56 protein-coding genes (2 of these 56 running past the window's edge) are annotated in these 55807 nt (G+C 61.4%); 26 read left to right on the top strand and 30 right to left on the bottom strand.

The window, feature by feature from the left end; genetic code table 11:
* On the bottom strand, positions 1-1034 hold the 5' portion of the coding sequence (norR, locus tag PFZ56_RS30085) for a nitric oxide reductase transcriptional regulator NorR (RefSeq protein WP_110596362.1). 523 nt of this gene lie to the left of the window's left edge; only the first 1034 of its 1557 coding nucleotides appear in the window; it begins with the start codon at positions 1032-1034; the stop codon falls past the left edge of the window.
* Between the two features lie 156 nt (positions 1035-1190).
* On the opposite strand from norR, the gene hmpA reads away from it, so the two are divergent.
* The 9 genes from hmpA (at position 1191) to queC (ending at position 10327) form a co-directional block, all read left to right on the top strand.
* Complete coding sequence (gene hmpA / locus PFZ56_RS30080) at positions 1191-2372, top strand: NO-inducible flavohemoprotein (protein ID WP_110652250.1); 1182 nt, start codon at positions 1191-1193, stop codon at positions 2370-2372.
* 304 nt (positions 2373-2676) lie between these two features.
* Positions 2677-3186: a disulfide bond formation protein B gene (locus tag PFZ56_RS30075; protein ID WP_102880856.1), complete on the top strand. Its 510-nt coding sequence runs from the start codon at positions 2677-2679 to the stop codon at positions 3184-3186.
* 794 nt (positions 3187-3980) lie between these two features.
* On the top strand, positions 3981-4925 hold the full coding sequence (gene cyoA, locus PFZ56_RS30070) for a ubiquinol oxidase subunit II (RefSeq protein WP_102860343.1): 945 nt from the start codon (positions 3981-3983) through the stop codon (positions 4923-4925).
* A 3-nt stretch (positions 4926-4928) separates the two neighbouring features.
* A complete protein-coding gene (cyoB, locus tag PFZ56_RS30065) occupies positions 4929-6947 on the top strand; it encodes a cytochrome o ubiquinol oxidase subunit I (protein WP_102860344.1) in 2019 nt (672 codons plus the stop codon).
* A 3-nt stretch (positions 6948-6950) separates the two neighbouring features.
* Positions 6951-7577 (top strand): cytochrome o ubiquinol oxidase subunit III, encoded by a 627-nt coding sequence (locus PFZ56_RS30060; protein ID WP_011063285.1) that lies wholly within the window; start codon positions 6951-6953, stop codon positions 7575-7577.
* Positions 7578-7907: a cytochrome o ubiquinol oxidase subunit IV gene (gene cyoD, locus PFZ56_RS30055; protein ID WP_016964601.1), complete on the top strand. Its 330-nt coding sequence runs from the start codon at positions 7578-7580 to the stop codon at positions 7905-7907.
* A gap of 10 nt (positions 7908-7917) precedes the next feature.
* Positions 7918-8805, top strand: coding sequence for a heme o synthase (gene cyoE, locus PFZ56_RS30050; protein ID WP_170001482.1), 888 nt, complete (start codon positions 7918-7920; stop codon positions 8803-8805).
* 149 nt (positions 8806-8954) lie between these two features.
* Entirely contained in the window at positions 8955-9509 is a 555-nt protein-coding gene (locus PFZ56_RS30045) for a cytochrome b (RefSeq protein ID WP_110596365.1), read from the top strand.
* 119 nt (positions 9510-9628) lie between these two features.
* Entirely contained in the window at positions 9629-10327 is a 699-nt protein-coding gene (gene queC / locus PFZ56_RS30040; protein WP_170001534.1) for a 7-cyano-7-deazaguanine synthase QueC, read from the top strand.
* 93 nt (positions 10328-10420) lie between these two features.
* On the opposite strand, the gene PFZ56_RS30035 is transcribed toward queC, so the two are convergent.
* Positions 10421-11305, bottom strand: coding sequence for a queuosine precursor transporter (locus PFZ56_RS30035; RefSeq protein ID WP_170001481.1), 885 nt, complete (start codon positions 11303-11305; stop codon positions 10421-10423).
* Complete coding sequence (locus PFZ56_RS30030) at positions 11292-11894, bottom strand: helix-turn-helix transcriptional regulator (protein WP_110596366.1); 603 nt, start codon at positions 11892-11894, stop codon at positions 11292-11294. Before PFZ56_RS30030 ends, PFZ56_RS30035 begins: the two co-directional genes overlap by 14 nt.
* A gap of 532 nt (positions 11895-12426) precedes the next feature.
* On the opposite strand from PFZ56_RS30030, the gene glyA reads away from it, so the two are divergent.
* The gene (gene glyA / locus PFZ56_RS30025) at positions 12427-13782 is read left to right on the top strand and encodes a serine hydroxymethyltransferase (RefSeq protein WP_170001480.1); all 1356 of its coding nucleotides are present in this window, start codon (positions 12427-12429) and stop codon (positions 13780-13782) included.
* A 100-nt stretch (positions 13783-13882) separates the two neighbouring features.
* Here glyA and PFZ56_RS30020 read toward each other — a convergent pair whose 3' ends face one another.
* The 8 genes from PFZ56_RS30020 to PFZ56_RS29985 form a co-directional block, all read right to left on the bottom strand.
* Positions 13883-14584, bottom strand: coding sequence for a hypothetical protein (locus PFZ56_RS30020; protein WP_047305989.1), 702 nt, complete (start codon positions 14582-14584; stop codon positions 13883-13885).
* Between the two features lie 166 nt (positions 14585-14750).
* Positions 14751-15677, bottom strand: a complete 927-nt coding sequence (locus tag PFZ56_RS30015) for a GTP-binding protein (protein ID WP_110596369.1) — start codon at positions 15675-15677, stop codon at positions 14751-14753.
* Positions 15677-17422, bottom strand: a complete 1746-nt coding sequence (locus tag PFZ56_RS30010; protein ID WP_103740483.1) for an amidohydrolase — start codon at positions 17420-17422, stop codon at positions 15677-15679. The genes PFZ56_RS30015 and PFZ56_RS30010 overlap by 1 nt, the downstream gene beginning before the upstream one ends.
* A gap of 109 nt (positions 17423-17531) precedes the next feature.
* Positions 17532-18713, bottom strand: coding sequence for a pyridoxal phosphate-dependent aminotransferase (locus PFZ56_RS30005; RefSeq protein WP_110652255.1), 1182 nt, complete (start codon positions 18711-18713; stop codon positions 17532-17534).
* A 43-nt stretch (positions 18714-18756) separates the two neighbouring features.
* Complete coding sequence (locus tag PFZ56_RS30000; protein WP_102860356.1) at positions 18757-19461, bottom strand: ABC transporter permease; 705 nt, start codon at positions 19459-19461, stop codon at positions 18757-18759.
* A 9-nt stretch (positions 19462-19470) separates the two neighbouring features.
* A complete protein-coding gene (locus PFZ56_RS29995; protein ID WP_170001479.1) occupies positions 19471-20184 on the bottom strand; it encodes an ABC transporter permease in 714 nt (237 codons plus the stop codon).
* 51 nt (positions 20185-20235) lie between these two features.
* Positions 20236-21009, bottom strand: a complete 774-nt coding sequence (locus PFZ56_RS29990; protein WP_170001478.1) for a transporter substrate-binding domain-containing protein — start codon at positions 21007-21009, stop codon at positions 20236-20238.
* A 49-nt stretch (positions 21010-21058) separates the two neighbouring features.
* Positions 21059-21853, bottom strand: coding sequence for an ABC transporter ATP-binding protein (locus PFZ56_RS29985; RefSeq protein ID WP_102860358.1), 795 nt, complete (start codon positions 21851-21853; stop codon positions 21059-21061).
* Between the two features lie 225 nt (positions 21854-22078).
* On the opposite strand from PFZ56_RS29985, the gene PFZ56_RS29980 reads away from it, so the two are divergent.
* From PFZ56_RS29980 to PFZ56_RS29965, 4 genes are all read left to right on the top strand, one after another.
* Positions 22079-22999, top strand: a complete 921-nt coding sequence (locus PFZ56_RS29980; RefSeq protein WP_170001477.1) for a LysR substrate-binding domain-containing protein — start codon at positions 22079-22081, stop codon at positions 22997-22999.
* A 124-nt stretch (positions 23000-23123) separates the two neighbouring features.
* Complete coding sequence (locus PFZ56_RS29975) at positions 23124-24731, top strand: 5-guanidino-2-oxopentanoate decarboxylase (protein WP_170001476.1); 1608 nt, start codon at positions 23124-23126, stop codon at positions 24729-24731.
* 126 nt (positions 24732-24857) lie between these two features.
* A complete protein-coding gene (locus PFZ56_RS29970) occupies positions 24858-25334 on the top strand; it encodes an HIT family protein (RefSeq protein WP_110652257.1) in 477 nt (158 codons plus the stop codon).
* Between the two features lies 1 nt (position 25335).
* Positions 25336-26139 (top strand): GNAT family N-acetyltransferase, encoded by an 804-nt coding sequence (locus PFZ56_RS29965; protein ID WP_170001475.1) that lies wholly within the window; start codon positions 25336-25338, stop codon positions 26137-26139.
* On the opposite strand, the gene PFZ56_RS29960 is transcribed toward PFZ56_RS29965, so the two are convergent.
* On the bottom strand, positions 26136-26999 hold the full coding sequence (locus PFZ56_RS29960) for a DUF4087 domain-containing protein (protein WP_170001474.1): 864 nt from the start codon (positions 26997-26999) through the stop codon (positions 26136-26138). The genes PFZ56_RS29965 and PFZ56_RS29960 overlap by 4 nt on opposite strands.
* 89 nt (positions 27000-27088) lie before the next feature.
* Here PFZ56_RS29960 and PFZ56_RS29955 point away from each other — a divergent pair, with 89 nt between their 5' ends.
* Entirely contained in the window at positions 27089-27727 is a 639-nt protein-coding gene (locus PFZ56_RS29955; RefSeq protein WP_170001473.1) for a hypothetical protein, read from the top strand.
* Positions 27728-27734: 7 nt separating this feature from the next.
* Here the strand turns inward: PFZ56_RS29955 and PFZ56_RS29950 are convergent, their stop codons facing one another.
* Positions 27735-28361, bottom strand: coding sequence for an SMI1/KNR4 family protein (locus PFZ56_RS29950; protein WP_170001472.1), 627 nt, complete (start codon positions 28359-28361; stop codon positions 27735-27737).
* Positions 28362-28513: 152 nt separating this feature from the next.
* Between PFZ56_RS29950 and PFZ56_RS29945 the strand changes: the two genes are divergently transcribed.
* The 3 genes from PFZ56_RS29945 to PFZ56_RS29935 all read left to right on the top strand — a co-directional run bounded on the left by PFZ56_RS29945 (position 28514) and on the right by PFZ56_RS29935 (position 30497).
* Positions 28514-29344, top strand: coding sequence for an amidohydrolase family protein (locus tag PFZ56_RS29945; protein ID WP_047305980.1), 831 nt, complete (start codon positions 28514-28516; stop codon positions 29342-29344).
* Positions 29345-29467: 123 nt separating this feature from the next.
* Positions 29468-29908: a DUF3592 domain-containing protein gene (locus PFZ56_RS29940; RefSeq protein WP_170001471.1), complete on the top strand. Its 441-nt coding sequence runs from the start codon at positions 29468-29470 to the stop codon at positions 29906-29908.
* A 4-nt stretch (positions 29909-29912) separates the two neighbouring features.
* Entirely contained in the window at positions 29913-30497 is a 585-nt protein-coding gene (locus tag PFZ56_RS29935) for a hypothetical protein (RefSeq protein ID WP_102880841.1), read from the top strand.
* Between the two features lie 24 nt (positions 30498-30521).
* On the opposite strand, the gene PFZ56_RS29930 is transcribed toward PFZ56_RS29935, so the two are convergent.
* Both PFZ56_RS29930 and PFZ56_RS29925 read right to left on the bottom strand, forming a co-directional pair.
* A complete protein-coding gene (locus PFZ56_RS29930) occupies positions 30522-31769 on the bottom strand; it encodes an aspartate aminotransferase family protein (RefSeq protein WP_170001470.1) in 1248 nt (415 codons plus the stop codon).
* Positions 31770-32190: 421 nt separating this feature from the next.
* Positions 32191-32700, bottom strand: coding sequence for a DUF2938 domain-containing protein (locus tag PFZ56_RS29925; RefSeq protein ID WP_170001469.1), 510 nt, complete (start codon positions 32698-32700; stop codon positions 32191-32193).
* 109 nt (positions 32701-32809) lie between these two features.
* Between PFZ56_RS29925 and PFZ56_RS29920 the strand changes: the two genes are divergently transcribed.
* The 3 genes from PFZ56_RS29920 (at position 32810) to PFZ56_RS29910 (ending at position 36444) form a co-directional block, all read left to right on the top strand.
* Complete coding sequence (locus PFZ56_RS29920) at positions 32810-33475, top strand: metalloregulator ArsR/SmtB family transcription factor (RefSeq protein ID WP_102880838.1); 666 nt, start codon at positions 32810-32812, stop codon at positions 33473-33475.
* Positions 33476-33689: 214 nt separating this feature from the next.
* Positions 33690-35738 (top strand): c-type cytochrome, encoded by a 2049-nt coding sequence (locus PFZ56_RS29915; protein ID WP_110596396.1) that lies wholly within the window; start codon positions 33690-33692, stop codon positions 35736-35738.
* A gap of 136 nt (positions 35739-35874) precedes the next feature.
* On the top strand, positions 35875-36444 hold the full coding sequence (locus tag PFZ56_RS29910; protein ID WP_170001468.1) for a hypothetical protein: 570 nt from the start codon (positions 35875-35877) through the stop codon (positions 36442-36444).
* Positions 36445-36453: 9 nt separating this feature from the next.
* Here PFZ56_RS29910 and PFZ56_RS29905 read toward each other — a convergent pair whose 3' ends face one another.
* From PFZ56_RS29905 to gcvA, 4 genes are all read right to left on the bottom strand, one after another.
* Positions 36454-36882, bottom strand: a complete 429-nt coding sequence (locus tag PFZ56_RS29905; protein WP_394304567.1) for a hypothetical protein — start codon at positions 36880-36882, stop codon at positions 36454-36456.
* On the bottom strand, positions 36869-38797 hold the full coding sequence (locus tag PFZ56_RS29900) for an alkaline phosphatase D family protein (protein ID WP_170001466.1): 1929 nt from the start codon (positions 38795-38797) through the stop codon (positions 36869-36871). Before PFZ56_RS29900 ends, PFZ56_RS29905 begins: the two co-directional genes overlap by 14 nt.
* A gap of 103 nt (positions 38798-38900) precedes the next feature.
* On the bottom strand, positions 38901-39509 hold the full coding sequence (locus PFZ56_RS29895) for a LysE family translocator (RefSeq protein ID WP_110596399.1): 609 nt from the start codon (positions 39507-39509) through the stop codon (positions 38901-38903).
* 125 nt (positions 39510-39634) lie between these two features.
* On the bottom strand, positions 39635-40564 hold the full coding sequence (gene gcvA, locus PFZ56_RS29890) for a transcriptional regulator GcvA (protein WP_170001465.1): 930 nt from the start codon (positions 40562-40564) through the stop codon (positions 39635-39637).
* Positions 40565-40660: 96 nt separating this feature from the next.
* Here gcvA and PFZ56_RS29885 point away from each other — a divergent pair, with 96 nt between their 5' ends.
* On the top strand, positions 40661-40858 hold the full coding sequence (locus tag PFZ56_RS29885) for a DUF3077 domain-containing protein (RefSeq protein WP_170001464.1): 198 nt from the start codon (positions 40661-40663) through the stop codon (positions 40856-40858).
* A gap of 70 nt (positions 40859-40928) precedes the next feature.
* Here PFZ56_RS29885 and PFZ56_RS29880 read toward each other — a convergent pair whose 3' ends face one another.
* Positions 40929-41252, bottom strand: a complete 324-nt coding sequence (locus PFZ56_RS29880; RefSeq protein WP_016968355.1) for a hypothetical protein — start codon at positions 41250-41252, stop codon at positions 40929-40931.
* 167 nt (positions 41253-41419) lie between these two features.
* Here PFZ56_RS29880 and PFZ56_RS29875 point away from each other — a divergent pair, with 167 nt between their 5' ends.
* Positions 41420-42130, top strand: coding sequence for a response regulator (locus tag PFZ56_RS29875; RefSeq protein ID WP_047305971.1), 711 nt, complete (start codon positions 41420-41422; stop codon positions 42128-42130).
* Positions 42127-43467: an ATP-binding protein gene (locus PFZ56_RS29870; RefSeq protein WP_346010516.1), complete on the top strand. Its 1341-nt coding sequence runs from the start codon at positions 42127-42129 to the stop codon at positions 43465-43467. Before PFZ56_RS29875 ends, PFZ56_RS29870 begins: the two co-directional genes overlap by 4 nt.
* Before the next feature lie 100 nt (positions 43468-43567).
* On the opposite strand, the gene PFZ56_RS29865 is transcribed toward PFZ56_RS29870, so the two are convergent.
* Positions 43568-44305, bottom strand: a complete 738-nt coding sequence (locus PFZ56_RS29865; RefSeq protein WP_170001463.1) for a hypothetical protein — start codon at positions 44303-44305, stop codon at positions 43568-43570.
* 49 nt (positions 44306-44354) lie between these two features.
* The gene (locus PFZ56_RS29860) at positions 44355-45191 is read right to left on the bottom strand and encodes an AraC family transcriptional regulator (protein ID WP_170001462.1); all 837 of its coding nucleotides are present in this window, start codon (positions 45189-45191) and stop codon (positions 44355-44357) included.
* An 80-nt stretch (positions 45192-45271) separates the two neighbouring features.
* Between PFZ56_RS29860 and PFZ56_RS29855 the strand changes: the two genes are divergently transcribed.
* Together PFZ56_RS29855 and PFZ56_RS29850 are read left to right on the top strand one after the other, a co-directional pair.
* The gene (locus PFZ56_RS29855; protein ID WP_170001461.1) at positions 45272-45898 is read left to right on the top strand and encodes a glutathione S-transferase family protein; all 627 of its coding nucleotides are present in this window, start codon (positions 45272-45274) and stop codon (positions 45896-45898) included.
* A gap of 49 nt (positions 45899-45947) precedes the next feature.
* Entirely contained in the window at positions 45948-46847 is a 900-nt protein-coding gene (locus PFZ56_RS29850) for a DMT family transporter (protein ID WP_170001460.1), read from the top strand.
* 95 nt (positions 46848-46942) lie between these two features.
* Here the strand turns inward: PFZ56_RS29850 and ppk2 are convergent, their stop codons facing one another.
* The 8 genes from ppk2 to PFZ56_RS29810 form a co-directional block, all read right to left on the bottom strand.
* The gene (ppk2, locus tag PFZ56_RS29845; RefSeq protein WP_170001532.1) at positions 46943-47839 is read right to left on the bottom strand and encodes a polyphosphate kinase 2; all 897 of its coding nucleotides are present in this window, start codon (positions 47837-47839) and stop codon (positions 46943-46945) included.
* 438 nt (positions 47840-48277) lie between these two features.
* Positions 48278-50239, bottom strand: a complete 1962-nt coding sequence (locus tag PFZ56_RS29840) for an aconitase family protein (protein ID WP_346010517.1) — start codon at positions 50237-50239, stop codon at positions 48278-48280.
* 84 nt (positions 50240-50323) lie between these two features.
* Positions 50324-50749, bottom strand: a complete 426-nt coding sequence (locus PFZ56_RS29835; RefSeq protein ID WP_102860381.1) for a cupin domain-containing protein — start codon at positions 50747-50749, stop codon at positions 50324-50326.
* Positions 50750-50762: 13 nt separating this feature from the next.
* Positions 50763-51353 (bottom strand): cysteine hydrolase family protein, encoded by a 591-nt coding sequence (locus PFZ56_RS29830; RefSeq protein ID WP_162884085.1) that lies wholly within the window; start codon positions 51351-51353, stop codon positions 50763-50765.
* Between the two features lie 28 nt (positions 51354-51381).
* The gene (locus tag PFZ56_RS29825) at positions 51382-53286 is read right to left on the bottom strand and encodes an FAD/NAD(P)-binding protein (RefSeq protein WP_170001458.1); all 1905 of its coding nucleotides are present in this window, start codon (positions 53284-53286) and stop codon (positions 51382-51384) included.
* A gap of 46 nt (positions 53287-53332) precedes the next feature.
* Entirely contained in the window at positions 53333-54508 is a 1176-nt protein-coding gene (locus PFZ56_RS29820; RefSeq protein WP_102880825.1) for a pyridoxal phosphate-dependent aminotransferase, read from the bottom strand.
* Positions 54509-54563: 55 nt separating this feature from the next.
* Positions 54564-55565 (bottom strand): taurine catabolism dioxygenase TauD, encoded by a 1002-nt coding sequence (locus PFZ56_RS29815; protein ID WP_262379280.1) that lies wholly within the window; start codon positions 55563-55565, stop codon positions 54564-54566.
* Positions 55566-55705: 140 nt separating this feature from the next.
* On the bottom strand, positions 55706-55807 hold the final stretch of the coding sequence (locus PFZ56_RS29810; protein ID WP_102880824.1) for an MFS transporter. It continues 1143 nt past the right edge of the window; the window shows 102 of its 1245 coding nt (coding positions 1144-1245); the start codon falls outside the window, past its right edge; its stop codon occupies positions 55706-55708.

Below are 55807 nucleotides of genomic sequence, written 5' to 3'. Positions count from 1 at the left end.
CGACCGTTGCGCACCTCTTCTGCCAGATCGCGGTTGGTGGCGGCGATCAGGCGTACGTCCACCTGATGTTCCTTGTCCGAGCCCAGGCGTTGCAATTGGCCGCTTTGCAGCACCCGCAGCAGCTTGGCTTGTACCGTCAGCGACAGTTCACCGACTTCATCGAGAAACAGGGTGCCGCCATTGGCCAGCTCGAATTTCCCCCGGCGATCCTGGGTGGCCCCGGTAAAGGCGCCGCGCACATGGCCGAACAGCTCGCTCTCCACCAGGGTTTCGGGCAAGGCCGCGCAGTTGAGGCTGATGATCGGTTGCTCCGCCCGGGGCGAGGCCGCGTGAATGGCTTGGGCCACCAACTCCTTGCCAACGCCGGTTTCCCCGGTGATCAGCACGGTCAGGTCGCTGCCGCCAACCAGATTGATCTCTTCCAGCAAGCGTTTGTGGGCCTTGCTCTGGCCGATCATCTCGCGGTTCTGCCCGCTGGCCTGGCGGAAGACTTCGGCCCGTTGATGCTCGTTTTCGGCGCGCAGTGCCAGGCGCTCGATGCGCTCGGCAGCGCTGACCGTGGCGGCAGCCAGGCTGGCGAAGGCTTGCAGGGCGTCCAGCTCGATAGGCTCGAAGCGCTGCGGGTCGAGGGCGTCGAGGGTCAGCAGGCCCCAGGGGCGTTCATCGACGAACAGCGGACAGCCCATGCAGTCATGGACTTCCAGGTGGTCGTCGAGACCTTCCACCAGGCCGTCATAGGGATCGGGCAGTTCACTGTCGCTGGCAAAACGGGTCGGTCCCGGGCTGCTGAGCAGGGCGGCAAAGCGCGGGTGCTCGCTGACCTTGAAGCGCCGGCCCAGGGTATCGGTACTCAGGCCGTTGACCGCCAGCGGCACCAGCCATTCGCCATCCAGGCGCAGCAGCGCGGCGGCATCGCAGGGCAGCAGGGCTCGCAGGGCCTCCAGCAGGCGGCGATATCGTTCGCCCTCAGGCAGTTCCCGAGACAGGTCGGTCACCAGTGGCAGTAGGGTCGTGAGTAGGGATTTTGCAGTCATAAGGACTCCGCGTTGTCTTAATGACTATAAAGGTCGGCGTGTCTTTATGACTATTTATATTTTAAGTTATTGATTTATAAAGATTTAAATTCTGGCATGGAAACTGATTAGTTAAGGGCAACCTGCAAGCAGTCAAAAAGTCCAGGAGTTGTCCCTATGCTAAGCGTTCAAGATCGCGCCATCATCAAATCCACTGTGCCCCTGCTGGAAAGCGGTGGCGAAGCCCTGATTACCCATTTCTACCGGATGATGCTGTCCGAGTACCCCCAGGTGCGTCCGCTGTTCAACCAGGCCCACCAGGCCAGCGGTGATCAGCCCCGGGCCCTGGCCAATGGCGTACTGATGTATGCCCGGCATATCGACCAGTTGGACCAACTGGGGGACCTGGTGGCCAAGATCATCAACAAGCATGTGGCCCTGCAGATCCTGCCGGAGCATTACCCCATAGTTGGCGCCTGCCTGTTGCGGGCCATTTCCGAGGTGCTGGGCAGCGAGATCGCCACTCCCGAAGTGATCAATGCCTGGGGCGCGGCCTACAACCAGTTGGCGGATATCCTGATTGGCGCCGAGGCGGCCATCTACGACGAGAAGGCCCAGGCACCCGGCGGCTGGCGGGGCGCGCGGGAATTCACATTGGTGGATAAGGTCCAGGAGAGCGCGGAAATCACCTCCTTCTATTTCGAGCCATTGGACCGGGGGCCGATCCTCGCCGCCGAGCCTGGGCAGTACATTGGCTTGCAGCTCTTCATCGAGGGCGAGGAAGTACGGCGCAATTATTCCCTGTCGGCGCTTACCAGCCAGGGCCAGTACCGCATCAGCGTCAAGCGCGAGGCCGGAGGCGTGGCGTCCAACTACCTGCATGACCAGTGCCCAGTGGGCGCGCGCATCATGCTGTTTCCGCCGGCGGGTGAGTTCACCCTGGAGGCCAGCGACAAGCCCCTGGTGCTGATCAGTGGCGGGGTTGGTATCACCCCGACCCTGCCGATGCTGGAGGCCGCGTTGGCGACCGAGCGCCCGGTGCATTTCATCCACTGTGCACGCAATGGCCAGGTGCATGCGTTTCGCCACTGGGTCGACGAATTGGCGCAACGTTATCCACAGCTCAAGCGTTTCTACTGCTACGCCGAAGACGACGGCATCAGCCCAGCAGCAGACAAACTGGGGCTGCTGACCCGGGAGCAGTTGGCCGACTGGTTGCCGGAGCAGCGTGATCTGGATGCCTATTTCCTCGGGCCCAAGGGCTTCATGGCGGCCATCAAGCGCCATCTCAAGGCCCTGGGCATTCCCGAGCAACAAAGTCGCTACGAGTTCTTCGGCCCGGCGGCGGCCCTGGAATAACCCTCGCGACTCCTGCACAAGCCAGCCCTGCAATGGGGCTGGCTTGTTAATCCTTGCTTAACCTGCCTGTCGTTAATTCCCCACGATGCTGGGATGGCGCTGCCATGCCGGCCCTTTCATTGTGCGTCCCCCAGGCCCGTAAACCTTGGGTATTGCCTGCGATGCAATGCATTCAAAGGTCATGATCAGCGTGTAGACTTCCGGGCACCCGATGGCAATCAGATCAACTTCGCAATTCAACCGTGGGCTGCCGTGAGCAGCACAGGTGGCCCGGTTGGACAGACAACAGAAAAAAGGAAAAGGGATGAGTGACGACAGACTGCGTTTGGGACGTGAACGGCGCTTCCTGGTGCTGCTGGGGGTTATCTGCCTGGCGTTGATCGGCGGTGCCCTGTACATGCAGGTGGTATTGGGCGAGGCGCCTTGCCCTCTGTGCATCTTGCAGCGCTACGCCTTGCTGCTGATTGCACTGTTCGCCTTCATTGGCGCGGCCCTGAGTTCGCGGCGTGGCATCACCATCATGGAGACGCTGGTGGTGATCAGTGCCATCGCCGGCGCGGGAGTGGCCGGGCACCATGTGTACACCCAGTTCTATCCAGCAGTGAGCTGTGGCATTGACGTGCTGCAGCCGATTGTCGACAGCCTGCCCTTGGCGACGATCTTTCCCCTGGGCTTTCAGGTAGACGGCTTCTGCTCCACGCCGTATCCGCCGATCCTTGGGCTGTCCCTGGCCCAGTGGGCACTGTTGGCGTTCGTGCTGACGGTGATCCTGGTGCCCCTGGGCGTGGTGCGCAATCGCAAGAAAACCTACTGATTCACCCGGAAAGCCCCGGTCCCTCAACAGGGGCCGGGGCTTTTTCATGTCCTTCATCCAGCAGTTGAAAAGTCCGTGATTTGCGGCAAGTGAGGGTGCGGCAAAAGTGCGACATGTTGTCACACTGTCGCGGCCGCAGGCGGGCGGTCGGGGGCTGCCAACAGACTGCATTCCGGGCAACTGGTTCCATACAAGTCTGTCAGTTTATGTAAGCCGCGTTGTTGGGGAAAACCCATAGCCTGCTATCTATACAATTCTTCACAGACCCCGTTTTACAAGGGGTGAAGCCATATGAAAGGCGGCTTTCAGGGGTGGGTAGAGGTCCGGCGGCGGGGCTTTTTCAAGTCCTTTTTGGGGGTTTTTGTTGATAATGAAAATCGTTATGATTGCGATCCTTTGCAACAATCGTGAGCGATTGTTGCGCCCAGCGATAAAAATTATTTCGGGATAAGACATGGTTTATAAAACGCGACATATCTACAATCGCCCGCACTGAATTTCCGACGCTGCTCATCCCTGAGCACACGAGGACGGTCGAGGGGCGGATTGAGCGCTCCATGCGACTGCGGGTGTCGGCGCCTTCCAAACTTCCGCACCAAATGGAATTGGTCTGTAACAAGGCCTTTGACCACGAGATCGAATAAGAACCACTGCTAGCCCGGGATGTGTCGTTGAGCGTTTAACGCAACGGGCAGGCCCTTATTCCATTGAAGAAAAATGCCAACCCTTGGCAGGGTGAAGTGTTGGCGATCAAAACCCAACTGCATTGCGCAAGCTGCTTTAGAGGTCGTGAGATGAGTAAAAACAGGTACCCCAGATTACTAGGCTTATTGCCGCTGCTCGGCATGTTGATGCTGGGAGGCTGCAAATGGACCTTGCTCGATCCTAAGGGTCAGGTCGGTCTGGATGAACGAAACCTGATCATCACGGCAACCATCCTGATGCTGCTGGTGGTTGTGCCGGTCATCATCATGACCTTCGCCTTCGCCTGGAAATACCGCGCCTCGAACACGGACGCGACCTACGCGCCGAAGTGGTCCCACTCCACCAAGATCGAAATCGCCGTATGGCTGGTTCCGGTGCTGATCATCATTGCCCTGGGTTATGTCACCTACAAGTCGACCCACGCCCTGGACCCGTACCGTCCGCTGGAGTCCGACGTCAAGCCGGTGACCATCGAAGTGGTCGCCATGGACTGGAAGTGGCTGTTCATCTACCCCGAGCAAGGCATCGCCACCGTCAACAAGATCGTGTTCCCGGCCCATACCCCGGTGAACTTCCGCGTGACCTCCGACACCGTGATGAACTCGTTCTTCATCCCGGGCCTGGGCGGCCAGATCTACGCGATGGCGGGCATGACCACCAAGCTGCACCTGATTGCCAACCAGAACACCGAACTTGAAGGTATCTCCGCCAACTACAGCGGCGCGGGTTTTACCGGCATGAAATTCAAAGCGATCGCAACCAGTCAGGAAGATTTCGACGCCTGGGTAAACGAAGTCAAGAAGGCACCTAAACAGCTGGACACCGCTGAATACGAAGCCCTTTCCAAGGCGAGCCAGAACAATCCTGTAGAACTCTACTCCGCCTACGCGCCGAACCTGTTCCAGACCATCATCGACAAGTATGAAGGCATGAAACCGGGCCAGCCGCTCAAGCACGAGAAGAAAGAAAAGGAAGTGGCCGCAACCGAAGGGATGGACGTGAGTTCGCATTCAGCTGCCGGGGCAGAGGAGTAAACGATGTTTGGTAAATTAAGTCTGGAAGCGATTCCGTTCCACGAGCCGATTGTCATGGTGACCATTGCCATGATCGCGCTCGGCGGCGTGGCGCTGTTCGCGGCAATCACCTACTTCAAGAAGTGGACCTACCTGTGGACCGAGTGGCTGACGTCCGTCGACCACAAGAAAATCGGTGTGATGTACATCATCGTCGCCATGGTCATGCTGCTGCGTGGCTTCGCCGACGCCATCATGATGCGTACCCAGCTGGCCATGGCCACCGAGGGTTCGCCTGGCTACCTGCCACCTGAACACTATGACCAGATCTTCACCGCCCACGGTGTGATCATGATCATCTTCATGGCGATGCCTTTCTTCACCGGCCTGATGAACCTGGTCGTGCCGCTGCAGATCGGCGCGCGTGACGTGGCCTATCCGTTCCTCAACTCCCTGAGCTTCTGGCTGCTGGTATCGGGCGTGGTGCTGATCAACCTGTCCCTGGGCGTTGGCGAATTCGCCAAGACCGGCTGGGTTGCCTATCCACCACTGTCGGGCCTGCAATACAGTCCGGGCGTGGGTGTCGACTACTACATCTGGGCGCTACAGCTATCAGGGCTGGGGACAACGCTGACGGGGGTCAACTTCCTGGCCACCGTGCTGAAAATGCGTACCCCGGGCATGAAGATGATGGACATGCCGATCTTCACCTGGACCTGCACCTGGGCCAACGTGCTGATCGTGGCTTCGTTCCCGATCCTCACCGCTACCCTGGCACTGCTGACGCTTGACCGTTACATGGATTTCCACATTTTCACCAATGAACTTGGTGGCAATCCAATGATGTACGTGAACCTGTTCTGGGCCTGGGGTCACCCCGAGGTGTACATCCTGATCCTGCCAGCGTTCGGTATCTTCTCCGAAGTCATCTCGACCTTCTCGGGCAAGCGCCTGTTCGGCCACCACTCGATGATCTACGCCTCCGGCGCGATCTCGATCCTGGGCTTCATGGTCTGGCTGCACCACTTCTTCACCATGGGTTCGGGGGCCAGCGTCAACGCCTTCTTCGGCCTGGCAACCATGCTGATCTCGATCCCGACGGGGGTGAAGCTATTCAACTGGCTGTTCACCATCTACCACGGCCGTCTGCGCATCACCAGCCAGGTTCTGTGGACCCTGGGCTTCATGGTGACCTTCGCCATCGGCGGCATGACCGGCGTACTGCTGGCCATCCCGGGTGCGGACTTCGTCCTGCACAACAGCCTGTTCGTGATCGCTCACTTCCACAACGTGATCATCGGCGGCGCGGTATTCGGCTACATCGCCGGCTTCAGCTTCTACTTCCCGAAAGCCTTCGGCTTCAAGCTGCATGAAGGTTGGGGCAAGGCTGCCTTCTGGTTCTGGATCTCGGGCTTCTTCGTCGCATTCATGCCGCTCTATGCACTGGGCTTCATGGGCATGACCCGTCGTCTGAACGCCACCACCAACCCTGAGTGGGTGCCATACCTGTACGTGGCCATGGTGGGTGCACTGATGATCGCTGTGGGTATCGCCTGCCAGCTGATCCAGCTGTACGTCAGCGTGCGTGACCGCAAGCAGAACATGTGTGTGTCCGGCGACCCATGGAACGCCCACACCCTGGAATGGTCGACCTCGTCGCCACCGCCGTTCTACAACTTCGCGGTACTGCCCAAAGCCGACGGCATCGACCCGTTCACCGAAGCCAAGGAAGACGGTACCGCCTACGCGAAGCCAAGCCGCTACCAGCCGATCCACATGCCCAACAACACCGCTACCGGTGTGGTCATGGGGGCCCTGCTGACCGTGTTCGGTTTCGCCATGATCTGGCACATCTGGTGGCTGGCCATCGCAAGCCTGGCCGGCACCGTGATCTATTTCGCGATCCACGCTGCCCGTGATGATCAAGGCTACATGGTGCCGGTCGAGACGATCGAACGCATCGAAGCCGAGCAGCACAAGCGTCTGGTATCGGAGAACAAGATCCCGGCTACCCGTGTTGAAACCTCGTTGGAACAGGCTTAATCCATGTCGAACTTAGTGACCAATGCTGGACACGCCCATGTCGATGACCATGGGCACGATGACCATCACCACGACTCGGGCGAGATGACCGTATTCGGTTTCTGGCTCTACCTGATGACCGACTGCATTCTGTTTGCGTCGATCTTCGCGGTATACGCGGTACTGGTTAACAACGTAGCGGGTGGCCCGTCGGGCCACGACATCTTCGAACTGCCTTACGTACTGGGCGAAACCGCTCTGCTGCTGTTCAGTTCGATCACCTACGGCTTCGCCATGCTGGCGTTCTTCCGGGGCAACAAGAAGCAGGTACTGGGCTGGCTGGCCATGACCTTCCTGTTCGGCCTGGGCTTCATCGGCATGGAGATCAACGAGTTCCACCTGCTGATCTCCGAAGGCTACGGCCCTAGCCGTTCCGGCTTCCTGTCCGGGTTCTTCACCCTGGTCGGCACCCACGGTCTGCACGTGACCAGCGGTCTGATCTGGATGGCGATCATGATGTATCAGGTGCAGAAAAACGGCCTGACGGCGACCAACAAGACCCGTCTGAGCTGCCTGAGCCTGTTCTGGCACTTCCTGGACGTGGTGTGGATCTGCGTATTCACCGTTGTTTACCTGATGGGGACTATGTAAATGGCCAACACACACTCCCACGACGAAGCCGGTCACGGCAGCGTCAAGTCCTACGCCATCGGCTTCATCCTGTCGGTCATCCTGACACTGATCCCGTTCGGCCTGGTGATGTACCCGTCGCTGCCTAAAGACGTGACCCTGTGGATCGTCCTGGCGTTCGCGGTCATCCAGGTGATCGTTCACCTGGTGTACTTCCTCCATCTGGACCGTTCCGCGGCGCAGCGTAACAACGTCATCGCGTTTATCTTCGCGGCGCTGGTCATTGTTCTGCTGGTTGGTCTGTCGTTGTGGATCATGTTCAGCATCCACACCGTCATGATGGCCAAGTGAGGTAAACCCGATGTCGCTCAAGCACTTTATCCAAATCACCAAACCGGGGATCATTTTCGGTAACGTGCTTTCTGTGGCAGGCGGGTTTTTCCTGGCCTCGAAAGGGCATGTCGATCTGGCCATTTTCCTGGCCGCCATGATCGGCACCTCGCTGGTGGTAGCGTCCGGTTGCGTGTTCAACAACTGCATCGACCGTGACATCGACCTGAAGATGGAGCGCACCAAGAACCGGGTGCTGGTCCAGGGCCTGATTTCCCTGGAAGCGGCCTTGGTCTATGCCTCCCTCCTCGGGGTCGCTGGCGTCGCCCTGCTGTACTACGTGGCCAATCCGTTGGCCGCGTTGTTCGCGGTAATCGGCTTTGTCATCTACGTCGGTCTCTACAGCCTGTACCTCAAGCGCAAGTCGGTTCACGGCACGTTGGTGGGCAGTCTGTCCGGGGCCATGCCGCCGGTGATCGGTTATGTGGCCGTGAGCAACAGCTTCGACATGGCCGCGCTGACCCTGCTGGTGATGTTCAGCCTGTGGCAGATGCCGCATTCCTACGCTATCGCGATCTTCCGCTTCAACGATTACCTGGCCGCATCGATTCCGGTGCTGCCGGTAAAACGTGGGATTCGCGTGGCCAAGAAGCACATCCTGCTCTACATCCTGGCGTTCCTGATGGCGACCCTGATGCTGACCTTCAGCGGTTACGCCGGCATGAGCTACCTGGCGGTAGCGGCGGCGATGGGCATGTACTGGCTGTACATGGCCTGGACCGGCTACAAGGCGGTGGATGACACCGTGTGGGCGCGCAAGCTGTTCGTGTTCTCGATCTTCACCATCACCGCGCTGAGCGTGATGATGTCGGTGGATTTCAAGGCCCCGACCGAGCTGTTGCTGACCTACGCACACTAAGCTGTCCAGGCCACAGAAAAGCCCCGCCTTCGAGAGAAGCGCGGGGTTTTTTTTGGCCGCGTCGTTACATCATTTAAAGTTTTTCGGCCCAGTACGATCCCCGGGCTGGGTAAAATTGCCGGTTCGTTGATTAAGCCTGAGTGGATGTCATGCAAAGCCGTATTGAAATGAACGACTCCAAGGCGCGCTACGGCGCGGTCAGTCGTGGGTTGCACTGGGCCATGGCGCTGGCTTTTGCCTGGATCTATTGCTCGACCGCCGCCCATTACCTGCTGGAGGATTCGGCATTGGACAAGTTCCTCTGGCCGACCCACAAGCAAGTCGGGCTGCTATTGATGGGGCTGTTGCTGGTGCGGCTGCTCTGGAGCCTGCTGAACCGCCATCGTCGGCCGCCGAGCCTGAACCTGGCCGCGCGTCTGGGGCATGGGTTGCTGTATGCCGGCATGTTCGCCATCCCGTTTCTCGGCCTGCTGCGCCAGTATGGTTCCGGGCGAGCGTTTTCCGCCTTCGGGCTGCCGGTGATGAGCGGTTTCGAAGGGCCGAAAATCCAGTGGATGACCGACCTGGGCAACAGCTTCCACAGCCTGCTGGGCTGGACCTTGCTGGTACTGATCGTGGGCCATGTAGCGGCGGTGATCCTGCATTGTGTCAAAGGCCAGGGGCATGTCCTGCGGCGCATGGCGGGTAGCACGACCTCGGCTTGATTGATCGTCCGAGCAGAGAAAACCCCGCCTTCGAGAGACGGGCGGGGTTGTTTATCCAGAGCCCGCCATTGGGCTGTTCAAACCATATAAATGACTCAACCTTTGCAGGAAGCAGAATGATGAAAAAAATAGCCGTTGTCGTTTTTAGTGGCGGGCAGGACTCAACAACCTGTTTGATCCATGCACTGCCGGCTTATGACGAAGTGCACTGTATTACGTTTGACTATGGTCAGCGTCATCACGCGGAAATCGAAACGGCACAGAGACTGTCCAAACAATTAGGAGCGACAGTCCACAAGGTACTGGACGCTTCGTTGTTGAATGAGCTGGCGATCAGTAGCCTCACTCGGGACAATATTCCCGTTCCGACGGTAAACAGTTCCGGTGAAAGCTTGCCGAGCACTTTTGTGCCAGGAAGAAACATTCTATTTTTAACGTTGGCTTCTATATATGCCTATCAAGTAAAGGCTGAGACGGTCATTACCGGGGTGTGTGAGACAGACTTTTCCGGTTACCCCGATTGTCGGGACGAGTTCGTGAAAGCCTTGAATAAGGCCCTTGAATTGGGAATGGAGTACCGGCTGCGTCTTGAAACCCCGTTGATGTGGCTAAACAAGGCAGAGACTTGGGCGCTGGCGGACTACCACAACTGTTTGGATCTGATTCGCGAGCAAACACTGACTTGCTATAACGGTGTCATCGGAAGTGGCTGTGCTAATTGTGATGCTTGCAACCTTCGTGCAAGAGGCTTGAGCAGTTACTTGGAGAATAAAGCTGAAGTGATGAATAGCTTAAAAAGCAAAATGGCTCTGAAGTAATTTATAAGTGCCGACTCGCCATTGCTATTCAATACTGCACCTGTCTTTGAAACAGGTGAGTATTGAATTCAATGGCTTCAGCCTATTGGATGTCTATTTTCCTCTCTGGCTATCTGTGACGTATCTCTTGAATAGTGATCGCGCACCATAGGCAGGTAGAATGTTGAAAAAAGCAAAGCATACTTTGATCGCGATCTGGACATAAATCATGCTCAGAATATCGTTGTTCTGCATTGCTCCATAAAAAGCAATGAAGCAGAACAGGAAGCTGTCGATGATTACTGCAAACAAGGTGCTCAGGAATATACGCAGGAAGAGGAATCTAGAGTTTGTCAGTTCCTTTATCTTGCATAGTAAGTATGAGTTTACGTTTTCCGAAACAAGGAAAGAAACAGAGGAAGCAATCAATACGGAGGTCACCTGAATGATGACGTCGTTATAAGGTTTGTCGAGTTTCCAGTCGGGCAGTCCAGGGAGAAAAGTCGAAGCATAAAGGAGGATGATGATCATTGCGTTGCTTGCAAAAGCAAAGAAAATGGCTTTTCTTGCAAGTCTGAGTCCGAAGTTTTCGTTTAGCAGGTCAACGATCAAAAATGTCAGGGGATAAAGAAAGGTGCCGGGAGTGATGATGATATTGAGCGACTCCAGATAAATTGGCTTTGTCGCAGCAATACTGGTGAAAATATAGAATGTAAAGAGTAGTAGGTTCAGGATGATATAAATCATCCATGAGTTTTCGTGGCGGTCATTCAGGTCGTAGGCAGTAAGTGCTCCTCCTTGGGAATAGAATTTTTTATACAGGTTTCTGATTTCCATTTTGTTCAGATTGTCCATTATTTCACTGTTCAATACTTCGTTCAGCTTTATTCTGATGACCTTGCCTGTGGCGATAATCATAATCACGGCTAGATTCTTATTGTTTTCAAAGCCTAGTAATTTATATTTGCTGTTCTCGATTTCACTTTCAAATGCTGTCATTGAATCGCTCCTCGATGATGTCTCCCACGATGCACATATCATCTGAGCTGGAGTACGGAGTGTTTACGATGAACAGTTTCTTTGTCAGCCTGTCGTAAACGAGTTTTTCCTTGTCGTCTGTCGATGACCCTTTTTGCACGATCAAGAGGTCGCCAGGTTCATTCATGTCACGTATTTCATTCTCAAGCAGTACCGCTATCAAGTTGTGAGATGTGCCGAAATAATAGGTCAGCGGATAAAGCGTGGCTAGTTCGCCGATGCGTCTATCGAGATTGGCGATCAGCAGACTTTCCTTGATGATTGGCACAGCGGCGGGATTCATGTTGCCTTGAGGTGAGATGCTGCTTTCGATGATCTCCTTTTCTTCAAAGTCGATGGTTTCTATTTCTTCGTAGGAAACACCGAAGAAGTCGGAAATCTTTCGAATGGTGGATTGCTGTACATTAGTAACCTTACCTTCCAGTATGTTGTATATGGTCGTTCTGGTCAGGCCACTAGCGTTGCACAAAGATAATTGCGTTTCGCCGCGACTTTTTATCAAGTATTTGATATTGCTCTTCAAATACTCTGTTCTTTCTCTTCTGTGCATCAAATGCTCACCATTTCCTTATAGTCGTCAGGCATCGAGACGTTTATAGAAGTTATGCCGTATATGGCTCTCGGCATGTGTTATGCCAAGCGCTGGGCTACTGCAGCGAAAGTGGGCAGGTTAGTTTTTGATATTTACCAATTCGCTACTACTCCTTTAGTCAGCTTGCATCCGTCCTGGGTTGCTCTGCTGTTGGTATGTGGGGCGATCAAATCGTGGGAGAAATCACGATTCGTAAGGGCGCCGCGGTGGGTAAGTGTTACATGCGTCAGTCCGGGGAATAAAGCCCCAAAAAACCGTGGCCTGGCTCCTCGTTGCTGGGTATTGAGCAAAAGTACAGGGCTGATGTTTTTATCTGGGCAGAAAAGCAGCATTTAATTTGGAAAATGTTTAATTCTTTGATTAATTTTGTTGCGCCTTATAGAGTCTGACGTCGAGGCTTGGATAAGCCCGATGCAGGCAAACGAACGTGATATCCAGGAAGCGTGCTGTCGTTCGTGGCGCGCAACATACAAGGAAGGGACACATAAGAATGGCAGCTGACACTGAACCACTCAGGACCCAGGCCGACCTGCTGCGACGTGGCTTGGCCGATCTGCGCGCTGAAGACACGGAGCTGGCAAGCATCCTGGACGCGGAAGTCACGCGCCAACACCGCACACTGTCTTTGGTTTCATCTTCCTGCGCGGCCGGCCCCCGGAGCTTGGCGGCATCAGCCTCGGCGCTGGTCAACGTCACGGTCGAGGGCGCTCCCGGCCGGCGTCATTATAGTGGGTGTGAGAACGTTGATCGGGTTGAGGCTCTGGCGATCCGACGCGCTCGGGAGCTGTTCTCTGCCCAATACGCCTGCGTGCAATCACACTCGGCCTCGAATGCCATTTACCAGGTGCTGACGGCGCTGGCCGAGCCGGGGGATACGATCCTGGGCATGGCCCTCGAACAGGGTGGGCACCTTGCACATGGCCGAGTGGAAGCCTTCACGGAGGCCAACTACAAGGCTATTCGCTACGGCACCACATCCCAGGGGGAGATCGATTACGCAGAAGTGCGCCAACTGGCGATGGCCCATCGTCCGCGGATCATCATTTGCGGGGCGACGGCCCATTCTCGGGTCGTGGACTTTCAGCGCTTTCGTGCCATTGCCGATGAGGCCGGTGCCATCGTGCTTGCCGATATTTCCCATATCGCCGGGCTGGTGGCCACAGGGCGCCATCCGAGCCCGATCGATGCCGCGCACGTCACAATCACCTGCACCCACAAGCAGCTCGCCGGCCCGCGTGGAGGTCTGATTCTTTCCGGTCGTGATGCAGACACCAAAGTGCCTGGCCTGAGGTCGAGTTTTCGCCGGGTTCTCGAACAAGCGGTTTCCCCCGGTATGCAAGGCGCTCCTGCCGTCAACGTGATTGCCGCCAAGGCGGCCGCGCTGGGTTATGCGATGTCCCCGCCGTTTGATGCCTACATGGGGCGGATTCGCGCCACGGCTGATGAAATGGCCTGCGCGTTCATGGCGCGGGACTACGAGGTTGTGGGAGGAGGGACGGAAAATCACACGATCCTGCTGCGCTTGCGTGGCGGCATCAGCGGCTCCATCGCCGAATCGGCGCTGGAGAAGTGTGGAATCATCGTCAGCAAAAAACGCGGTCCGAGGGAAAACCGATCATCATTTGCCGCCAATGGCTTGTGTATCGGCACCGGCTCCATCGCCCAGCGCTACGTGGACGCCCAAGGGTGTCGCCAGATCGTCGACCTGGTGTGCCGGATACTCGATCAGGTGCAGCCCCACGGCGAGCAGAAATACACCCTGGAGCCCGTATTGCAGGAGCAGTTCCGGCAACAGACCGAAGCGTTGTGCGCGATGTACCCGATCCGTGAGTACGGGGATCGCTGAAAACAAAAAGCCCCGACTTCACACGCAAGTACGGGGCTTTTTCTCGGCGCTCAGGTCGGGCTGATGCCTTCGCGAGCAAGCTCGCTCCTACAGGGCCAGGTTACAGCTGTTGTTGCGCGCTGTAGCCTTCGAATGCGGTCTGTTGCTGGATCGCGGTGATGATGTTCTTGCGGGTCGCTTGCTGCTCGTTGCCGTTCTTGTCGAGGAACATTTCGCTTTCCAGCTCTGCCTCATCGCCTTCGCCGACAAAGCTGAAACCGAGGAATTCGAAGGCTTCACGGTCGACGTTGGCCTTGGAGCGCGGGCGCATCGGCAGGGTGACGCTGATGCCGTCCTTGCTGATGGCGAACACTTCCATTTCCTTCTTCGGCCGCGCCTTGCTCTTGCCACCGCTGGGGTTGCTGATGGCCTGGTGCGTCTGGTTCAGCACTTTCAGGGCTAGGCCGTAGACCAGTTCCTGGAAGTCCGGGTCGTCCTTGTAGCTGGAGAGAATCCGGCTGATGGGGAATTTCTTGCTCAGGTCTTCCAGGGCGGCCAGGTCGGCGGCCTCGGCGTCTTTGAGTTGCTTGAGCTGGCCCATGAGTTCATAGGCGGTGTCGTCGTCAAAGCGGTCGTGGGCCTGGCGAATCGCTGCACGCAGTTCGCGAATCTGGTCACTTTCTTTCGAGCTGTGGAAGGCGTCGAGCACCATCTCGCTGATGGTCTTGGCCTGGGACACGTGCTGGGAAAGATGAATGGCGTTTTCGTATTCGGCCTTGTTGGACAGGGCGATCACGGATTCTTCGGTGTTGGAATCAGGCATTGAACATCCACTACTTGGTTTAACAGGTTTGAGGCGCGAAAGGCCCGGGGGGGCATTTTCGGGGGCGCCTAATCTATTGGACCCGGACACTATTGTCACGGACCAAGCGACGGCCCGGCAGCCGCGCCTCATCAGACCGGACGCCTCGCCACAGATTCCCTGTCGTTCAAAGCACTTGTGTATCGCTGACCCCAGCCTCCAGTTCCTGACGCAGATCGCTGCCCCGGCGGGCGATGAACACCAACTGCGCGGCATGCTCGGTGGGCTGCCCTGTGGCCAGGGTGAACTGACTGCGGTTGCCCACATGCTGCAACCAGTAGGGTTGTTCATTGCCTTCCAGGCGCACCAGGCCCTTGAGGCGCAGCAGGTCGGCGGGCAGGTGCGCCAGCCAGTCGCGCAGGGCCTTGGGCTGCAGCGGTCGCGAGCTTTTCCACACCCAGCTTTCGAACAATTCGTCGTGGGCCTGGGGCAGGGCTTTGAACAACACTTCGGTGGAGCGCACCGGCGGCGTCAGCAGCAACTCCGCCGGCAGCTCGGCTTGCACCGTATCGAACACCGGGGCACGGTGGCCGAGGCTGGCGCGAATGCTCTGCAACTGCTCGGCGCTCACCAAGTCGGCCTTGTTCAGCAGCACCCAGTCGGCGCAGGCCACCTGGGCCCGGGACAGCCGGGCCATTTCCCCTTCCAGGTCCTGGTAGCCGCTGGCATCCACCAGGGTGATCACCGCGTCCAGGTGCAGGCGGTTGCGCAATTGCGGGTAGCCGATGGTCTGCACGATACGCTGCGGGTCGGAGACGCCGCTGCACTCGATGACGATTCGCTCCAGGGCCGGGCGCAGCTTGGACAGGCTCACCAGTTGCGCCAGCAGGTCCTCTTGCACGGTGCAGCAGATGCAGCCGTTCTGCAGGCTGTACACCGCGTCGGTGACCTCGGCGATGATCGCCGCATCGATGTTCAGCTCGCCGAAATCATTGACGATCACCGCCAGCCGGCCGCTGTCGGCGCGCTGCACCATGCGGTTGAGCAGGGTGGTCTTGCCGGCGCCGAGAAAGCCTGCAACCACGGTGACCGGAATGCTCGGGGTGCTGTTCATTATTCCTTGCCCTCGATCACCGGCGGCAGGCCTTCCCACACTGCCTGCAACGGCGTGTCGCTGAAGATGCCCTGGCGGTCGTAGACCAGTTGCCCTTCGACGAAGGTCAGTTGCACCTGGGTGTGGTGGATGTAGTTGCGCGCGTCCTGGGCGAACAGGTTGCGGTCAAGGACGATCAGGTCCGCCGACTTGCCAGCCTCCAGGCTGCCGGTCAGGTGTTCCAGGCCCATGGCGTGGGCGCCGTTGAGGGTCGCCACTTGCAGGGCCTGCTCCAGGCTGATGGGGTCGCCGAAGGTGTCGGGTTCCTGGTTCCACGGGTTCTGCCGGGTGACCATGGTTTCCAGGGCCAGCCACGGGTCGATGGACGCCACCGGCCAGTCGGTGCCGAACACCGCGATGCCGCCGGCCGCCAGCACACCCTTGAAGTCATAGATGCGCTTGAGGCGCTCCTGGCCGTAGCCGGAACGCGCACCGCTGGCGAATGGCGTCGGGTACCAGGCCGCCGGGGAGAACTCGGCAATCACGTCCAGGCTCTGGAAGCGCTTGAGGTTGCCTGGGTGCAGCAGGGTGCTGTGGGCGCATTGGTGACGGATGCCGCTGTTGCCGTTGCGCCGCCGGGCTTCGGCCACGGCGTCGAGGAACACGTCGGAAGCGCCGTCGCCGGTGCAGTGGGCGATCACCCGCAGGCCGCGCTTGTCCATGTCCACCACCATGTCGGTGATGTGTTCCGGGGTCAGGTTGAGCTTGCCGCGCCAGCTCGACTCTTCCGGCCAGGGGGTCAGCAGGTAGGACGACTTGGGCTCCACGGTGCCGTCGAAATGGAACTTCACCGCGTTGGCATTCAGGCGGGCGCTGCGATAGAAATGCCGCTCGCCGCTGAGCAGCTCCCAGCGCCGACGCACCGGGAAGATATCGTCCTGCCAGCTGATGGCCGCCTCCACCCGCAGGGTCAGCTCACCGGCATCGTCCAGTTCCTTGAGGGCTTGCAGGCGGTTCTCGCAGACGTGCACGTACTTGGTGGCGGTGACCCCGCGAGAGGTCTGGAAGTGCACGCCATCACGGTAGGCGCGGCGCAGTACCGACACCGGAGTCGGCGGCATGGCGGCGTGGATCAGGGCGTAGGCGCCGTCGATCAGCAGGCCATTGGGTTCGCCGGTCAGTTCATCGCGCTCCAGGTAGCCGTTGCGCGGGTCGCTGGTGTGGCGGTCGATACCGGCCAGTTCCAGGGCTTTGGAGTTGACCATCATGGTGCCCCACATGCGGTCCAGCAGGGCCACCGGACGGTCCGGCATGACGCTGTCGAGCCACTCGCGGCCCGGGGTCAGGCCGGCTTCGCGGAAGGTGTAGCGCACCCAGTACTGGCCGTAGATCCAGCCATCGCCTGGGTGGCTGTCGGCGTAGGCGTGGATCGCCGCGGCCAGTTGCTCGGGAGTCGGGTCTTCGATGCCCACGTCCAGGTCATCGGCGTAGCGCGGGGCCAGGGCCAGGTCCGGGTGGGTGTGCATGTCGTGCAGGCCGGGCATGCAGAAGGCCCCATCCAGATCGTGTTGACGGGTGTTGGGCCCGATCAGCGAAGCCAGGGAGGCGAGGCTGCCCACCGCGATCAGCTTGCCCTGGCGGATCGCTACGGCATCGGCCCAGGGCTGGGCCGGATCGAGGGTGTACATCCGGCCGTTGTGCAGCACCAGTTCGGCGTATTGATCGACGGCGCTATGGGTGGAGTTGAATTGGTCGGAAGCGGTCACGGGGTCAACCTCTCAAGCAGGGGGGCCCTTCAAAGGTGGGCAAAAAAGTAAGGCGCAGCAGTGTTCTTGTCAGAGGTACGAGGGCCGCGGGGCGGCCCGGGTCATGCATTCAGCGTTGTGCGCCCAGGGTTTCGACAAAGCCGGCGATGCGCTGGCAGGCGTCCTTGAGCACGTCGTCGGCGACGGTGAAGGAGATCCGCACGAAGCCCTCGGCACTGGCGCCGAAGGCCTGGGCGTCGAGCACCGAGACCCCGGTGGCGCGGAACAGCTGCCAGGCGAAATCCATGCTCGACAGCCCGGTACGACGCACGTCCACCAGCATGAACATCCCGGCCTCGGGCTCGCGGCAATCGAGCAGTTGCACCGGCTTGAGGCCGGCCACCACCAGATCGCGGCGCCGGCGATAGACCTCGCGAGCGCTGCCGATCACTTCTTCATCCAGCTCCAGGGCCTTGAGCGCGGCTTCCTGGATAAACCCGGGCAGGCCGTAGAGCATGCACAGCAGCAGGTTGTCCAGGTGCCCGACCAAGGCCGGTGGGGCGATCACCCAGCCCACGCGCCAGCCGGTCATGGCGTGGGTTTTCGACAGGCTGTTGAGGATCACGGTGCGTTCGGCCATGCCTGGCATTGAGGCGATGCTCAGGTGTTCGCGGTCATAGGTCAGTTGCCCGTAGACCTCGTCGGAGATCACCCACAGGTCATGCTTGCGCGCCACCTCGGCCACGGCTTCCAGCTCCTCGCGGCTGTAGACGTTGCCGGTGGGGTTGCACGGCGTGGCCAGGGCGATGCCCCGGGTCTTGTCGGTCAGCGCGGCTTCCAGCGCGGCGGCGGTCAGGCGGAAGCCGTTGGCCGCCGGCTGCTGGACGCAGGCGATCTGCGCCCCGGAGGCATGCACGCACGCCTCGTAGGTCAGGTACATGGGCTCGGGCACCAGCACTTCGTCGCCACTGCCGAACAGGCACAGGCAGGTGGCGAACAGACCGTTCTGTGCACCGGCCACCAGGGCCACGTTATCGGCACTGACATCGATGCCCAGCAGGCGCCGCTGCTTGGCGGCAATCGCCTCGCGCAGGGCCGGGCGGCCGAGGACATGGGTGTAATGGGTGTCGCCTTGCTCCAGGGCGGCGCTGGCGGCGGCGCTGATGCGCGCATCGGTGGCGAAGTCCGGATCACCGACGCTCAGGACGATGACGTCCTCGCCGCGCCCCCGGGCCTCGATGGCTGCGTAGTGAATATCCCAGGCGCTGACGGATTCGCCGCTGATGCGCTGAACGAAAGGTGAGTAACGCATGTTGTTCTCCTCACGGGCTTGGTTGCCCGTGCAATCAATGGGTTCAGGCCTGACGCTGGGGGGCCCGGTTTCGTTCGGGGTTGCCCAGGCGTGCGCACAGATGCTCAATGGCGAAGGCCAGGATGATGTAGATCAGCGCCACCGCCAGCAGTGGCTCGTAGACCTTCAGGGTTTGGGCGCGCACCAGGTTGGCGGCGCCGAGCAAATCAGTGACCGCCACGGTGGACGCCAGCGCAGTGGCCTTGAGCAGCAGCACGCATTCGCCCACCAGGGTCGGGCGCACCAGCTCCAGGGCCCGGGGCAGCCACACCCGGCGCAGGGTCAGCCAGTAACCCATGCCGTAGGCGCGGGCCGCTTCCAGTTCGCCCCGAGGCACGGCCCGCAGGCCACCGCGCAGCACTTCACCGACATAGGCGCCGACACTCAGGGTCAGGGCCAGGGCCACGTACCAGAAGCCTTCACGCAGGTAGGGCCAGAGAAAGCTGCCGCGAATCGGCGGGTAGGCGGCGAACAGGCTGCCGACCCCGTAATAGAGGATGTAGATCTGCACCAGCAGCGGCGTACCACGGAACACGCTGATATAGAACTGCATCGGTGCGCGAATCAGAGGGTTGCGCGACGCCCGGCCCAGGCCCACCACCACCGCCAGGGCAAAGCCGCAGATTCCGCTCAGCAGCAGGAGCTTGAGGGTGATGCCCAGGCCGCGCAGCAGTTCTGTGGAAAAACCGTTGATCCAGGAAAAGTCCATCCGAGTCTCCTAGTGCTGGGGCAGCCAGCGGTTGGTGCGACGTTCGAGCACACGGAACAGGCTGCCGGACACCAGGGTGATGACGAAGTAGAAAGCCGCGACCGCGAGGTAGAACACCAGGTAGTGCTTGGTGGAACCGGCCGCCTGTTTGCCTACTGAAAGCAGTTCGCTGTAGCCGACGATGCTGATCAGCGCGCTGTCCTTGACCAGTACCAGCCACAGGTTCGACAGCCCGGCCATGGCGTAGGGCAGCATGCTCGGCAGCAGGATGCGCCGCACCAGCAGCCAGCGCTCGATGCCGTAGGCCCGCGCCGCTTCGATCTGGCCGTGGGGAATGGCCTGGATCGCGCCGCGGATGATCTCCGCCGAATAGGCGCCCTGGACAATCCCCAGTACCAGTACCGCCGCGATAAAGCCGTTAACCGTGACACTCGGCCGGTCCATGGCGGCCATGGCCATGTTCAACAGGTCAGTGCCGGCGTAGTAGAGGAGCAGAATCAGCAGCAGCTCAGGCATGGCCCGGTACAGGGTGGTGTAGGCGTTGGCCAGCTTCACCAGCCAGCGCGGGCCCTTGAGCTTGATCATCGCCACCAGCAGGCCGATGCCCAGGCCGAGGACGAAGGCCCCAGCGGAAATCTGCAGGGACACCAGCGCGCCCTGGGCCAGGGCGCCGAGCCAGCCGTCGGCGACGAACAGTTGGGAAAGGTCGGACAGAGAAATCATGACGTATCCAGTCAACGCCGGCGGCCCGCGCAAACGGGCGCGCCGGACGGCTTAGTTGGCAGAAATGTCGACGCTGAAGTAGCGGCTGCGGATCTTGTCGTAGGTGCCGTCGGCCTTGAGCGCGGCCAGGGCGGTGTTGATCCGTTGCTGCAGGGCGCTGTCACCCTTGCGCAGGCCGACGCCGATGCCGGAACCGAACAGCGGGTCTTTCGGCGCCAGGCCCTTGTCCGCGAGGCCGGCACCGGCCGCAGTCTTGAGGATCGGCTCGATGGTCAGGGCGTCGGCCAACATCACGTCGATGCGCCCGCTCTGCAGGTCGGCGATCATGTCGTCCTGGGTGGTGTAGTAGCGCAGGGTCGAGGTCTTGCCGTAGTAGGTCTTGGCGAAGGTGGCGTTGGAGGTCGAACCCTGCACGCCGATCAGCTTGCCCTTGAGGCCTTCGGGGGTGGTCGCAAGCTCCAGGCTCTGGTCGGCGACCCACATGGCTGGGGTCTGGTAGTAGGGCGCGGAGAAATCGATGACCTTCTCGCGCTCCTCGGTGATGCTCAGGGAATTGAGGATGGCGTCGATCTGGCTCGATTGCAGGGCCGGAATCAGCCCGTCCCAGGCCACTTCCTTGAGCGGGCACTGGGCCTGCATGCGCTCGCACAGCGCCTGGATCAGCTCCGGCTCGAAGCCGCTCCAGTTGCCGTTGCCGCTTTTCATCGAGAACGGCGGGTAGGGTTCCAGGGCGATGCCGAAGACGATCTTGTCGGCGGCCACGGCGTGGCTGGCCAATGCACTGAACAGGCAACCGGTGGCAAGCACCTTGAGCAGGTTTTTCATGGCTTTACCCTTTATCGAAGTTGTTGTTTTCAAGGATTGAAGCGGGACGTCAGACGCGGTTTTCCTGAGCCATGACGAATTGCCGGCAGCGTTCGCTGACCGGGTTGAGGAACACTTGTTGCGGCGGGCCTTCCTCTTCCACCAGCCCCTGGTGGAGGAACATCACCTTGCTCGACACATCCCGGGCAAAGGCCATCTCGTGGGTCACCAGGATCATGGTGCGGCCTTCCTCGGCGATGCCCTGGATGACCTTGAGCACTTCGCCCACCAGTTCCGGGTCCAGGGCCGAGGTCGGTTCGTCCATCAACAGCACCTGGGGGCGCATGGCCAGGGCCCGGGCGATGGCCACACGCTGCTGCTGGCCACCGGACAGAAAGGACGGGAAGGTGTCACGTTTGTTGGCCAGGCCGACTTTTTCCAGCAGGTGCTCGGCGTGGGCGATGGCATCCTTGCGATCTTCACCGAGGACATACACCGGCGCCTCGATAACGTTTTCCAGCACGGTGCGATGGGGCCACAGGTTGAAGCTCTGGAACACCATGCTCAGTTGGGTGCGCAGGCGTGCCACCTGGGCCGGGTCGGCGACCTGGGGGTTGCCGGCGCGATCGGTCTTGATGCGCACCTCTTCGCCATTGATGCGCAAGCTGCCGCTGCAGGGAATTTCCAACAGGTTGATGCAGCGCAGCAGGGTGCTTTTGCCCGAGCCGCTGGAGCCGATCAGCGAGACCACTTCACCTTCATTGGCGCGCAGGGCGATGCCCTTGAGCACGTGGTGATCGGCGTAGCTCTTGTGCAGATCATCGATCGCCACCACGGGATTGACGGAGTTGGGCTGCGATTGCAAGGGTCGACCCTCTTGTTATTGTGCGATGGCCGGGCAGTACCCGGCACAGGGTAGGGCTGGAGAATTAGCCATCGATGGCCTGGGGTCAATCGAGCTTTTTTAGCCGGACCCGGTAATTTTTTTCAGCAATGGACGGTTTTTCCGGCGACGGACAAGGCTATTGCCGGACCACGTTTGCAGCTATGGTGCTGCCACTCGTTTTTTTGCAGTCGAGGCCTGATCGGTATGCGTTATCCCTCCATGACCGCCCTGCGCGCGCTGGACGCGGTGGCCCGCCTGGGCAGTGTCGCCGAAGCCGCCAATGAGCTGAACCTGACCCCCAGTGCCATCAGCCACCAGATCAAGAGCCTGGAGCAGACCCTGGGGTTTGCGCTGACCGAGCGCCAGGGCCGCAGCATTCGCATCACCTATCAGGGCGAGCGCTACGCTCGGGACATTCACCTGCTTTTGGCCAATATCCTCGAGGCCGGGCAGCGTTCCGATGGCCAGCAGGTCAGTGGCCGGCTGTGCATCAGCAGCCCGCCGGGGTTCGCCACCTACTGGCTGTGCACCCATATCGCCGAGTTCCAGGCGCTGTATCCCCAGGTGGAACTGCAGTTGGTGTCACCCCGCACTCCGGGCGACACCAGCGACAGCAGCGTCGATCTGTTCGTCGCCTACGGCATGGGTGACTGGCCCAACCAGCATGTACAGAAGATCGTTTCCCTGCGTTACTTCCCGGTGTGCAGCCCGAGCCTGGTGAATGCCATGGGCGGCCTGAAAACCCTCGACGGGCTCGATCACGCCTTGCTCCTGCACATGATCGACTACTCCGATTGGCGGGTCTGGCTGGCGGCGGCCGGGGCGCCGAATGTCGATGTACGCCGGGGCATCATCTTCGCCGACGCGCACTTCGTGCAGTCGGCCTGCATCGCCGGCCAGGGCATCGCCATGGGCGACAACCTGATCAGCGGCGAGGCCCTGGCTCGGGGGCAACTGGTGCAGCCCTTCGGCACCGAGATCGAATCCAACCGCGGTTACTACCTGGTGGCCGATCTGCTCAAGGCCGAGCGTCCGGTGGTGCTGGCCTTCAGCGAATGGGTCAAGTCCCAGTTGCAGGGCATCACTCGCTTGCACCCGGAGCCGCGCCGCAACGGCAAAGCGTGAATTTTATTGAGCAATCGTCGCGATTTTTTTCGATTGTTGCGCCTCGGGTGCAGCGACTAATGTCCTTCGACATCAGCCGGGCGCAGGGTGTCGTCCGGACGCATAAGAACAAGAGGAGTAGTCGATGACCACCTGTGCCCAGTCGCTGGTTCGTTTGCTGGAAGGTTATGGCGTGGACACGGTGTTCGGGATTCCCGGCGTGCACACCGTCGAGCTGTATCGCGGCCTGCACGGCAGCCGCCTGCGCCATGTCAGCCCGCGGCATGAACAGGGCGCCGGGTTCATGGCCGACGGTTATGCCCGGGCCAGCGGCAAGCCCGGGGTGTGCTTCATCATCACCGGCCCCGGCATGACCAACATCCTCACCGCCATGGGCCAGGCCTACGCCGATTCGGTGCCGATGCTGGTGATCTCCACGGTCAACCGTCGCGAGCACCTGCGCCTGGGCCACGGCCATCTGCATGAACTGCCGGACCAGCGGGCGATGGTGGCCGGGGTCTGCGCCTTCAGTCACACCCTGCAGTCGCCTGCGGAACTGCCGGAGCTCCTGGCCCGGGCCTTTGCCGTGTTCAAGTGCGCGCGACCACGGCCGGTGCACATCGAGATTCCCCTGGATGTGCTGGACATGCCCGCCACCGACCTCAACCTGATGCCCCGCAGCCTGCCCGGTGCTCCGGCCCCGGCCGGAGCCTCGATCGAAGCGGCCGCGACCTTGCTCAACAGCGCTCACCGGCCGTTGATCCTGGCCGGCGGCGGCGCCCGGGGTTGCGCTGAGGCGCTGCGCCAGTTGGCCGAACGCCTGCAAGCACCGGTGGCCCTGACCACCAACGCCCGGGGCCTGTTGCCCTGCGCGCACCCGCTGTTGCTCGACGGCGTGCAGTCATCGGCCCATGGCCGGGCGCTGATCGACGAAGCCGACGTGGTGCTGGCCGTGGGCACTGAACTGGGGGAAACCGACTACGACTTCTTTGGCCTGGGCCCGCTGCGTTTCAAAGGCTCGTTGATCCGCCTGGACATCGACCCGATGCAGGTCATGGGCGTGCAGCGGGCCCATGTCGGCCTGGTGGGCGATGCCCTGGAAGGCTTGCAAGCCTTGCTTGGCAAAGTGCTGCAACCCAGCTCTCGCGGTCGTTGGGCCGTGGACAGCGTGCAGCGGGTCAACCAGGCCGAACGCACGGGCTGGACGCCCAAGCAACAAGGCCTGCAAGGCTTGCTCGACCTGCTGCGCGACACCCTGGGCAGTCCGATCCTGGTGGGCGACTCGACCCAACCGGTGTACCAGGGCGCCTGCGGCTACCAGGCACCGGCCCCGGCCAGTTGGTTCAACGCCGGCAGCGGTTACGGCACCCTGGGCTACGGCCTGCCGGCAGCCATGGGCGCCAAGCTGGCACGGCCCGAGCGTCCGGTGGTGGCGCTGGTGGGGGACGGCGGCTTGCAGTTCGCCAGCAGCGAACTGATCGCCGCCAAGGAAGCGCAGATCGGGGTGATCCTGCTGGTGTGGAACAACCAGTGCTACGGCGAGATCCGCGACTACATGCAGGCCCGGGACATCGCGCCGCTGGGGGTGGACATCCTCACTCCGGACTTCCGGGCCATGGCCCAGAGCTTCCATGTGGCGCACCATCGCGCCGACACCCCGGCGCAGTTGCAGGAACTGCTGCAGAGCCTCAGGGATATCCGCCAGCCGGTGATGATCGAAGTCGACGCCGGCGCCTATCTGGCCCTGGACTGATCCGCAGGCCTGTTTCGCGGACAGGCTCTCCAAGAATGAGTCTTCAAGGGACAGGCCTTCGAGGGATAAGGTGGGTTACATTGACGTAGCCCGCCAGGACGCACCTTGTCACTTGAGGATTCATGGATGAACTGCATTTTCTGCCAGATTGTCGCCGGCACCCTGCCAGCGGCCGTGGTTTACCGCGATGAACACTGCATGGCCTTCATGGATGTGCATCCCCTGGGGGCGGGTCATGTCCTGCTGATTCCCCAGCCCCATGTGGAAAAGCTCGATCAATTGCCCGGCTTCGTCCGTCAGCACCTGTATCAGGTGTTCGATGGATTGCTGGCCGCGCAGCGGCGTGCCGGCTACGGCGTCGAAGGCACCCACCTGCTGGTCAATGATGGTCGGGCCACCAACCAGCACATCCCCCATGCCCATCTGCACCTGATCCCGCGCAAGCGTGGCGATGCCCTGGGCTTTGCCGGGCGCCTGCTGCTGCATTTCAGCGGGTTGTTTGGGCGTCGCGCCAAACTCGAGGTCCTGCAGCAGCAGGCTGCCAGCATCGCCGAACAAGTGCGCGTGCCCTGGGTCAGCGAAACCCCGATGGGCGGTCGCTGATATGGATCGCCGCCGCGCCCTGGCGCTTGAATACGCGGAGCACCAATACCTGCGGGCCCGGGTTCAGGGCTTGGCGAACTTGGCAGGCAACCCCCATGGGGCCAGCCTGCTGGGCGAGCCGGGGTGTGGCGCCTTCGTCGTCGCTGGTAATCCCAGTCCGATGATGAACCGGGTACATGGCGACTGGGCGCAACAGGCCTGCCGCCTCGTCGAGCTGTTACAGACCTGCGCGGCCTGCGCCCCGGCGATCGCCTTGATCGCTGAGTCAGCCAAGGTGGCGGGCACCCTGGAACTGGAGGGGCAGCCATTGCAGCGCCTCAAGGGTTGGACCCACGGGCAGTTGTTCGCTTCGATCGACGAACTGGCGCCGCCGTCTTCCGCGCTGGATATCGAGCCGGTGACGGCCTTGAACCTTGAAAGGTTCTGCGCGCTGCACAGCGAAGGCTTCAATACCCCTGCGGCGGCGCGGCCGATCAACCAGGCGGCTTTCAGCGGCTTGCTCAACGATGGGCGCGGGCATTTGTACCTGCTGCGGGACCGGGGTGTTGCAGTGGCTGGCGCAGCGCTGTTCATCGCTGACAATGGCGTGGCCTACCTGGGCACTGCCTTTACCACCCGGGCCGCCCGGGGGCTGGGCCATCATCGGGCCCTGATCGGCCATCGCGTGCAACAGGCCGCCGCTCTTGGCGCCCGGAGTGTCGCGGCCACGGCCCTGGTGAACTCGCAAAGCCGGCGCAACTTGGAGCACTACGGCTTGCGCCTGTCCCACCTGCAAACCCTGTATCGGGCCGAGTCACAGGGCTAGTGGGGTGGCGTTGTCGGCGCCGGGTCGAAGCGGATCGAGTACAGAATCGCCCTCAGGGTGGCGAAGTCCTGAAAGAACCCGACGCTGTCAGCCACCACCTGACGCTGGCCGCTGTCGATCAGCGCCATCAGGCAGGTGCCGCCATAGGCGTGAAAGCCGGTGTCCCCATCGCTGATGCCGCAGGTCTGATAGGCCAGCAGGCCTTTCCAGCCGGGGCCTGAAATCTCTTGCACCGGGCTGGGTTCATCCCTTCCGGCGCTGCGCATCCACACGCCGTTTTCCTGATAGAAAAACAAACCTTCGGCGGCCTGTTCCAGGCTGCCCTGCTGCAGGCACAGGTGCAGGGTGTATTCCTCCTGGGGACGTTTTTTCGGGTGGTCCAGGGTGAGGCAGTTCTGCGCCTGGCCAAGCTTCCAGCCTTTGGGGTATTGCAGGCTGAAGCCCTGGGCCTTGAAGCGTGGTGAATCCATGGGCAATACCGGAACTCCGGCTTCCTCGCGCAAGGGTTCGTACAGGCTGGGATCGTTGCGACAGGCAGACAGCGGGCGGGCCTTGGCCTTGTGCAATTGGTCGAGGCGATGTGTCTGTGGATCAGCACTGGCGCTGACGCAGGCACAGCCGTAGCCGTAGTGGTTGTTGGTGCGCACCCATTGCTGGTCGTTGAAGGTGGGCCAGTCGCCCTCCGCCTGATAACCGCCCTGGCTGGCGATTTCCCAGACGCCGTCGCGGTCGGTCAGGGAGGCATTGGCCGGCGTCGGGTTCTCGAACCAGCCGCAACGGCGTTCGACTTTGGTCGGCGCGGCGTTGGCGGGTAAGGCAATCAGTGTCAGGAGTGTGCAGATCAGGGCACGTTGCAGCATGGAGCATCCTTGTTCGGTGAGTGATAGAGGCGAAACTCGAGTAATCTCGCCGCTGGCTTTCAGCCATTCATGGAGATCAGGGAGATTTTATGCAAAGGGTGATGTGCACAGTAGTGAGCCTGTCGCTCATCGTTTCATCCTTGGGGGGATGCGCCTCGCAAGCCAAACCCCGGGTCGTGGGCCCACAGGTTTATGGTTACACCCTCAATCAACGGCTCTCCACCGATGAGTTCAAGGCCCTGTCCGATACTGGCAGGCAGACAATGAGCGGACTTTCGATCTATGAGCTTAAAGACCCTGAGGGTGCCAGGCTCAAGCTGTATCTGGAACGCACCCTGTGGGTGGATAGAGTTGAGAAGGTCAGTGCTCCGTTCAAAGTCGAAAGTGATTGCGAGAATGCCTTGAAAGATGAAACTGCGCGGTTGCAGTCGACGATTGCCGAGTTCAATTCCCGTCAAGCCCGTCCGGGCGGGGCGCCTCGTCAGGTTGGAGATATCTACGCCAGTCAGTCAACGACCCCATGCACGCGTAAAGGCGGCAGAGATGCGGATGCCCAGAGCTACCGCTATGAGCTCTCTGCCAGCCTGAGCACCGAGACCGCGCCGGTAAAACACGGACTGTCGGAAAAGGTTGAAAACGCCTACATGGGGATGTGGATGGGCGTCTTCACCATCGTTCTCTTGCCTTTTGTGTTGATCGGTGCGGCAGTGGGCGCCGTGACTGATTGATCGCCGTTCAGTAGCGCCACTTGCGCACCAGGTCCTCGCCGTAGCGCTGGCTGATCAGCGCTTCGGCGATGTCATCGTCTTCATACACCTCCGCCAAGCACAGCAGCATCAGCGCATCCAGGTACTCCTCGGGGGAGTCGAAGAAGCGCGTCAGCGCTGTGCCTGTGTCGTGGTCGAAGTAGTAGACCGCTCCGCTTTCCCGGTGAAAGCAGAACAGGTTGCCGTTGCCCAGGTAGTCGCCGAAAGCGACCAGCTGGTGCGCCAGTGCCAGGTCCAGATCGCTCTCGGGGATATCGACAATGCCAGGGTAGGCCTCCAGCAGAGGCTGGATCGGGGTATGGCCGGGGCCTACGCTGCAAAGGATCTCCGCCAGGGACAAGACCCCCAGCTGCCGATGATAGTCGCGCAGAGATGGCGGCAAGGCACAGCCCAGTCGCTGCTCCAGGGCCACCAGCGCTTCCTCGCTGACGGGGGTTAATTCAGGCTCGTTGACGTGCCCTTCCCACAGCGCACCGTAGGCACCGATGACCGCCAGGTACCAGCTCAGCCGCGCGGCTTGATCAGGCAGATCCGGCCAGGCCAGGGGCGGGCAGCCGGCAGGGGGCCATTGCTCTGGGGTGGTTTGATCGGTCATGGAGCGTCCTTGCGAGGGTGTCGGGAAGGGGAAAGCTTTATCCATGGCTTGAACACATGGGTCAAGCCTGATGAGCGCTGCGGACATTGTTGGCGGCAAGGTCCGGATCTAGCCTGTGGTTTCGATCTTGAATACATAGGGGGGACCGCCCAATGACCTTGAAACGGGGCGCCATCGATGCCTGGGCGCAGCCGGCCAACGGCCGTGCCCGGGCGCTGTTGCCGGAAGTGGCGCGGTTGTTCGAGAAGTCCGGGTCCGCGCATTTGCTGGACCAGGCCCTGAGCATTGAACACACGGTGGAACTGATGGACCAGGCAGGTGTGGAGAAACTCATGCTTTCGGCCTGGTGCCGGCCCGAGGGCTGGGTGTTCAGCAACGATGAGATTGCGGCTTATACCCGGGCCTTTCCCGAACGTTTCGTCGGCGTGGCCACGGTGGACCTGAGCCGGCCGATGGCGGCGGTGGCCGAGTTGGAACGGGCCGTCAAGGAACTGGGCTGCAAGGCTCTGCGCATCGTGCCCTGGTTATGGAAACTGCCGCCCAATCACCGCTGGTATTACCCGCTGTATGTGAAGTGCATCGAATTGGGCATTCCCTTCTGTACCCAAGTCGGTCATACGGGGCCGCTGATGCCCTCGGAAACCGGGCGGCCCGTGCCGTACCTGGACGAGGTGGCCCTGGACTTTCCCGAACTGGTGATCGTTGGCGGGCATATCGGGCACCCCTGGACCGACGAGATGATCGGTCTGGCCTGGAAGCACGACAACATCCACATCGATACCTCCGCCTACCTGCCGGCCTATTACCCCCCACAGTTGCTGCACTTCATGCGCACTTATGGCCAGGACAAGGTGTTGTTCGGCAGCAACTTCCCCCAGCTGTCGCTGAAAAAATGCCTGGAACAGGTGCGAGCGCTGGAACTTCCGCCGGCCATTGCGGACAAATTCCTCCAGGGCAATGCCCGTCGGGTATTCGGTTTGTAAGCGCTGGCAGCGGCGCTCAAGCGGATCTCCTGGGCGCCTGAACGCCGCTGCGGCGGTTTTTCTGGGGGTAGGTTTCTTGCTATCGTGGCCTCCCTCTTTCACGGACGAATATCGAGACAGCCCATGGCTAACTCCACCCCGTCACGCCTCGGCAAGATCCTCCAGGGTCTGCTGTTTGTTCTGATCGGCATTGGCCTGTTGGCCATTGCTGTCAATCTCACCCTCGATCGTCGCGAATTCATCGCCAGTGCCCAGATCGCCGACGGTATCGTCAGCGACCTGAACGCCGGTGGTTCGCACCCCGAGATCGCCTTTACCACCGGCAGCGGTGAGAAAATTTCCTACCCCCAGGGCGGCTTTATCTTCGGCTACCAGAAAGATCAGCCCGTGCGGGTGTACTACCAGCCTGAGCGGCCGGCCAACAGCGCGGTCATCGACGACCCGGCAGCACTCTGGGCCACCCCGGGTGTGCTCGGCCTGATCGGTTTGGTATTTACCCTGGCCGGCCTGGTGGGTGTCATCAGCCAGCGCGGACGAGCCACACAAAGAGCAAAAGGACTTTGACCCCATGAACCTCAGCATTCCGATTCCGGTCAACGAAAGTAAATGGCTGTACCAGACCGCCAGCGGTGGCGGCCTGACCATCGCCCTAGTGGCCGGCGGTGGTGGATCGATCACCCTGCGTTCGCCTCAGGGCAAGGACGTCAGCTATCGCTACGGCGGTCTGGGGGTGGGCGCCGGCTTTGGTGGGCGCCTGCCGCGTTTCGGCAAGGTCAATATCCAGGTCAAGGGCAAGAGCGTCAGTGGTGCCGGTGCGGCGGAGGCTTTTCCCAGCACCGGCAAGGTCTTTGTCAGCGATGCCCTTCGCAGCCGGGACCTGACCGAGGACGACATCACCGGGCCTTGCTTCTATACCGAAGTCGGTGGCGGACTGGTGGTGGGCGGTTCGGCCACGGCCCTGCTGTTCGGCCTGGACCCCAAGCTACTGGCCCTGGCCGTCTTTTTGGGAAGCAACCCGGCGACCATGATGGCTTCGATCAAGGTCAACGAGCAGTTGCTGCGTTCGGCCAAGGGCGCAGTGGTCATGGCTGGCATGAACGTCGGACCACAGGCCGGTGGCGGCATTGCCACCTACATGGGCTACCTGTTCTAGCCTCGCCCTGAGGCGCGCCGGGAATCACAGGCGCGCCAGGCACTCCTGAAGAACATCCAGGCCCTCCTCAAAGATTTCAGGCTCGGTGGTCAAGGGCGCCAGCAGACGAATGATGTGCCGCGACTTGCCGCTGGGCATCAGCAGCAGCCCGGCCTCCCGGGCGTTGCCGAGCAGGGCGCTCAACTGTTCCGGCGCCGGTTCGCCGCGGGCATTGACCAACTCGATGCCGCGCATCGCGCCGACGCCGGTCAAGCGTCCCAGATACGGGCTCAGCCGATCGGCTTTCCAGCCCTCATAACGTTGCACGATGGCCTGTTCCTGGCGTTCGCCCCAGGCTTGCAGATGTGCATCGGTCATTTCCTCCAGGGTGGCAAGAGCGGCCGCGCAAGCAATCGGGTTGCCTGAATAGGTGCCGCCCAGGCCGCCCTTGGGCAGCACGTCCAGCAACTCCCTGCGACCTACCACCGCGCCCAGCGGAAGCCCGCCGCCAATACTCTTGCCCAGCAGGATCAGGTCCGGCTCGATGCCCAGGCGAGAGAAGGCAAAGCGCTGCCCGGTGCGGCCGAAGCCGGACTGGATTTCATCGGCGATCAGCAGAATTCCGTGTTCGTCACAGAAGCTGCGTAACGCCCGGGCGAAGGTGGCGTCCAGGGCCAGGAAGCCGCCTTCGCCCTGCACCGGTTCGAGGATGAAACAGGCCACTTCCTCGACATCGATTTCCACACTGAACAGGCGCTGCATGGCCTTCAGCGCTTCGTCGCAGGTGACGCCGTTGTCGGCGCTGGGGAAGGGCAGGTGGTACACCGGCCCGGGTAGCACTCCGACCTTCTGCTTGTAGGGCGCTACCTTGCCGTTGAGGTTGAGGGTGGCCAGGGTGCGCCCGTGAAAGGCGCCGTCGAAGGCGATGACTGCACTGCGCCCGGTGGCCCCGCGGACGATCTTCAGGGCATTTTCCGCGGCCTCGGCGCCGCTGTTGGTAAGCATGCCGCTGACCGGGTAACGCACCGGGATAAAGTCCGCCAGGCGCTGCATGAACTCGATGTAGGGCTCGTGGTACGCGGCGTTGAAGGCGTAGTGGGTGAGTCGGGTGGCCTGCTGCTGGATGGCCGCGACGATCCGCGGATGGCAATGCCCCAGGTTGAGCACGCCGATACCGCCGACAAAGTCGATGTAGCGCTTGCCGTCGCTGTCCCAGACTTCGGCGTTGCGCCCGTGGCTGAGGCGGATCGGGTGGACGGTGGAAAGCGAACGGCTGATGTTCTCGTGGCTCATGGATGCGGGCTCTGGGTGCCGGAAACGAGCCGTTATCTAAGCCGTTGGCGAGGGCTTGGGACAAACGAAATAAAGTCGTCGGTTCAGTATGAAAATTCCCGATGTGCCCAAAGCGCCGTGTCAACGATGCCGGGTCTTGCGCCGTTTGCGCAGGTGACGGATCAGCGCGACAACGGCGACCAGTGCTACCACAGCAACGACGTCGAGTCTTGATCTTGGCTGTGAGTGCCTTGTTTCTGAGGGGGGTGAGTGCGTCAGCTCCATCATCTTGATGGAGCTGATACAGGGGGCAGAAAAATCTGCCACTCCGGAAAAGAACCCACTTTGGGGCTGACATTGATCAGTGAAAGCCAGCCGAGGGCACCTGTTCCCGAGTGACGGTTTGAGAACGGAGCCTAGTGGACGCGGGCTGGATGGCCGATCACGCGGTCAGCTCTTGGACCCACGCCCAGAACATCCCCGCGCCATACAGTCCCAGACCGAACACCGAATGCGCCATCAGGCTGCGCAGCCGGGCCACATTCGGCTTAGGCATCTTGCTCGCCGCGATTCCGGCGCCCATGCCCGGTTGCATCAGCAGGAACGGCGCAGCCACCGTCACCACGCCGATGATCAGGGCCGGTGCCAGGGTCGGTTGTCGCGCCCACTCCAGGCCGCAGATCAGCAGCAACAGGGCGGCAAAGCCGACGCCGATCAGGTAGTGCGCCAGCCAGCCCAGCGCATGCTCCCCGGGTACCGCGGCGGCTTGGGCGATGCTTGGATGCACGAAGCGCCCGTGAGGAAAATGCCCTATCCAGCGGCCGACCATGGCCCAGTTGGCACCAGGAATGTTCAGCCCCCGCGCCAGAAGCAGCGTCCAAAGATCAAGGATCAAGGTAGCGCCTATGCCCAACAGCAGCGCCTGTGAAATCAACGCGACGAACTCATGCATTAAGGACTCCTTGAAGTGCGACGGGCTGTGCTTCAGCCTTGTGCATGGGTGTGATAGGTTTTCATTCAATTAAGTGATTGAATGATCAATAAAACAGCAGGAGCTGTCAATGAGCGATTCGATTTCCCCCCAGCAGCCCCTGGCCGAGATGGCTGAGCTGGCACGTATTCTCGGCCACCACCATCGCCTGATCCTGCTGGAGCACATCGCCCGCGACGAGCAGCCGGTGGAGCGCCTGGTGGAAGCCTCGGGGCTCTCGGTGGCTAACACTTCGCAACACCTGCAGCAGCTGAGGCGAGGCGGGTTCGTACAGACCCGGCGTGATGGCAAACGGGTGCTCTACAGCCTGAGCCCGGGGCCGCTGGTGAGCCTGCTGGACGCCTTGCGTCAGTACGTCGATTACAACCATGGGCAGATTCGCCAACTGCTGGCCGACAGCGAGCAACAGCCGATGCGACTGGAGGGCATATCCCGTGAGGAACTGCGTCAACGCTTGCAGGAAGGCGGCATGACCCTGCTGGACGTACGTTCGCCGGAGGAGTTCGCTCAAGGGCATTTGCCTGGGGCAATCAACATCCCGATGGCGGACCTGGAACAGCGTCTGGCCGAACTGTCCACCGATCAAGAGCTAGTGGCCTACTGCCGTGGTCCGTACTGCGTGCTGTCACAGAATGCCGCAGCCCTGCTACGGGCCAAGGGCTTCAAGGTGCGACGCCTTGATGAGGGGTTCAGCGATTGGCAAGCGGTCGGATTGGAGGTGGAAACCAGTGAGTAAAAGTGTCACGTAGGCGGGCATACAGGACATTGCCTAGGGCGCCATGATCCATATCAACAGGGCTTTCAGAAAAATCCTATACAAGGGCACCAGGCTCGGACTCACGAGGTATCGAGCCCCTGACCTGCACCGTGAAGGTCGGGATAACCAATAAAAACCTTTGTGGATATCGGCCGAGGGGACCACCCCAGGCGGATTTTAAAGGAATAACCTGATGGCTTTTTCTCTGTCGCGCCTGTGCCTGCTAGGCGCTGCGTTGCTCTGCGTACCCCCTCTGCAAGCCAGTGAGCCGACCCCGGCAACGGCGGTTACCCCACCCGACTCCGAGCTGATCCAGCGTGGCCTGTACGTGGCCCAGCTGGGTGACTGCATCGCCTGTCACACCGCCAAGGGCGGGGCCACCATGGCCGGTGGCCTGGAGCTGAAGACGCCCATGGGCACCATCTACTCCAGCAACATCACCCCGGATAAAAACACCGGTATCGGCCGCTACAGTTTTGAAGAGTTCGATCGCGCCATGCGCGAAGGCGTCACCCCTGACGGCAGCCATCTTTACCCGGCCATGCCCTATCCGTCCTACGCCAAGATGACCGAAGAGGACATGCGCGCGCTCTACGCCTACCTGATGCACGGCGTGGAACCGGTGGCCCAGGGCAACCTGGAAGCCGACATGGGCTTCCCCTTCAACCAGCGCTGGGGCCTGTGGTTCTGGAACCTGGCCTTCGTCGACAAGCAGCCGTTCAAGCCCGATCCAGCCAAGGACGAGCAGCTCAATCGCGGCGCCTACCTGGTCCAGGGGTTGGGTCACTGCGGTTCCTGCCATACGCCACGGGGCATTGCCTTCCAGGAGAAGGCCATGAGCGACACCGAGTCCGGCGGCCAGCACTACCTGGCCGGCGAGACGGTGGAAGAGTGGCGGGCCCTGAGCCTGCGCAACCTGTGGACCGTGGAAGACACGGTGCAACTGCTCAAGACCGGGCAGAACCGCTTCGCCACGGTGTCCGGCAACATGGCCGACGTGATCCACCACAGCACCCAGCACTTCACCGACGCCGACCTGACCGCCATCGCCGCGTACCTCAAGTCCCTGCCGGCCGGCAAGGATGACCTGCCCATGCCTTCGGTGGCCCTGACCCCGGCGGCCCCGCCGAACAACCTGTTCACCTCCCGTGGCGGCCTGGGTTACGCGCAATTCTGTTCCGACTGCCACCGCCAGGACGGCGCCGGCGTGCCGCAGATGTTCCCGTCCCTGGCGGGCAACCCCAGCGTCGCTTCGGCCAACCCGACCTCCCTGCTGCACATCACCCTGACCGGCTGGCAGACCGCGCAGACCGCGGCTCATCCGCGGGTCTACACCATGCCTGGTTTTGCTCAGCTGGCGGACGGCGAGATCGCCGAGATCCTCAGTTTTATCCGCAGCAGTTGGGGCAACAACGGTTCGGCCATCAGCGCCGAGCAAGTGAAAAAGATGCGTGCGCAACTGAGCCCGCAAGTGGAAAGCACCCTGTTCGAAACCCCGCGCCTGGCCAACCTGCTGGCGGCGCCGAATGCCGAGCAAGTGGTGCGTGGCATGCGCCTGCACCTGGAAACCAAAGCCCTGTTGCCGGACAACGTCGGCAACTCGCTGAACTGCACCAGTTGCCACCTCAACGCCGGCACCGTGGCTGACGGTTCACCTTTTGTCGGTGTCTCGGCGTTCTTCCCCGGCTACGCGCCGCGGGCGGGCAAGACCATCACCCTGGAAGAGCGCATCAACGGCTGCTTCCGCCGTTCCATGCACGGCAAGCCGCTGCCGGTGAACGGCGCCGACATGCAAGCCATGGTGGCCTACTTCGAGTGGATGAAGATGAACACTCGTCCCGAAGACAAGGTGGCCGGGCGCGGCGTGGGCAAGATCGACCCGGCCCTCAAGCCTAACGCCGACAATGGCAAGCAGGTCTATGCCAAGCAATGCGCGGTGTGCCACGGCGCCGACGGCGAAGGTCTGAAACGGGCCGACGGCAGCCTGATCTTCCCGCCGTTGTGGGGCGATCAATCCTTCAACATCGGCGCCGGCATGGCCCGCACCTACACCGCAGCGGCCTTCGTCAAACGCAACATGCCGATTGGCTTCCACGAGAAATTCCCCCTGGGCCAGGGCGGCCTCTCGGATCAGGAAGCCCTGGACGTGGCCGAGTACTTCTCCCACCAACCGCGGCCGGACTTCCCGGACAAGGTCAAGGACTGGCCCAACGGTGGCCGTCCGGTGGACGCTCGTTACTGAGGGCTTGACCCTGTAGCCGCCGCCTTGAGCTGCGGCTACAGGCCCCGCAGAAAAATCTGCCGATGCTCCCTGGCGCCGAGGTAAGATCGCCATCCTTTGCCTCAGCCTTCGCTGGCGGTCCCATCAAGGATGAATCATGCGGCTGCATTCGATCCTGTTGCTGAGCCTGTCACTGGGGCTCGGCGGCTGTACCTTTGTCTCCACCCTCAAAGCCACCACCGTGAGCTACCGGGTGCCGGCCGATGCCGGTGAAACCGCGCTGATCCGCATCGTCGCCCAGGGGCTGGTGCGTGGCGTGCCCTACAGCGATTGCATCGACTGGCGCAAACCGAGCTCGGGGCTGATGGTTCGCCCCCATCGTGGTATTGCCCATCCCAACTTCCGCAACCTGGGCATTCCCATGACAGCCGCCACCGACCGCATGCGCCGTCAGGAAGGCTTTGGCGCCAACGAGCTGAAGATCCCGGCCAATCGTCCGTTCGCCTTCATGTTCTACAACACCGAGCCCGGGATGGATAAGGACTACCGCTTTGTCTGCGAACAAAGCGTGACCTTCGTGCCCGAGGCCGGTGCGACCTATCAGATGGTCTTTCTCCAGGACCAGATGTGCACAGCGATGCTGCGCAAGATCGACGATCAGGGCGAGATGCTGCCGGAACGGGTGGCACTGCGGCCTACCGATTACTGCAGTGCTGATGCGCGTTAGGGCTCGAACCTAGGGCGCATAGTGCTTGCAGATTTCCTCCCAGATGTAGGCCCCGCGAAAGCGGATCCAACGGATGAACAAGCGCACGCGAAACGCCTGCCAGCGGTTGCTGCGCCGAAGCGCCAGGCTTGCCTCGATCTCCTCCAGCAAGGGCTCGCGAGCAAAGCCCATCCAGATTTCCGGGATCACTGCCATCAGGTTGATGTAGCACACCGGCGCCACCTCTTCGTAGAGAATGCGCTCCACCTCGGCCCGGTCATAGGCCTGGGTTTCGCGGGCGATGTAGGCGTAGTCCACCTCGTTATCGACAAAGGCGTCCGATAACACGTAGCGAATATCGTCCCGCTGCTTCGGGGTGATGTCTGATGACACGCGGTGCTCCTTCCTTGGGCTTTCGGGGATCTGCCTGGCGCGCTGGCGGATTCTATCTCGGCGCAATCATCCGTGTCGGCGCCGCGCCATTGGCATTGTGCTGGAGGATGGTCACCGGCTGGCCCTGCTGATTGAAAAACACCTGGCCGATCCCCGACGAATTCCACAGCCGCTCCCCGGCTTCGGCATGCTCGGGCACGTGGGGTATCACCTTCATCCGCCGGCGCTTGGTGAACCAGTTCAACGGCGAGCGCGGCGAGTAGAGCCAGCGGTTGAGGCGGTCGAACCATTCCAGCAGGGTGTCGGGGAATTCGTTCTTGATGCCGCTGCTGGTGATCTGCCAGATGCGCGGGCCGCCCTGGCGGTGACGGATCAGCACTTCGTAGACGAAGGAATAATGCACATCGCCGGAGAGAATCACGTAGCTGCCCGGGGTTCGCGAGTGGCGGAAGATGTTCAGGATCACTTGGGCCGAACCGCGATGGGCCATCCAGTTTTCCGCGTCCACCAGCAGCGGGTAACCGCACCAGCTGAAGACTTTCTGCACCGTCTCGATCAGCTTGACGCCGAAGATCGGCGCCGGTGAAACGATGATCGCCGAGGGGTGATCCAGCAGTTCATGTTGCAGTTCGCACAGGGCCTCCCAGTCCAGCAGGCCCGAGGGCTGGCCCAGGTTGGACTCGCTGCGCCAGCGCCGGGTGCGGGTGTCCAGCACCACCAGGGCCGGGGTGCTGGGCAAGACGTACTGCCACTGTGCAAAGCGCAGCAACTGGTCGATCAAAGCGTCCTGGGCCTGACGTTGCAATAGGTGTTCTGGGCCTTGAGGCGTGGCGCTCAAGGCGCGGGTGTGGTCCAGCAGTTGGGTGAAGGCGTCCGGGTTGTTGCCCCAGCCCTGGCACAGCATGTAAGCCAGCAGCGCGTTGCCGATGATGCGTTTGGAGAAGGGATGACCGTAGGCGGTTTCTTCCCACTGGGCGCTGAGGTTCCAGTCGTCGGTGATGTCGTGGTCGTCGAAGATCATCAGGCACGACAGGTGGGCGAAGACCCGCGCGGCACCCTTCAGCCCCTGGACAAAATCATCGATGCGCTGCTGTTCCCGGGTGTAGCGCGTTTGCTGTTCCGGCGTCAGTTGCGGCGGCTGCGGCGCGATCAGGGTCCAGGGCACCGGTGACCACACCAGCAGGTACATGGCCAGCACCTCGGCGAAGGTCACCAGGTGGTTGTCGGCATTGCTGCTGGTGAAGATCGGCTTTTTCACCCCGCCGAAAAACCGCTCGCGCAGGGTTTCATTGCTCTTCAGCGCCGGGAGCAACTCGGCTCGTCGGTAGTAGCTGGCGTCATGGCGGTACAGCGCCTGGCTGTCGGCCACCACCGCGCCCTCCAACTCTTCATCGAACAGCCCGAGGCGTTCGATCAGGGCGTGAACTGCCCGCAACATGGGCCCGGCCACATCGTCGGCGTACACCTGATCGCCGCTCATCATCAACAAGGCGGGGCGCTGTGCGGGCTCGGGCTGTTGCGCCAGCAGGCGGTCGACGCAGAGCAGGCCATCAGTGGACGGGTGATGGGGCTTGCGGCAGGAGCCGTGGAGCAGGTTGTCGATGCGGCTGTGGAGCACGAACTCCGGAGTCCTGGCATCGCCATACAGCAGGTGCGGCGCCCAGTCGGCAATGGATCGGGCGCCGTCCTCGGCGTCGTTGATCAAGAGGTCATAGGCAATCGTCACGTCCTGGGGCAGGGCGTCGTCCAGGGGCACATCGATCAGATGGATAAAGGCCTGGCGCCCGACGGGGATGACCTGGCATTGCTGCTGATCGAGGGGCCGTTCCAGGGCCGGGCCGCCCGTGGGTTGCAGGCGCAGGGTCAGCGGCAACGCCCTTGAACCCACCAGCCACAGCACCAGCCGCGTTGGCTCCAGGCGGCGCAGCAGCGGGCCGGCAAGAACGGGGGGCAGGGCAGGGGCGGGCTTAGTCAGTGGCATCTGCTGCGGGGTCTCTAGCGGTAGCAAAGGGGGCGCAATGGTAGCGCAGCCGATGTCGAAGAAACGTCGGCTGCGGGCGCCGGGTCAAGGCTTTTGTATCCGATTATTTATGGGCGCTGGCCAGCATCACACCGAATCCGAGAAAGGTCATCCCCGACAGTTTGCCGACGATCCTGGCCCCTCGGCTACTGGACAGCCAGCCCCTGGCGCCGTTGGCCATCAGCGCGTAACCGCTGTGCAGCGCAATCACCAACAGGCTGTAGGACGCCACCAGCACAAAGAACTGGCTGTAGTAATCGCCTTGCGGCTGGATGAACTGCGGGAACACCGCGAGAAAGAAAAAACCGGCCTTGGGGTTGAGCAACTGGATCGACAGGGCCTCGACAAAGCGCCGTCCGGGGCGGCTTTTAGTGTCCTGGAGTGGCGGAATGAAACTCTGCGTGCGCCACATCTTCACCCCCAGATACAGCAAGTACAGGGCGCCGATGTACTTGAGCAGGGTAAAGGCGGTGGTTGAGGCCGCCAGGACCAGACCCAGGCTGCTGGCGGAAATCCCCGCCACCACAAAGGCGCCCAGGGCGATACCGAGAATACCCGGCAGTGCCCCGCTCCAGCCGTGGCGCAGGGCGTTGGACAGGGTCAGCACCACCCCAGGGCCGGGGCTGAGAATGGTCAGGGTGGCCAGCAGTAAAAACAGTCCATAACTTGCCATGGAGCACTCCAGAAATGAGCCATTGAAGGGGCGCAGCCTGCTCCGCGGTTGGCGGCCTGACAAACGCTTTAATTGCACGGCTGATGTGCCTAAATCAGATCCATGCACAGGCTCTACAAAGCGTGTCAGGCGCCGCTGGCCCGGGCGGGCACCTGGGTCCGATTAGTCACCGCGTCCTGCTGAATCTGCGCCAGCATCCACTCGATAAACACCTGGGCTTCGGGGGCGGCATCCGCGGCGAGCGCGTAGTAATAACGGGTCAGCGGCTGGTGCAGTTCCGGCAACGGGCAGACCAGTCGGCCGCTGCTCAGATCCTTGGCCAGCAACGAGGCCGGGCACAGCGCCAGCCCCAGGCCGTCGACACAGGCCTGGAGCACGAAGTGCAGATGGTCGAAATGCAAGGTCGGTGGCTGGCGCAGTGGCTTCAGACCGCAGTGCTCCAGCCATTTTTGCCAATCGTTGGCGCGGGTACGACTGACCAGCAGGGTATGGCGTCCCAGATCCTTGGGGCTGTTCAGCGCTGCGCTTTGCAACAGCGAGGGCGCGGCCACCACCAGGATTTCATCCTCCAGCAAGCGCTGAGGCTGCAGCGATGGCGCCCAGCCCGAACGCCCGCGACGAATCACCAGATCGAAGGTTTCCTTGGCCGGGTCGGGGAGCAGGGTGCTGGTCACCACTTCCGGCTGGATCTGCGGGTACAGCGCCATGAACTGCGGCAAGCGCGGAATCAGCCAGCGCACCGCGAAGGACGGCCGCACATTGACAGTCACCTTGCGCAGGGCCGCGCCGCGGCGCAGTGACACCGCGGCCGCGGCGATCTGAGTCAGGGCCACGCTGACCTGTTCATAGAAGGCTTGCCCGGCGGGGGTCAGCACCGACTGGCGAATGCGCCGTTCGAACAGCAACACACCCAGGTGCTCTTCCAGCAGTTTGATATGGCGGCTTATCGCGCTGTGGCTCACGTGCAGTTCTTCAGCAGCGCGGCTGAAACTCTCGTGGCGAGCGGCGGCGGCAAAGGCGCGGACGGCGTTCAAGGGGGGAAGGTCAGTGATCATGTGTCTAATTTAGTCACCTATGCGGCGCAATAAAAGCGTTTGTAAGTGCCACATCGTTAACGTCCATCGCGAGCAAGCTCGCTCCTACATCCAGACGTGCCGCTGCGCGAAGCCCTGGAGCAGGTGTCGCAATTGCTGTTCCACGCCAAGCATCTGGCTCGGGACGCGGCGCTGGAGCGGGATGACCGCTATGCCTGGGCCGCTCATTACTTCAGCGAGATGGGCAAGGCGATTGTCGATGATTTGTGCCTGGGGAGCTGGCCGGCTGCCGGGGAAGGGCAGCGCGCGGGTTGAGGTGAAGCTTTAAAGGTCTGTGCAGGCGCAGGGGAGCCTGGAGGTGAGTTGCTCCCCGCCTGTGATTTTCTCAGGCCGAGGCCTTGTGCTCTTCGCCGCGTTCAATGCTCTGCGGCTGGCCTTGTTCGATCACCCAGCGCAACAGCTCGGTCACCGACACCCGGTGCTTGCGTTCCACCCATTCCATGCCTTCGGGGCTGTAGTGCTCGCTGTAGCGGGTCAGCACCAGGTAGTGCTGGTCGTCGGACAGGCGCAGGCTGACTTCGCGGCAATGCAGGCTGGCGTCGGCGAGTTTGGTCACCCGTTGCAGCAGCATCAGGGCGTGTTGATCGGAGGTCGGCAGGGGCAGATCCTGCGCGACGAGAGGGGCCGGGGCGGGGTTGATCAGGCGCATGGTCAGGGTTCTCCAGCAAGGGGAAGCCGATGCTGGCAGGCAAACCTTGCGCAAAGATGTCTGCTTTATTGCGCCGCTGAAGGTTTGTTACTGCGTTGAAATATATGACGCCGGGCGGCGAATGGTTTTAGATAACCGCTTACTCCGACTTGAAGTGATGTCCGCTGGTGAGCCGTCTCTTGATCGTGGACGACGACATTGAAGTCCTCGCGCTGCTGAAGAAATTCTTTGTCCAACAGGGCTATCAGGTGGCCGTGGCCACCGATGGTGCGTCGCTGTGGGCGGCGCTGGAGCGCGAGGTGCCGGACCTGATCATCCTCGATCTGATGCTCCCCGGCGACAACGGCCTGACCCTGTGCCAGCGTCTGCGCCAGCAGCACGCCACGCCGGTGATCATGCTCACCGCCATGGGCGAGTTGAGCGACCGGGTGGTGGGCCTGGAGATGGGTGCCGACGATTACCTGAGCAAGCCTTTCGATGCCCGTGAGCTGCTGGCCCGGGTGCGGGCGGTGCTGCGCCGGGCTGGGGAGAGCCGGCCGGTGAGCGGCGAGGTGCCACGGCCCTTGATCAAGTTCGCCGACTGGCAACTGGACCTGACCCGCCGCGAGCTGCGCTCGCCGGACCAGGTGATGATTCCGTTGTCGGCGGGGGAGTTCGACCTGCTGCTGGTGTTTGTCGAGCACCCGCAGCGCATCCTCACCCGCGAGCAGTTGCTGGACCTGGCCCGGGGCCAGGCCCATGACGCCTTCGATCGCAGCATCGATGTGCAGGTCAGCCGTCTGCGGCGCAAGCTGGAGTTCGACACCAAGCGCCCGGCGATGATTCGCACCGTGCGCAACGGCGGTTACCTGTTCACCCCCAGCGTGACCCGCCAGTGAAGCTGATCAAGCCCCTGTGGCGCTATCGACTGCGCGACACCGTGGCGCGCTGGATCGCCCTGACCATCATCATGGCCATGCTCACCGCCCTGGCGTTCAATGCGCTGTTCGTGCAGTTGGCCGGGGTCTGGGCCTATCCACCGCTGGCGGAAACCGGGTTGCTGGAAAAGTCCGCGGCCATCGTGCGCATGATCGAAGCCTCGGAACCGGGCCAGCGCCCGCAACTGGCGGCGGCGGTCAGCAATGACCACCTGAGTATTCGCTGGCAGCCAACGCGCCAGGGCTTTGATCTGCCTGAGCTGGACGACCCGGAGTATCGGGTCGGCTCGGAAGGTATCCGCGCCATGCTGCAACCGCCCCAGCGACATATCGAGGCCTACCAGCCCAGTGACTGGCCGGGCCCGGATGGGCGTTACGCGTTGCTGGTGCAACTGACTGATCAGAGTTGGGTGATGTTTTCCTCAGCGTCGCGCAGTTGGGGCCTGGAGGAGGGCACGCGCAACCTGATCGTGATCGCCCTGGTGCTGATCTCCACTGGCCTTGTGGCCTTGATCGCCACGCGCCGGCTGGCCAAGCCGCTGCAGCAGTTCGCCCAGGGGGCGCGGCGCTTTGCCGTGGACTTTCGCGCGCCGCCCATCGATCCGGTGGGCCCCCACGAAATCCGCCAGGCCATCCTCGCCTTCAACGCCATGCAGGCGCAGTTGCAGCACTTCATCAAGGACCGCACGCAGATGCTCGCGGCCATCTCCCATGACCTGCGCACACCGCTGACTCGCATGCGCCTGCGCGGCGAGTTCATCGAAGATGCCGATCAGCAGCAGCGCCTGTTTCGTGATGTGGACGAAATGCAGGCCATGATCAATTCGGCCCTGGAGTTCTTTCGCGACGATGCGCGTCTGGAACAGGCCACCCATTTTGATCTGGCCGAGCTGCTGCAGACCCTGGTGGACGACTATCGCGACCAGTCCATGGAGATCCTTTTCAGCGGGCCGCCGCGCCTGGTGTATTGCGGCCGGCCCCTGGGGCTCAAGCGGGTGATGACCAACCTGCTGGATAACGCGATCAAGTACGGGGGCGAGCCGGCCATCGTGCTGGAGCAGGGCGCTGATCAATTGCGGGTGCGGGTGCTGGACCGTGGCCCGGGAATTGCGCCCGAGGCGCTGGAGCAGGTATTTGCGCCGTTCTACCGGCTGGAGAGTTCGCGCAACAAGAGCACCGGTGGCGTGGGCCTGGGGCTGTCGGCGGCGCGGGCCATCGTTCGCGAGCATGGCGGCGAGTTGCGCCTGTTCAATCGTGAAGGCGGTGGGTTGGAAGCGCGGGTGGAATTGCCGCTGTAGCCGCTGCCGCAGGCTGCGACAAGGCCCGAAGGGCCTTGCGAAGTCCTTCGAGCGCCCTGGCCGGCCGATCCCGGCCTGGGCTCACTGAATCCGTTGCGGCTCAGGACCAGTCGAAGCAGAACAGCACCAGGCCTTCCACCGGCTCGTAGAACATCACGATCAGGTCGGCGCCGCTGATGCCATAGTGGTAAGCCGGAACCCCGAGTACGTGCTGGAAGCGCCGGCCCGCGGGGCTCAAAGGCCAGACGTCGATGTCGCCGCTGTCATCGGTGGCCTCGACGATATCCATGGGGAACTCCACGGTTTCCACCCAATTGCCGTAACCCTCGGCGACACCGCCGATCTCATCGATAAAGGTCAGGCGCTGCTCGTCATCTTCCGGCCAGGTCAGGTAGCCCAATTGCTGGTAGCGCTGGCGCGCGGTCTGGTAGGCGGCATGCTGCTCGGCGTAATGGCGTTGCAGCTCGCTGCGCAAGTTACGCTGTGGTTCGGGCAGCTGGGCGTTGTCCGGGTGCAGAAAGAAGTAGCGCGGGTCGCCGCACAGGCGGTAGCGACCGTGCTCGATCTTGAAGCCGATCCAGTTGGTTTTCAGCAGCTCGCTGCCAAAGCCGCAGTGTTCCGTCAACTCGCCCACCAACCCCTCGTGAGGTTCGATGGGGCTTAACAGGTGCAGGCGCCCGGACCATTCGGGGTTGATCAGGCTGGCGTCTATGGACAGCAGCGGCAGCAGGTGTTCGGCCAGCTCTTGCTGGTCGGCGACGAACAGCTCACGGGCGTCGGGGTAGGCGACGGCGCCGGCAGGCAGTTGAGTGAGTTCCGGGGTCTGGATGGTAGGCATGCAACGGGTCCTTGATGGGGCACAGGTCAGGTGCGCGCGGTGGCGCGATTCAGGCGTGGCAATTGCGAAAGCTGCCGGGGGTGACGCCGACGACTTTCTTGAAGGCCCGGGTCATGTGGCTTTGATCGAAGAAGCCACAGTGAAAAGAGGCCTCGGTGATACTCGCGCCGCTGCGCAACAGGTGCTGGACCCGGGCGATGCGGCGTTGAATCTGATAGCTGTGGGGCGAGATGCCCAGGCTGTTCTTGAACACCCGGATCATGTACAGCGGCTCCAGGTTCACCAGGGCCGCCAGTTCTTCCAGGCGGATACTCTGTTCGAAGTCGTCGTCCAGGCGCTGTCTGATGCGTTTCACCGCCTCGCGCTCCTGGCGATAAGTAGCTGGCTGGCGCACGCCGTTTCTCTGGAATAACTGCGCCAGCAGTTCCAGCAGAATGCTTTCGCGTTCAAGGCTGGAGTCGGCTTGTTCGATCCGTTGGTGTTGTCGCAGGAACCAGCGGGCGAAGGCCGGATCTTCGCTCAGCACTTCGCGAAACAGGTGAATGTGATCCGCTGCGAAGCGCTGACCGAGAATGGCCCGGTTCAGCCACTGCGGGTCTATGTACAGCATGCGATAGACCCAGCCCTGGTCGCAGGCCTGGACCCCGTCGTGGATTTCGCCGGGGCTGATGGTGACCACGCAGCCCTGGGTCGCCAGGTGGTGGCTGCCGCGATAGAAGAGTTTTTCCACGCCGCCGCTGATGACGCCTACGGCATAGCGGTCATGGCTGTGACGGCCAAACGACTGCCTGCTGTAGCGGGCTGCCAACAGTTCGCAGTCACCTTCCGGAATGCGCCAGAAGCGGGAGAAATCCCCTGGTGGGGGTTGGTTCTGGTGGGCATCCATTCCATGTCCAGTTTTGTGCAATACGCAGAGATTGCCGGCCGATAAATTTAGCACTCCTTGAACCCTGCGAGCTAGACGCGATGAGTGCGATGAAACTGGTGATCGGCGACTACAAGAAGTCCTCCTGGTCATTGCGGGCCTGGTTGGTCCTGGTCACTGCGGATGTGCCTTTTGAGGTCATCCAGATCAAGTTGGAGGCGCCGCAGACTGGCGAGCGAATCCTTGCCTATTCAGCCTCGGGCAAGGTGCCGGTGCTGTTGCAGGACGACCTGTCGATCAACGACAGCCTGGCGATCTGTGAATACGTTGCGGAACACTGGCCCCAGGCCCAACTATGGCCCGCGGATGCCGGGCTCAAGGCGCTGGCCCGCGCGGCGTGCGCCGAAATGCACGCCGGCTTCACCGAGTTGCGTACCCAACTGCCGTTCGGGCTCAACCGCGGCGAGCCAGCCCAGGTGTTAAGCCAGGCAGCCGAGGCCGAGATCCAACGGGTGTTTTCGATCTGGCGCCAGTTGCGGGCCAGGAGCCAATCCGAGGCGTTCCTGTGCGGAACCTTTGGGGTGGTGGATGCCATGTTCGCGCCGGTGCTGTTGCGCTTCATGCGCTATGGCATCGCCATTCCGGGGGATCTGAAACCCTACGCCGATGCGGTGTTGCTGCACCCTCCGGTGTTGCTGTGGCTGAAACTGGCGATGCAGGAAACTTGAATGTCCAGCGTGCAGGGCAACTACAAGGTCAATCACGGTGGGGGAATCTATGTCGAGCAATAGAGCGGTAGTGGAACTGACTCTGGGGGGGCTGATGCTCAGCCTGTCGGCCCTGGCGGTGGCCTTTGCCCACATCGGCGCGGGCGGGGCGGGGTTCTACCGCATGCTGTTCGCCTCGATCCTGTTTTTCCTGTTGCTCAAGGTGCGCCGCATCCCGGTGTTGCTCAAGAGTGCCAAGGCACGGTCTTACACGGCCCTGGCCGGGGTGTTCCTGGCCATCGACCTGGTGCTCTGGCACCAGAGCATCTACATCGTCGGCCCGGGTATCGGCTCGATCCTGACCAACTGCCAGGTGTTCTTCATGACCTTGCTGGGCCTTTATCTGCTCAAGGAGAAGCCTTCGCTCTACTTCCTGATCTCCATCACCCTGGCGTTTGTTGGACTGTATCTGTTGCTGCTGCCGGAAATGAGTAGTGCTCTGGGCATCAAGGGTGTGGTGTATGGCGTGCTCTCAGGCCTGGCTTACGCCGTCTGTGTGTATTTCCTCAAGGTCAACACGCAGTTGCCTGACGGCGGTGGCGACAAGATCGCACAGATGCTCAACCTGAGCCTGTGGGCCGCGCTGGTGCTGCTGGCCTACGCCCTGGCCATGGGGGAAAGCCTGGCCATTGTCGACGGACAGACGTTAGTGATGCTGATCATCTATGGGGTGATGGTGCAGTTCGTGGGCTGGCTATTGGTCAACCGCTCCATCGGCGCCATCAGCCTCGGACTGGCGGGATTGATCCTGTTGCTGGAGCCGGTGATCACCTACTTCGTCGACGTGGCGTTTCTCGGCAAGGCCAGTTCGGCGCTGCAGATCGCTGGCGCGTTGCTGACGATCTTTGCCGTGTACATCGGGTCGATCAAACCTCCGGTAAAGGTGACGCCGGTGACCGAGGCCGCTTGAGGCTCCGATCTGATGCAGCGTTCTGATTCAGCGTGGTGCTGAACTTTGACTGCGCCCAGACCCGCCTGTCTGTGCGCAGTTTTTTTACCTGGCAGTCAGGCCGACAGGGCCAGTTTTGTAGCGCCGGCATCTGCCGTCGCCTGGGCCTGGGTGCGCTCATCTTCTTCCAGCCCCCGGGAGGCGCGGCCCACCAGCAGTGGGTCTGGGGCGTGGGCGACTTTCAGGTCCTTGCCCGGGTAGTCCAGCTCATGCAGGAAATGGCGGATGCAGTTGATCCGCGCGCGTTTCTTGTCGTCGGACTTGATCACCGTCCACGGTGCATCGGCGGTGTCGGTGTGGAAGAACATCGCCTGCTTGGCGGCGGTGTATTCGTCCCACTTGTCCAGGGACTTGATGTCGATGGGGGAGAGCTTCCAGTGCTTGAGCGGGTCGTCCCGGCGTGAGATGAAGCGCCGCAACTGTTCTTCGCGGTTCACCGAGAACCAGAACTTGAACATCAGGATGCCGCTGTTGCACAGCATGCGTTCCAGCTCCGGGGTCTGGCGCATGAACTCCAGGTATTGCAGGGGCGAGCAGAACTCCATCACGCGTTCGACCCCGGCGCGGTTGTACCAGGAGCGGTCGAAGAAGACCATTTCCCCGGCGGTGGGCAAATGCTGGATGTAGCGCTGGAAGTACCACTGGCCCTTTTCCTGTTCCGAGGGCTTTTCCAGGGCCACGATCCGCGCGCCACGGGGGTTGAGGTGTTCCATGAAGCGCTTGATGGTGCCGCCTTTACCGGCCGCATCACGGCCTTCGAACAGCACCACGATGCGCTGCCCGGTTTCCTTGACCCAGCTCTGCACCTTGAGCAGCTCGATCTGCAGCTCGTTCTTGGCCTTTTCGTACTCGGCGCGGCGCATGCGGTTGCGATACGGATAGTTGCCCGGCAGCGCAGCGGACACGCTGTCTTCATTGGAACCGCGAGGCGCGCTGGCCACTTGCAGGGCCATGGGCTTCTGGCTGATGGCGTTGATTTCGGCTTCGGCGGCTTTCACCGGGGCGGTCTTGGTTGTGCGTGGGCGGCGAGGGCGCGGCGTAGCCGCTTTGCGTGGAGCAGCCTTGGTGCTGGCAGGGCTGGTTGTGGCCGGAGCGTTTTGCGCTGGGGCGGGAGGCACGGGCAGGGCGGTGGATTCTTCACTCATGGGAGGGGGGCCTGTAGTTGCGTTCAATGTCCTCCGGTCATTTTTAGGGCTGGGCAGTTGGCGGCCGTTGATCTCGATCAAGTTTGTAATAAGGAAAAGTCGGTAATCAGTTGAGATTTTTTCGGCGGCTCATTCGGGAGCTATCTGACCTGGGGCGCTGGCCATAACGGCTGACGATGGCGCCGCAGGATCTTGGTGCGCGCAGCGGTGAAAGGACGGCGGATATCAATCCGCCTCCTGTCGTTTTCAGTGAACCAGAGCCGGTCGCCGGTCCGCGGGATTGCGCTGGCCGGGCTTGGAGGCTGCCGAGGTGGCGGCACTGTGTCGGGTTTGCAGGGCGCCGAACGAGGTGATGTAACCGGCAATGGCGCTGGCGACCACGGTCGGCGGGCTGGCCAGCCAGACCTGACCTGGACCGGAGCGCCCCGGAAAATTCCGGTTGATGGCGCTGACGGTGACCTGCTCCTGGTGGGTCGATGAACCAGGGCCGCAGTTGGCGCAGGCGCCGCAGGCCGGCTGCAGCAGTTGCGCGCCAAAGGTTTCGAAGGCCGGCAGGTAACCCTGCTCCTCGCAGTAGTCGCGAACATCCACGGTGCCGAATTGCAAATAGAGTTTGACCTCGGGATGCAGCCGCAGGTCGTTCTCCAGCGCCCAGTTGATCACCTCGAAATAATGATCGAAGTCATCGCGCTTGCCGGCGGTGCAGGAACCGCCATAGGCGATATCGACCCTGACCCGCTCGGTCAGGTCGGTGAGGCGCTGTCCGTTGCCGGGGTCGCCCGGAGCGGCAATCATCGGCAGGATCTGATCGCAGTCGAGGACGATCGTGTCGGCGTACTTCGCCTCGGGGTCGCTGGTCATCCAGGGTTCGAGCACGAAGTCGAGCTGGCGTCGCTCCTTGAGAAAACGAACGGTCTCCTGATCGGGCACGACGATCCCGCTGAAACCACCCAGCTCCGCTGTCATGTTGGTGAGGGTGGTGCGTTCGTCGGTGGACAGGAACGCCAGGGCCGGGCCACCGAATTCGAAGATCTTGCCGACGCCGTGGCCGGCTTTGATCCGGCTATCGGCCAGCAGGGCCAGCACCAGGTCCTTGGCGGTCACGCCGGCGGACAAGCGGCCGACCAGGGAAATGCGCAGCACCTGTGGATACACGGTCCTGACCGAGCCGGTCATGAAGGCGTTGGCCATGTCGGTGGTGCCCACGCCAAACGCCAGGCAGCCGAGTGCGCCGCTGTGGGGGGTATGGGAGTCGGTGCCGACCACGACTTGTCCGGGCAGGGCATAGTGCTCGGCCATCATCGCGTGGGAGATGCCCTCGCTGCCTTCGGCCGGCAGATAGCCGTGGGCGCTGAGTCGATGCTTGGCGACGAAGTCCCGATGGGCTTGAGACAAGCCATCGAGTTCGCCCACCAGGCTCTGTTGCAGGTGCGCCGGGCTGCGGTGCTTGTAGGACAAGTGGTCCTCAAACGCCAGGATCGATTCCGGCTGGTACACAGAGAAGCGTTCGCCGAAGGCATCGTGGAGCAAATGGGCGCAAAGCCCGGTGTAGTACTCGTGGATAAAGCGCCAGTCGGCCTTCAGCAGAATGCCGGCGCCCTGCTCGACGCGTTCGGCGCCGGGGGCCTTGAGCAAATGCCGATGAATGATCTTCTCGGCAAAAGTCAGGGGCCCGGTGGGCTGCTGCGGCGATGCTTCTGCGGGCTGGTCCGGCTGCTGACGCAAATGTTCGCGCCCGTAGTTGAGCAGCCCGCCGCTGCGCAGAATGGCCGTGGACAGCGCATCCCTGTTGCCGATCAGCTCCTCCAGCGCCAGCTCCTCTCCAGCCTGCAAGCGCGGCACCAAGGACAAGTCGGTGGAGGTCAGCAGCCCGATGTTGTCGGCGTTCTGTCGGTAGATGCGCTCGAAGCTTTCGGCAATGACCAGGCGGATGCCGGCTTTTTTCTCCGCCAGCGGGCTGTGCTCGCGGGAAGAACCTTTGCCGTAGCGGGTGCCCGCCACGCTCACTGTAAAGCCTCCGGAGGCGACATCGTCCTTGCCGATAGGCAGCACCGGGCCCGTCTTGAGGCCGACATAAGGGTATGAACCCAGCCGCTGGTCAAAGAAAGCCAGCACCGGAATCGGCGTTATTTCATCCGTTGAAATGTCACCGCGCAGGGGCTGTGCCTCCTCGAGGGTCAGTGTTTGCCCCCCCAACTGCCGTGACACTTTCAAAGGATCGCTGCTTAGAAAAAGCAGCTTTGCGTCAAGCTTGAAACCCATGATTTACCCCAAAAGAAATGGCCGACGGTTTCAGATCAAGTGCCGACCGTCATAGACGCTGTTGTCGTAGGCGGCATGCTTGGCGGCCTCGGCGGCTGGCGCTGGTTTCGCGGTCACGGCGCCTCCCCAGGTGGCATAGATCAACGCGCCCTTGGAGGACTTCCAGGCGTGGGTGCTGCCTGGCGGGTAAATCACCAGGTCGCCCTTGAGGTAAATCCCGTTTTCATCCTCAAAGTCACCGTCGAGGATCAGAAAGGTTTCATGGCCGTGGTGGTGGTGAGATTGGGCGCTGGCGCCGGCTTCGCAACGGATCAGGGCAATGCGCTGGGCACTCTCCTGGCACTCGAACAGCGTGTGAATGCTGGCGCCGCTGCGACCCAGTTGTTGATGAGTCGACCATTGGATCGAATCCGGCTCGCTGGATACATTCAGCAGATTGAAAACTGTCGGGTTCATGGATGTGCGCCTGTTATAGAGAAGAGGTGATGAAGCTGAAGGTCGAGCTGATGTTCGCTGTGCGGGAGATTCTTTCTATCGCCGCCAGGTGACGCTCCTGGGTCACCGCCGCGCAGGCATCTTCGAGCACGGTGATCTTGAAGTCCCTGTCATGCCCGTCGAGGGTGGTGGCGAGGATGACGTGTTCGGTCGACACCCCCGTCAGAACCAACTCTTCAATACCTTGGGTGCGGAGTATCAATTCCAGGTTGGTTTGATAGAACGGGCTGACCCGGCTCTTGGCGATCACGATTTCGTCCTCGCGGGGGCGCAGGTCGTCGTGCACCTGGGTCGACCAGGTCTGCAACTTCAAGACGCCATGCTCCTTGGCGGGAGCGAAGACTCGGGAGTGCGGGGGGAAGCCTTCATAGTGAGCGTTGAAACCGACGACGATAAAGATGATCGGCAGGTGATTGCTGCGGGCGTAGTTCAGGGCCGACGCGGCCTTTTCCAGCACCCGACGTTCCTGGGTCTGTTGGTAATAGCCTTCACGGGCATAAACCCCTTCGGGATGGACAATTTCATTGATGAAGTCCATGACCAGCAGTGCTTTGTTTGCAGACATCATTCATTCCTTTAAATGAGGGGGGCGATCAGGCCACTTCAGTGATTGCCACAGGCGCTTGGGCGTAGGCCAACTGCAGTGCATCGGACGCCACGTAGTGGGCATCCTGGGCAAAGTCGGTCCAGAAGCCCGGGCGGCTACTGCCGGCCTGCATGAACCAGCGGGTGTGCTCGGAAGGCAGGCCCAGGACGTAGAGCCCCTTGATGGGCTGGCCCGCGCGGTCGATCGGGTGATAAGGACCGGGGGTGACGGCCACGCCGCCGGTGACGAAGGCCTCGTCGATTCCCTGGTTGATGTAGTTGGTCCAGTACCCGCGCCGCACCAGGTTTCTGGTCAGCGGTGACGGGTCTCGAAGCAAGTCCGGCGAAGGGATTCGGCCGTCGATGACCACATCGATCAATTGCCTGGAGTGACGGACCCGAGGGGATTCGATGCTGAACTTGCGGTGCTGGGTATCGATGCCATAGACCGTTTCAGGTCCCACTAGCGTCAGTACCCCCGCAGCGATCAGGGCGCGGATTTGCTCGGTGCGGTAAAGGGGCGGCCCCGCGGTGAGAAACAGGCTGGTAGGGGCGTAGTACTGCAGGAAGTCTTCTTGATGCGAGCGGGGAGTCAGCCGGCCGAAATCCACCACGCTCCTGATCAGGGCGCGGGTATCGCGAATGGTATCCAGGGCGGCTTTCATCGGGTTGTCGACGTTGCCCTCGCGGGCGCTGCACAAGTCGTCTTCCAGCACCCGATCAAGGGCTAGGGCAAAGTCTGCCGGGCTGTGGAACTCTTGGGCGCGGAACGGCCTGGCCAGTCGGTCCAGTTCCAGGACCGGAAGGTCGCTCACGCCGAAATCGGCAGCCGCGGCGACCAGGGCTGGCAACGAGAACAGTTGCTGTTGCGCCACGCGATGCTTGAACTGCTGTTCGGCTGCCTGCCCCGCCTGGGCCCGTATGGCGGTGGCGAAGTAGACGATGTTGATTTCCACCAGCAACAGCGGGAGCACTTCGGTAGCAAACTCGATGTGACCGCGTTTTTGCAGCGCGTCGATCTTGTCGCGGGTGATGCACAGCGGTTGGTATTGAAAGTTCGGGCCTTTCTGGTTGCGGCCCCTGGCGGGGATCAGCATGCCGCTGCGGGAGCCGGCGAACAGCTTGGGTTCACGGTGCGACGGGATGTAGGTGGTGACACCGTCAACAACGCTGAAGCGACCTCCACGACCGACCGTCAGGGCGGCGACGATGTCGTGGAACGCCAGGCCCAGGCCGACGATCCCCACCTGCTGCTCAGACTGGATTCGCGACAGCGGCATGTCGGCTGCGGAGTCGCCGCGAAAGAACTCCAGCCCGGTCGTCTGCTGGGCGAACTGTTGCAGCTCCCTTTCCCAGCCGATCAACTCGGGGGTTGGGTGCCCGGTGGCGATGACCACCTTGTCGACCTGGAGAAAAGCCCCGTTATCCAGCTCCAGGGTTTGGACGTTTTCCTCGTTGAGCAGATCGACGACCACCGCCGGTACGCGCTGCAGCGAAATGTTCGGCGTGAAGCTGGCCTCGATGGTCGACAGGACGAATTGCATGTACTCGCCATGTACCGCGCGCGGCGCATAGGCATTGGGCCCCGGGTAGGCCGGGTCCACGGAGCTCCACCACTGTGCCAGCGACGGCCCGGCGCCCGGCCTGATCGGGCCGTCGTCCAAGGGCCCGGAGAAGGACGAAACCTCCTCGGCGACGGTATTCATCACGTAGTGGCGTGGTTGATCGGTGCGCCATACCCGGCCGGAGCCCATTTGCGCGCTGTCGATCAGATAGACCATGACTTGTTTGACCGGGGCGTCCATGAGCATCAGTGCGGCCAGGCGCTCCAGCACAGACAGACCACGGGGGCCGCTGCCGATGATAGCGATACGGTGTGCAGGCGACGAAGGCGTGATGTGTCGTAGAGACATACTAAATCCTGTTTGTATGTGATGACGGTTCTAGAGGGGCGGGCAATTATTTGAAGGCTTGATGAAAGCGCCTGATGGCTTCGTCTATGGCTTCATCGCTACCGGCAAAGGACAGTCGGATATAGCCTTCGCCCCCCTCACCAAAGGCCGTGCCTGGGGTGACGGCGACTTTCGCGGTGCTGAGCAGCCAGCGGGTAAACGCCAGGGAGTTTTCAAAGCCCAGGTCGGCGATGGAGGCAAACAGATACAGTGCGCCCTCGGGGGCTACGCACTGGATGCCGGCAATGCTCTGAAGGCCTTCAATCAGCCGGTCGCGGCGCTTTTGATAGGAGGTCACCATGTCGGCTATCCGGTGTTGGCAACCTTTGAGGGCCGCGACGCCGCCGCGTTGAATGAAGGAGCCCGCACAGCCGACGGTGTGCTGATGGACTTTGAGCAGCTCATTGGAAATGCGCTCGCAGCTGACGACGTACCCCAGGCGCCATCCGGTCATCGCGTAGGCTTTGGAAAAGCCGCTGATGGTAACGGTGATGTCCTGGGCGCCTTCGATGCTGGCGATGCTGATATGGCGGGCCTGGCCGTAGATGACCTTTTCGTAGATCTCATCGGAAATGATGTACAGCCCGTGTTTCAACGCTACCTGGACCACCCCGGTGACCTCTTCGCGGGTCAGCACGCGGCCGGTGGGGTTGTTGGGGTTGTTGATCAGAATGGCTTTGGTGCGTGGCGTGATCGCCTGTTCCAGGGCGTCGGCTTCGAGCATGAAGCCGTTTTTGCCGTCCAGCGGCACGGCCTTGACGGTGGCGCCGGCCATGGCCGCCATGGCCTTGTAGCTCACCCAGCTGGGGGTTGGGATGATGATTTCATCGCCCTGGTCCAGCAAGGTCATCAATGTGATGAACAGCGCGTGCTTTGCCGATGGCGTGACAATGATGTTCTTGTCGGCGGCCAGATCGAGCCCATGTTCGGTCTTGTATTTATGGGCTACGGCGTCCAGCAGTGCCTTGGTGCCACGGCTGGGTGTGTAATGAGTGTCACCGTCTGACAGTGCTTCAACGGCAGCATCTACGACATGATTGGGCGTCCTGAAGTCAGGTTCACCACCGCCGAGATCGACGATATCTTCCCCCTGCTCACGCAGGCTGCGCACCATATCCAAAATGGCGTAAGTTTCCGAAAGCTCAAGGTTTTCAACCCGTTTGGAGAATGCGTGTAGGCGCATTTAAATCACCCTGACTGGTCATGCTGATAATGAAGTTATTGTTTTAGCGGTGAACTTAGTCGATGACGCAGCCGGCCCGGTTATTGGCCCAGTACGCTTCGTAACTTTCGGCAGTGCGGGAGTCTTTGAAGGCATAGGTCTTCAACAGCCAGCGCGCAGCGGCACTCTCAGGATTGAGGATGTCGATCTTTTCCCGGTTATGCAGGCCATCCTGATTGGCGAACGTCAGCAGGTCGCCGGTGAGAATGCGGTGGCGCTTGCATTGAGAGCGGGTCATTGCACTTTTGAAAGCAATGAAGGCATCCCGCGCTTCGAGCGGTGCCTCTTCAGCCACGCAGGTCATGGTGTCGAGGAAGCGAATGGAGTGAAGGTTACTCAGGATCGGGTGTTTCTCGGAGGTGCTCAGTTGTTTGTTCATGTCCCGTGAGAAGACATCGAAAACCGTATAGAAGTGTGGTTCACGCAAGTAGGCGATGTGCTTGGGTTCCAGGTTGTTCACGATGTCCGCGCCGTCGATGTAGCCGGTGTAGATCAGGTCATCATCGGGGCAGCGCATGCCCAGCAAGGTGATGTAGTCGGCCCGGACTTTATGGGCGGTGCGGTCATTGTGAAACACCAGTTCGCTGTCGCTGAAGCCGGTGAGTTGTCCGCTGTATTTCTTGATCGCGATGACATCGGTAAAGAAGTCACCCTGGTTTCTGGTTTCGTAGGACAGCAGCGGAGTGCCTGTCAGTTGGGCGAACAGTTCGAGAAAGGCTTCGCTGATGAACTTGTTCTTTTTCAGGTGTTTGTCACTGACTGGATCGTCCGGGTCCAACTCGGGGATGACTTGGTCCATGGGGCAGTTGCGAATCACGTGGATCTTCTGCTGATGGCGAGCGCGTTCATCGCTGATGAGTTGGCAGGCCTTTACAAAACGCTGTGGAACCTGGGAGTGCAGCTCTTTTATTTCTTCTGAGAAGTCGCTGTAGTTCTTGTAGGGCGATAGCTGGACTTGTTCAAGAAGACTCAGTAGTTGCGACTTTTCACCGGCTTCAAAAATAAATAGCGGGATCATTGGTTTCCTCCATGGAATAAGATCGGACTAGTTAATCGAATGGTTAGGCAGTTGGCGTATATAAGTCAGTGCGCGACGCGTGCCGTTCTTAAAGTTGTATGGCACGCGTTATAGTTGTGAAACTTTTATGAACAGCAACTTCAAGCCGAGCCAAGTTCCAGCGCGTAGTTTTTTTCAACACGAGGAAACAGCGGTACGGTCAACAGGGCGCAGAAGGCGGCTGCCAACCACACCAGGCTCCA

The sequence above is a fragment of the Pseudomonas danubii genome (assembly GCF_042980055.1).
In the GTDB taxonomy this organism is placed as follows: Bacteria; Pseudomonadota; Gammaproteobacteria; order Pseudomonadales; family Pseudomonadaceae; genus Aquipseudomonas; species Aquipseudomonas danubii.
This window is presented reverse-complemented; position numbering and strand designations above follow the sequence as displayed.

Coding starts and splice junctions, on each gene's coding strand:
- PFZ56_RS29950 (WP_170001472.1), bottom strand. CDS start 28,361: ATGACCGATCAAACCACCCCAGAGCAATGGCCCCCTGCCGGCTGCCCG.
- PFZ56_RS29865 (WP_170001463.1), bottom strand. CDS start 44,305: ATGCCTACCATCCAGACCCCGGAACTCACTCAACTGCCTGCCGGCGCC.
- PFZ56_RS29835 (WP_102860381.1), bottom strand. CDS start 50,749: ATGAACCCGACAGTTTTCAATCTGCTGAATGTATCCAGCGAGCCGGAT.
- cyoB (WP_102860344.1), top strand. CDS start 4,929: ATGTTTGGTAAATTAAGTCTGGAAGCGATTCCGTTCCACGAGCCGATT.
- hmpA (WP_110652250.1), top strand. CDS start 1,191: ATGCTAAGCGTTCAAGATCGCGCCATCATCAAATCCACTGTGCCCCTG.
- PFZ56_RS29965 (WP_170001475.1), top strand. CDS start 25,336: ATGGATCGCCGCCGCGCCCTGGCGCTTGAATACGCGGAGCACCAATAC.
- PFZ56_RS29975 (WP_170001476.1), top strand. CDS start 23,124: ATGACCACCTGTGCCCAGTCGCTGGTTCGTTTGCTGGAAGGTTATGGC.
- PFZ56_RS30035 (WP_170001481.1), bottom strand. CDS start 11,305: ATGACAGCATTTGAAAGTGAAATCGAGAACAGCAAATATAAATTACTA.
- PFZ56_RS29970 (WP_110652257.1), top strand. CDS start 24,858: ATGAACTGCATTTTCTGCCAGATTGTCGCCGGCACCCTGCCAGCGGCC.
- PFZ56_RS29995 (WP_170001479.1), bottom strand. CDS start 20,184: ATGATTTCTCTGTCCGACCTTTCCCAACTGTTCGTCGCCGACGGCTGG.
- PFZ56_RS29815 (WP_262379280.1), bottom strand. CDS start 55,565: ATGATCCCGCTATTTATTTTTGAAGCCGGTGAAAAGTCGCAACTACTG.
- PFZ56_RS29955 (WP_170001473.1), top strand. CDS start 27,089: ATGCAAAGGGTGATGTGCACAGTAGTGAGCCTGTCGCTCATCGTTTCA.
- PFZ56_RS29940 (WP_170001471.1), top strand. CDS start 29,468: ATGGCTAACTCCACCCCGTCACGCCTCGGCAAGATCCTCCAGGGTCTG.
- PFZ56_RS29820 (WP_102880825.1), bottom strand. CDS start 54,508: ATGCGCCTACACGCATTCTCCAAACGGGTTGAAAACCTTGAGCTTTCG.
- PFZ56_RS30020 (WP_047305989.1), bottom strand. CDS start 14,584: ATGCCTGATTCCAACACCGAAGAATCCGTGATCGCCCTGTCCAACAAG.
- PFZ56_RS29895 (WP_110596399.1), bottom strand. CDS start 39,509: ATGGCAAGTTATGGACTGTTTTTACTGCTGGCCACCCTGACCATTCTC.
- PFZ56_RS29990 (WP_170001478.1), bottom strand. CDS start 21,009: ATGAAAAACCTGCTCAAGGTGCTTGCCACCGGTTGCCTGTTCAGTGCA.
- PFZ56_RS29855 (WP_170001461.1), top strand. CDS start 45,272: ATGAGTGCGATGAAACTGGTGATCGGCGACTACAAGAAGTCCTCCTGG.
- glyA (WP_170001480.1), top strand. CDS start 12,427: ATGGCAGCTGACACTGAACCACTCAGGACCCAGGCCGACCTGCTGCGA.
- PFZ56_RS30005 (WP_110652255.1), bottom strand. CDS start 18,713: ATGCGTTACTCACCTTTCGTTCAGCGCATCAGCGGCGAATCCGTCAGC.
- PFZ56_RS30000 (WP_102860356.1), bottom strand. CDS start 19,461: ATGGACTTTTCCTGGATCAACGGTTTTTCCACAGAACTGCTGCGCGGC.
- PFZ56_RS29960 (WP_170001474.1), bottom strand. CDS start 26,999: ATGCTGCAACGTGCCCTGATCTGCACACTCCTGACACTGATTGCCTTA.
- PFZ56_RS29860 (WP_170001462.1), bottom strand. CDS start 45,191: ATGGATGCCCACCAGAACCAACCCCCACCAGGGGATTTCTCCCGCTTC.
- PFZ56_RS29850 (WP_170001460.1), top strand. CDS start 45,948: ATGTCGAGCAATAGAGCGGTAGTGGAACTGACTCTGGGGGGGCTGATG.
- PFZ56_RS29900 (WP_170001466.1), bottom strand. CDS start 38,797: ATGCCACTGACTAAGCCCGCCCCTGCCCTGCCCCCCGTTCTTGCCGGC.
- cyoA (WP_102860343.1), top strand. CDS start 3,981: ATGAGTAAAAACAGGTACCCCAGATTACTAGGCTTATTGCCGCTGCTC.
- PFZ56_RS29910 (WP_170001468.1), top strand. CDS start 35,875: ATGCGGCTGCATTCGATCCTGTTGCTGAGCCTGTCACTGGGGCTCGGC.
- PFZ56_RS29945 (WP_047305980.1), top strand. CDS start 28,514: ATGACCTTGAAACGGGGCGCCATCGATGCCTGGGCGCAGCCGGCCAAC.
- PFZ56_RS30030 (WP_110596366.1), bottom strand. CDS start 11,894: ATGCACAGAAGAGAAAGAACAGAGTATTTGAAGAGCAATATCAAATAC.
- cyoD (WP_016964601.1), top strand. CDS start 7,578: ATGGCCAACACACACTCCCACGACGAAGCCGGTCACGGCAGCGTCAAG.
- PFZ56_RS29935 (WP_102880841.1), top strand. CDS start 29,913: ATGAACCTCAGCATTCCGATTCCGGTCAACGAAAGTAAATGGCTGTAC.
- cyoE (WP_170001482.1), top strand. CDS start 7,918: ATGTCGCTCAAGCACTTTATCCAAATCACCAAACCGGGGATCATTTTC.
- PFZ56_RS29980 (WP_170001477.1), top strand. CDS start 22,079: ATGCGTTATCCCTCCATGACCGCCCTGCGCGCGCTGGACGCGGTGGCC.
- PFZ56_RS30060 (WP_011063285.1), top strand. CDS start 6,951: ATGTCGAACTTAGTGACCAATGCTGGACACGCCCATGTCGATGACCAT.
- PFZ56_RS29925 (WP_170001469.1), bottom strand. CDS start 32,700: ATGCATGAGTTCGTCGCGTTGATTTCACAGGCGCTGCTGTTGGGCATA.
- PFZ56_RS29825 (WP_170001458.1), bottom strand. CDS start 53,286: ATGTCTCTACGACACATCACGCCTTCGTCGCCTGCACACCGTATCGCT.
- PFZ56_RS29930 (WP_170001470.1), bottom strand. CDS start 31,769: ATGAGCCACGAGAACATCAGCCGTTCGCTTTCCACCGTCCACCCGATC.
- PFZ56_RS30015 (WP_110596369.1), bottom strand. CDS start 15,677: ATGAACAGCACCCCGAGCATTCCGGTCACCGTGGTTGCAGGCTTTCTC.
- PFZ56_RS29880 (WP_016968355.1), bottom strand. CDS start 41,252: ATGCGCCTGATCAACCCCGCCCCGGCCCCTCTCGTCGCGCAGGATCTG.
- PFZ56_RS30045 (WP_110596365.1), top strand. CDS start 8,955: ATGCAAAGCCGTATTGAAATGAACGACTCCAAGGCGCGCTACGGCGCG.
- PFZ56_RS29830 (WP_162884085.1), bottom strand. CDS start 51,353: ATGTCTGCAAACAAAGCACTGCTGGTCATGGACTTCATCAATGAAATT.
- PFZ56_RS29915 (WP_110596396.1), top strand. CDS start 33,690: ATGGCTTTTTCTCTGTCGCGCCTGTGCCTGCTAGGCGCTGCGTTGCTC.
- gcvA (WP_170001465.1), bottom strand. CDS start 40,564: ATGATCACTGACCTTCCCCCCTTGAACGCCGTCCGCGCCTTTGCCGCC.
- PFZ56_RS30075 (WP_102880856.1), top strand. CDS start 2,677: ATGAGTGACGACAGACTGCGTTTGGGACGTGAACGGCGCTTCCTGGTG.
- queC (WP_170001534.1), top strand. CDS start 9,629: ATGAAAAAAATAGCCGTTGTCGTTTTTAGTGGCGGGCAGGACTCAACA.
- ppk2 (WP_170001532.1), bottom strand. CDS start 47,839: ATGGCCCTGCAAGTGGCCAGCGCGCCTCGCGGTTCCAATGAAGACAGC.
- PFZ56_RS29920 (WP_102880838.1), top strand. CDS start 32,810: ATGAGCGATTCGATTTCCCCCCAGCAGCCCCTGGCCGAGATGGCTGAG.